The 55225-nt window shown below is 71.9% G+C and carries 55 protein-coding genes and 4 tRNA genes (2 of these 59 only partly in view); 23 read left to right on the forward strand and 36 right to left on the reverse strand.

Features of this window, described 5'->3' with window-relative positions; translation table 11 throughout:
* Window positions 1–8, reverse strand: partial view of a DMT family transporter gene (locus QDS12_RS20255; RefSeq protein ID WP_279882545.1) — the beginning only. 949 nt of this gene lie to the left of the window's left edge; the window shows 8 of its 957 coding nt (coding positions 1–8); it begins with the start codon at window positions 6–8; its stop codon lies beyond the left edge, outside the window.
* 85 nt (window positions 9–93) lie between these two features.
* Window positions 94–660, reverse strand: coding sequence for an NAD(P)H-dependent oxidoreductase (locus tag QDS12_RS20260; protein ID WP_279882547.1), 567 nt, complete (start codon window positions 658–660; stop codon window positions 94–96).
* A gap of 121 nt (window positions 661–781) precedes the next feature.
* On the opposite strand from QDS12_RS20260, the gene QDS12_RS20265 reads away from it, so the two are divergent.
* Window positions 782–1081, forward strand: coding sequence for a hypothetical protein (locus tag QDS12_RS20265; RefSeq protein ID WP_279882549.1), 300 nt, complete (start codon window positions 782–784; stop codon window positions 1079–1081).
* Here QDS12_RS20265 and QDS12_RS20270 read toward each other — a convergent pair.
* From QDS12_RS20270 to QDS12_RS20285, 4 genes are all read right to left on the reverse strand, one after another.
* Window positions 1078–1719 (reverse strand): glycoside hydrolase family 25 protein, encoded by a 642-nt coding sequence (locus QDS12_RS20270; protein WP_279882551.1) that lies wholly within the window; start codon window positions 1717–1719, stop codon window positions 1078–1080. The genes QDS12_RS20265 and QDS12_RS20270 overlap by 4 nt on opposite strands.
* Window positions 1720–2345: 626 nt before the next feature.
* Window positions 2346–2420 (reverse strand) — tRNA-Val (locus tag QDS12_RS20275).
* 26 nt (window positions 2421–2446) lie between these two features.
* Window positions 2447–2520, reverse strand: a tRNA-Cys gene (locus QDS12_RS20280).
* A 20-nt stretch (window positions 2521–2540) separates the two neighbouring features.
* Window positions 2541–2613 (reverse strand) — tRNA-Gly (locus tag QDS12_RS20285).
* Between the two features lie 161 nt (window positions 2614–2774).
* Between QDS12_RS20285 and QDS12_RS20290 the strand changes: the two genes are divergently transcribed.
* A complete protein-coding gene (locus tag QDS12_RS20290) occupies window positions 2775–3590 on the forward strand; it encodes an aminotransferase class IV (RefSeq protein ID WP_279882553.1) in 816 nt (271 codons plus the stop codon).
* Here the strand turns inward: QDS12_RS20290 and QDS12_RS20295 are convergent.
* Complete coding sequence (locus QDS12_RS20295; RefSeq protein ID WP_279882555.1) at window positions 3584–4027, reverse strand: SsgA family sporulation/cell division regulator; 444 nt, start codon at window positions 4025–4027, stop codon at window positions 3584–3586. The two genes, QDS12_RS20290 and QDS12_RS20295, sit on opposite strands and share 7 nt — an antisense overlap.
* Window positions 4028–4231: 204 nt before the next feature.
* On the opposite strand from QDS12_RS20295, the gene QDS12_RS20300 reads away from it, so the two are divergent.
* Window positions 4232–4303 (forward strand) — tRNA-Val (locus QDS12_RS20300).
* 265 nt (window positions 4304–4568) lie between these two features.
* Here the strand turns inward: QDS12_RS20300 and QDS12_RS20305 are convergent.
* The 4 genes from QDS12_RS20305 to QDS12_RS20320 all read right to left on the reverse strand — a co-directional run bounded on the left by QDS12_RS20305 (window position 4569) and on the right by QDS12_RS20320 (window position 6968).
* Window positions 4569–5225, reverse strand: coding sequence for a hypothetical protein (locus tag QDS12_RS20305; RefSeq protein WP_279882557.1), 657 nt, complete (start codon window positions 5223–5225; stop codon window positions 4569–4571).
* Window positions 5225–5845, reverse strand: a complete 621-nt coding sequence (locus tag QDS12_RS20310; protein WP_279882559.1) for a hypothetical protein — start codon at window positions 5843–5845, stop codon at window positions 5225–5227. The genes QDS12_RS20305 and QDS12_RS20310 overlap by 1 nt, the downstream gene beginning before the upstream one ends.
* Window positions 5846–5916: 71 nt before the next feature.
* Window positions 5917–6444 carry a bifunctional adenosylcobinamide kinase/adenosylcobinamide-phosphate guanylyltransferase gene (locus tag QDS12_RS20315; protein WP_279882560.1) on the reverse strand — a complete coding sequence of 176 codons (528 nt, stop codon included), beginning with the start codon at window positions 6442–6444 and terminating at the stop codon, window positions 5917–5919.
* A complete protein-coding gene (locus QDS12_RS20320) occupies window positions 6441–6968 on the reverse strand; it encodes a 2'-5' RNA ligase family protein (RefSeq protein ID WP_279882562.1) in 528 nt (175 codons plus the stop codon). Before QDS12_RS20320 ends, QDS12_RS20315 begins: the two co-directional genes overlap by 4 nt.
* Window positions 6969–7002: 34 nt before the next feature.
* Between QDS12_RS20320 and QDS12_RS20325 the strand changes: the two genes are divergently transcribed.
* From QDS12_RS20325 to QDS12_RS20335, 3 genes are read left to right on the forward strand one after another with little or no spacing between them, the layout of a single operon-like run.
* Window positions 7003–7623 (forward strand): class I SAM-dependent methyltransferase, encoded by a 621-nt coding sequence (locus tag QDS12_RS20325; protein ID WP_279883492.1) that lies wholly within the window; start codon window positions 7003–7005, stop codon window positions 7621–7623.
* A gap of 25 nt (window positions 7624–7648) precedes the next feature.
* Complete coding sequence (locus QDS12_RS20330; RefSeq protein ID WP_279882564.1) at window positions 7649–8119, forward strand: isoprenylcysteine carboxylmethyltransferase family protein; 471 nt, start codon at window positions 7649–7651, stop codon at window positions 8117–8119.
* The gene (locus QDS12_RS20335; protein ID WP_279882566.1) at window positions 8110–8802 is read left to right on the forward strand and encodes a YdcF family protein; all 693 of its coding nucleotides are present in this window, start codon (window positions 8110–8112) and stop codon (window positions 8800–8802) included. Before QDS12_RS20330 ends, QDS12_RS20335 begins: the two co-directional genes overlap by 10 nt.
* Window positions 8803–8812: 10 nt before the next feature.
* Here the strand turns inward: QDS12_RS20335 and QDS12_RS20340 are convergent, their stop codons facing one another.
* Window positions 8813–9439 (reverse strand): pyridoxamine 5'-phosphate oxidase family protein, encoded by a 627-nt coding sequence (locus tag QDS12_RS20340; RefSeq protein ID WP_279882568.1) that lies wholly within the window; start codon window positions 9437–9439, stop codon window positions 8813–8815.
* Window positions 9440–9595: 156 nt separating this feature from the next.
* Between QDS12_RS20340 and QDS12_RS20345 the strand changes: the two genes are divergently transcribed.
* On the forward strand, window positions 9596–10540 hold the full coding sequence (locus QDS12_RS20345; protein WP_279882569.1) for an endonuclease/exonuclease/phosphatase family protein: 945 nt from the start codon (window positions 9596–9598) through the stop codon (window positions 10538–10540).
* A 46-nt stretch (window positions 10541–10586) separates the two neighbouring features.
* On the opposite strand, the gene QDS12_RS20350 is transcribed toward QDS12_RS20345, so the two are convergent.
* Window positions 10587–10757, reverse strand: a complete 171-nt coding sequence (locus tag QDS12_RS20350; protein ID WP_279882571.1) for a hypothetical protein — start codon at window positions 10755–10757, stop codon at window positions 10587–10589.
* Between the two features lie 248 nt (window positions 10758–11005).
* Here QDS12_RS20350 and QDS12_RS20355 point away from each other — a divergent pair, with 248 nt between their 5' ends.
* Both QDS12_RS20355 and QDS12_RS20360 read left to right on the forward strand, forming a co-directional pair.
* Entirely contained in the window at window positions 11006–12085 is a 1080-nt protein-coding gene (locus QDS12_RS20355) for a TIGR03118 family protein (RefSeq protein WP_279882572.1), read from the forward strand.
* Between the two features lie 151 nt (window positions 12086–12236).
* Window positions 12237–12839 (forward strand): hypothetical protein, encoded by a 603-nt coding sequence (locus QDS12_RS20360; RefSeq protein WP_279882575.1) that lies wholly within the window; start codon window positions 12237–12239, stop codon window positions 12837–12839.
* Between the two features lie 28 nt (window positions 12840–12867).
* Here QDS12_RS20360 and QDS12_RS20365 read toward each other — a convergent pair whose 3' ends face one another.
* From QDS12_RS20365 to QDS12_RS20380, 4 genes are all read right to left on the reverse strand, one after another.
* Window positions 12868–13974: a prenyltransferase gene (locus QDS12_RS20365; RefSeq protein ID WP_279882577.1), complete on the reverse strand. Its 1107-nt coding sequence runs from the start codon at window positions 13972–13974 to the stop codon at window positions 12868–12870.
* Window positions 13971–14699, reverse strand: a complete 729-nt coding sequence (locus tag QDS12_RS20370; RefSeq protein ID WP_279882579.1) for a class I SAM-dependent methyltransferase — start codon at window positions 14697–14699, stop codon at window positions 13971–13973. The genes QDS12_RS20365 and QDS12_RS20370 overlap by 4 nt, the downstream gene beginning before the upstream one ends.
* Entirely contained in the window at window positions 14686–15948 is a 1263-nt protein-coding gene (locus QDS12_RS20375) for a glycosyltransferase family 4 protein (RefSeq protein ID WP_279882581.1), read from the reverse strand. Before QDS12_RS20375 ends, QDS12_RS20370 begins: the two co-directional genes overlap by 14 nt.
* An 83-nt stretch (window positions 15949–16031) precedes the next feature.
* A complete protein-coding gene (locus QDS12_RS20380) occupies window positions 16032–17009 on the reverse strand; it encodes an NAD(P)/FAD-dependent oxidoreductase (RefSeq protein WP_279882583.1) in 978 nt (325 codons plus the stop codon).
* Between the two features lie 86 nt (window positions 17010–17095).
* On the opposite strand from QDS12_RS20380, the gene QDS12_RS20385 reads away from it, so the two are divergent.
* The 3 genes from QDS12_RS20385 (at window position 17096) to QDS12_RS20395 (ending at window position 22336) form a co-directional block, all read left to right on the forward strand.
* Window positions 17096–17623: a DUF1707 domain-containing protein gene (locus tag QDS12_RS20385; RefSeq protein WP_279882585.1), complete on the forward strand. Its 528-nt coding sequence runs from the start codon at window positions 17096–17098 to the stop codon at window positions 17621–17623.
* Entirely contained in the window at window positions 17620–18267 is a 648-nt protein-coding gene (locus QDS12_RS20390; protein ID WP_279882586.1) for an ion channel, read from the forward strand. Before QDS12_RS20385 ends, QDS12_RS20390 begins: the two co-directional genes overlap by 4 nt.
* A gap of 154 nt (window positions 18268–18421) precedes the next feature.
* Window positions 18422–22336: a hypothetical protein gene (locus QDS12_RS20395; protein ID WP_279882587.1), complete on the forward strand. Its 3915-nt coding sequence runs from the start codon at window positions 18422–18424 to the stop codon at window positions 22334–22336.
* A gap of 3 nt (window positions 22337–22339) precedes the next feature.
* Here QDS12_RS20395 and QDS12_RS20400 read toward each other — a convergent pair whose 3' ends face one another.
* Window positions 22340–22708, reverse strand: a complete 369-nt coding sequence (locus tag QDS12_RS20400) for an MmcQ/YjbR family DNA-binding protein (protein WP_279882588.1) — start codon at window positions 22706–22708, stop codon at window positions 22340–22342.
* A 52-nt stretch (window positions 22709–22760) separates the two neighbouring features.
* Here QDS12_RS20400 and QDS12_RS20405 point away from each other — a divergent pair, with 52 nt between their 5' ends.
* Window positions 22761–23816 carry an AbrB family transcriptional regulator gene (locus QDS12_RS20405; protein WP_279882590.1) on the forward strand — a complete coding sequence of 352 codons (1056 nt, stop codon included), beginning with the start codon at window positions 22761–22763 and terminating at the stop codon, window positions 23814–23816.
* Between the two features lie 7 nt (window positions 23817–23823).
* Here QDS12_RS20405 and QDS12_RS20410 read toward each other — a convergent pair whose 3' ends face one another.
* Window positions 23824–25113 carry an MFS transporter gene (locus tag QDS12_RS20410; protein ID WP_279882592.1) on the reverse strand — a complete coding sequence of 430 codons (1290 nt, stop codon included), beginning with the start codon at window positions 25111–25113 and terminating at the stop codon, window positions 23824–23826.
* A gap of 63 nt (window positions 25114–25176) precedes the next feature.
* Here QDS12_RS20410 and QDS12_RS20415 point away from each other — a divergent pair, with 63 nt between their 5' ends.
* Window positions 25177–26793, forward strand: coding sequence for a helix-turn-helix transcriptional regulator (locus tag QDS12_RS20415; RefSeq protein ID WP_279882593.1), 1617 nt, complete (start codon window positions 25177–25179; stop codon window positions 26791–26793).
* Window positions 26794–26879: 86 nt separating this feature from the next.
* The gene (locus tag QDS12_RS20420) at window positions 26880–28016 is read left to right on the forward strand and encodes an NAD(P)/FAD-dependent oxidoreductase (protein ID WP_279882594.1); all 1137 of its coding nucleotides are present in this window, start codon (window positions 26880–26882) and stop codon (window positions 28014–28016) included.
* Here QDS12_RS20420 and uvrB read toward each other — a convergent pair.
* Window positions 27976–30114 (reverse strand): excinuclease ABC subunit UvrB, encoded by a 2139-nt coding sequence (uvrB, locus tag QDS12_RS20425; protein WP_279882596.1) that lies wholly within the window; start codon window positions 30112–30114, stop codon window positions 27976–27978. The two genes, QDS12_RS20420 and uvrB, sit on opposite strands and share 41 nt — an antisense overlap.
* Before the next feature lie 55 nt (window positions 30115–30169).
* Here uvrB and QDS12_RS20430 point away from each other — a divergent pair, with 55 nt between their 5' ends.
* Window positions 30170–31417, forward strand: a complete 1248-nt coding sequence (locus tag QDS12_RS20430; protein ID WP_279882598.1) for a phospholipase D-like domain-containing protein — start codon at window positions 30170–30172, stop codon at window positions 31415–31417.
* An 11-nt stretch (window positions 31418–31428) separates the two neighbouring features.
* On the opposite strand, the gene QDS12_RS20435 is transcribed toward QDS12_RS20430, so the two are convergent.
* Window positions 31429–32352 carry a DNA-3-methyladenine glycosylase 2 family protein gene (locus QDS12_RS20435; protein ID WP_279882600.1) on the reverse strand — a complete coding sequence of 308 codons (924 nt, stop codon included), beginning with the start codon at window positions 32350–32352 and terminating at the stop codon, window positions 31429–31431.
* A 61-nt stretch (window positions 32353–32413) separates the two neighbouring features.
* Between QDS12_RS20435 and QDS12_RS20440 the strand changes: the two genes are divergently transcribed.
* Together QDS12_RS20440 and QDS12_RS20445 are read left to right on the forward strand one after the other, a co-directional pair.
* Entirely contained in the window at window positions 32414–33922 is a 1509-nt protein-coding gene (locus QDS12_RS20440) for an ATP-dependent DNA ligase (protein ID WP_279883494.1), read from the forward strand.
* A 253-nt stretch (window positions 33923–34175) separates the two neighbouring features.
* Entirely contained in the window at window positions 34176–34856 is a 681-nt protein-coding gene (locus tag QDS12_RS20445) for a TetR/AcrR family transcriptional regulator (protein ID WP_279882601.1), read from the forward strand.
* Here QDS12_RS20445 and QDS12_RS20450 read toward each other — a convergent pair whose 3' ends face one another.
* Together QDS12_RS20450 and QDS12_RS20455 are read right to left on the reverse strand one after the other, a co-directional pair.
* Window positions 34857–36194, reverse strand: coding sequence for a serine/threonine protein kinase (locus QDS12_RS20450; protein WP_279882603.1), 1338 nt, complete (start codon window positions 36192–36194; stop codon window positions 34857–34859). It abuts the gene before it with no gap.
* Between the two features lie 61 nt (window positions 36195–36255).
* The gene (locus QDS12_RS20455; protein WP_279882605.1) at window positions 36256–37548 is read right to left on the reverse strand and encodes an acetyl-CoA C-acetyltransferase; all 1293 of its coding nucleotides are present in this window, start codon (window positions 37546–37548) and stop codon (window positions 36256–36258) included.
* A 138-nt stretch (window positions 37549–37686) separates the two neighbouring features.
* On the opposite strand from QDS12_RS20455, the gene QDS12_RS20460 reads away from it, so the two are divergent.
* Complete coding sequence (locus QDS12_RS20460; RefSeq protein WP_279882607.1) at window positions 37687–39021, forward strand: 3-oxoacyl-ACP reductase; 1335 nt, start codon at window positions 37687–37689, stop codon at window positions 39019–39021.
* Between the two features lies 1 nt (window position 39022).
* Window positions 39023–39910 carry a MaoC/PaaZ C-terminal domain-containing protein gene (locus QDS12_RS20465; RefSeq protein WP_279882608.1) on the forward strand — a complete coding sequence of 296 codons (888 nt, stop codon included), beginning with the start codon at window positions 39023–39025 and terminating at the stop codon, window positions 39908–39910.
* Between the two features lie 67 nt (window positions 39911–39977).
* On the opposite strand, the gene QDS12_RS20470 is transcribed toward QDS12_RS20465, so the two are convergent.
* From QDS12_RS20470 to QDS12_RS20480, 3 genes are all read right to left on the reverse strand, one after another.
* Window positions 39978–40874: an acyl-CoA thioesterase II gene (locus QDS12_RS20470; RefSeq protein WP_279882609.1), complete on the reverse strand. Its 897-nt coding sequence runs from the start codon at window positions 40872–40874 to the stop codon at window positions 39978–39980.
* On the reverse strand, window positions 40871–41815 hold the full coding sequence (locus tag QDS12_RS20475) for a PAC2 family protein (protein WP_279882611.1): 945 nt from the start codon (window positions 41813–41815) through the stop codon (window positions 40871–40873). The genes QDS12_RS20470 and QDS12_RS20475 overlap by 4 nt, the downstream gene beginning before the upstream one ends.
* Before the next feature lie 144 nt (window positions 41816–41959).
* Window positions 41960–43447: an amino acid permease gene (locus QDS12_RS20480; protein WP_279882613.1), complete on the reverse strand. Its 1488-nt coding sequence runs from the start codon at window positions 43445–43447 to the stop codon at window positions 41960–41962.
* A 70-nt stretch (window positions 43448–43517) separates the two neighbouring features.
* Between QDS12_RS20480 and QDS12_RS20485 the strand changes: the two genes are divergently transcribed.
* Window positions 43518–44210 carry a L,D-transpeptidase family protein gene (locus tag QDS12_RS20485; RefSeq protein WP_279882615.1) on the forward strand — a complete coding sequence of 231 codons (693 nt, stop codon included), beginning with the start codon at window positions 43518–43520 and terminating at the stop codon, window positions 44208–44210.
* Window positions 44211–44222: 12 nt separating this feature from the next.
* On the opposite strand, the gene dxs is transcribed toward QDS12_RS20485, so the two are convergent.
* Window positions 44223–46106: a 1-deoxy-D-xylulose-5-phosphate synthase gene (gene dxs, locus QDS12_RS20490; RefSeq protein ID WP_279882617.1), complete on the reverse strand. Its 1884-nt coding sequence runs from the start codon at window positions 46104–46106 to the stop codon at window positions 44223–44225.
* Between the two features lie 86 nt (window positions 46107–46192).
* On the opposite strand from dxs, the gene QDS12_RS20495 reads away from it, so the two are divergent.
* Window positions 46193–47038, forward strand: a complete 846-nt coding sequence (locus tag QDS12_RS20495) for a hypothetical protein (protein ID WP_279882618.1) — start codon at window positions 46193–46195, stop codon at window positions 47036–47038.
* Here the strand turns inward: QDS12_RS20495 and QDS12_RS20500 are convergent, their stop codons facing one another.
* Window positions 47039–47962, reverse strand: coding sequence for an SMP-30/gluconolactonase/LRE family protein (locus QDS12_RS20500; protein WP_279882620.1), 924 nt, complete (start codon window positions 47960–47962; stop codon window positions 47039–47041).
* A gap of 44 nt (window positions 47963–48006) precedes the next feature.
* Here QDS12_RS20500 and QDS12_RS20505 point away from each other — a divergent pair, with 44 nt between their 5' ends.
* A complete protein-coding gene (locus tag QDS12_RS20505; protein ID WP_279882621.1) occupies window positions 48007–48210 on the forward strand; it encodes a hypothetical protein in 204 nt (67 codons plus the stop codon).
* Window positions 48211–48212: 2 nt separating this feature from the next.
* On the opposite strand, the gene QDS12_RS20510 is transcribed toward QDS12_RS20505, so the two are convergent.
* The 8 genes from QDS12_RS20510 to QDS12_RS20545 form a co-directional block, all read right to left on the reverse strand.
* Entirely contained in the window at window positions 48213–48617 is a 405-nt protein-coding gene (locus QDS12_RS20510) for a YjbQ family protein (RefSeq protein WP_279882622.1), read from the reverse strand.
* A gap of 81 nt (window positions 48618–48698) precedes the next feature.
* Window positions 48699–49310 (reverse strand): Calx-beta domain-containing protein, encoded by a 612-nt coding sequence (locus QDS12_RS20515; RefSeq protein ID WP_279882623.1) that lies wholly within the window; start codon window positions 49308–49310, stop codon window positions 48699–48701.
* Between the two features lie 51 nt (window positions 49311–49361).
* A complete protein-coding gene (locus QDS12_RS20520; protein ID WP_279882625.1) occupies window positions 49362–50012 on the reverse strand; it encodes a DUF3105 domain-containing protein in 651 nt (216 codons plus the stop codon).
* On the reverse strand, window positions 50005–50304 hold the full coding sequence (locus QDS12_RS20525; RefSeq protein WP_279882627.1) for a thiamine-binding protein: 300 nt from the start codon (window positions 50302–50304) through the stop codon (window positions 50005–50007). Before QDS12_RS20525 ends, QDS12_RS20520 begins: the two co-directional genes overlap by 8 nt.
* 14 nt (window positions 50305–50318) lie before the next feature.
* Window positions 50319–50792, reverse strand: coding sequence for a SigE family RNA polymerase sigma factor (locus QDS12_RS20530; protein WP_279882629.1), 474 nt, complete (start codon window positions 50790–50792; stop codon window positions 50319–50321).
* Window positions 50779–52119 carry a hypothetical protein gene (locus QDS12_RS20535; protein ID WP_279882631.1) on the reverse strand — a complete coding sequence of 447 codons (1341 nt, stop codon included), beginning with the start codon at window positions 52117–52119 and terminating at the stop codon, window positions 50779–50781. The genes QDS12_RS20530 and QDS12_RS20535 overlap by 14 nt, the downstream gene beginning before the upstream one ends.
* A gap of 85 nt (window positions 52120–52204) precedes the next feature.
* Window positions 52205–53293 (reverse strand): glycoside hydrolase family 6 protein, encoded by a 1089-nt coding sequence (locus QDS12_RS20540; RefSeq protein ID WP_279882633.1) that lies wholly within the window; start codon window positions 53291–53293, stop codon window positions 52205–52207.
* Window positions 53294–53389: 96 nt separating this feature from the next.
* Window positions 53390–55225 carry the 3' portion of an aconitate hydratase gene (locus QDS12_RS20545; protein ID WP_279883496.1) on the reverse strand. It continues 996 nt past the right edge of the window, so 1836 of the gene's 2832 nt are visible here — the last part of the coding sequence; its start codon lies off the right edge, out of view; it ends in the stop codon at window positions 53390–53392.

Raw genomic sequence — 55225 nt, forward strand, 5'->3', positions numbered from 1 at the left:
TCGTTCACGTGGCGACGCTAGGTGCGACCGGATGAAGGGCACATGAAGCCATCGGTCAGTGCGCCGCCCCTCATCAACACCAGGACAGGCCGGTCATGGCCGCGGGATCACAGTGAGGACGCGCTCGATGTGGGTGCGGAACTCCCCCATGAAGTCGGCGAGGAACGCGGCGGTCGACTCGTCGGTGACCTCGCCGTCGTCGTTGATCAGCCCGGGCGTGAGGTGGATGTAGGCCTCCGGCGCCGTCATCTGGCGGGCGTTGCAGAAGCTCAGGACCGCGCGCAGGCTCTGCTGCCCGACCGCGGTTCCGATCTGGCCGATGGACGCTCCGATGACGGCCGCGGGCAGGTGGTGGAAGGAGTTCTGCCCCCAGGGGCGCGAGGCCCAGTCGATCGCGTTCTTCAGGGCGCCCGGGATGGAGCGGTTGTACTCCGGGCTGACGAACATCACGGCGTCCGACGCGGCGATCGCGTCCTTGAGCGCCCGAGCCTCCGGCGGGTAGTCGGTGTCGAAGTCGGGGCTGTAGAGCGCGAGGTCGCCGATGGGGATCTCGGTGAACTCCAGGTCTCGGGGTGCGAGCCGGATGAGGGCGCGGCTCAGCGTGCGGTTGATCGACGTCGAGGACAGGCTTCCGACGAAGTAGCCGACCTTGTAGGCCATGGTGGTCTCCTCTCGGGTTGCGTGCGAGAGACCCGGTGCCCGATCGGGGCGACAACTCCCGTACGACTTCGGCAGACCCCGTCCCGACCATTGATCGAACACGTGTTCTATCGTTGGTCACGTGCCGATCCCGCTCCCGACGCTCGTCTGGACCGACGTCACCGGCTCGTGGGTGAACCCGAACCCGGGGATCCTGCTCGCCTGGCGCCACGTCGAGCGCGACGGCCGGCCCGCGTGGGAGGGCTGGGTGATCAGCGCGTGGGCCGGCGGCGCGCCGGCCCACGGCGAGAAGGTCTACGTGCACCAGGCGTGGACCGATGCGGCGCACATCAGGATCGCCGATGCCCCGAAGCCGGAGCCGGACCTCTCCCGGCACCGGCCCGCCCACCACGGGCGGTCGGGGATGGCGGCCCCGAGCTAGCGGCCGGCCAGCACCGCCAGCTGCTTCTCGGAGCCCGAGAAGACGTTCAGGTCGACGTCGGTCGACGTGCCCGGCAGCTTGCCCTGCGAGGAGTGCTGCCAGAAGGTCCACCTCGACCACGGCCGCGGGATCCGCGGAGCCGTCACCGCGGACCCGTAGTGGGCGATCCAGAGCGGGTAGTGCCTGAACGCCGGGTTGGGACCGACGTTCTCGGCGAAGAAGGTGGCGTAGGTGTAGAGGACCGGCGTGTGCCCGGTCATCCGCTCCACCGCGCGCAGCCACGTGAGCGCCCACCGCGCCATCTGGCGGCGGTTCAGGTGGTTCGGGTTGGCCTCGAAGTCCAGAGCCAGCGGCAGGTCGCCCGCACGCGGGGTCCCCGCGGCACGCACGGCCTTGCGGGCCTCCCAGAGAGCGTCCGCGGCGACCGGGCCCCCGGGCATCGCGTAGTGGTAGGAGCCCACGAAGGCGCCCGCCGCCTTCGCCGCCGCCTCGTCACGGCCATACCACGGGTTCGCCTCGCCGGGACGCTTGCCGCCGGCGGAGGCCTTGACGAAGGTGAAGGCGAATCCCGGCGCGGCGTGCGAGAGCGCTGCCCACTTGAGCGTCTGGCGCGGGTGCGGGTGCTGCCACTTGGACACGTCGACACCCCAGACACCGAATCCGGACCGCTGCCGCGGACTGCGAGCCTGGCCCGATGGACGAGGCGCCGGCTTCTGGGGCCGGCTGACCGTCGGCCTCCTCGGCATGCTCCGCGACAGGACCGGCGCCCGCGGGGCCGGCGCGGGCCTGCTCACGGGCGTGCTCGCCGGAGCCGGCGCCGGTGTCGCGAACGAGCGCACCGTAGGGGCGGGCGCGCTCAGCAGCGGGATGCTGCGCGTGAGGGCCGAGGGAGCCGCCGCGACGGGCGCGACCGGCGCCACCGCCGGGGCCTGCGGCACCGCGCTGTCGGCGGAGGCCGACGTCGTGTACTGCCACGACAACGCCACGCAGATCGAGGCCGCCACCAGTCCCACGGCACGCTTGCGGTTCAACACCAGAACAACCACCCATCATCGGCACACGTCTGACACCCGAGGCGACAGGGCGCGCCGGGCTCCCGGTTCGCGCACACGCGTCACACGCCCCGGCACGATGAGACGTGCGAGACACGTGGCGTGACGCGGGCACGACTGAGAGCCGCAACACACCGGGCTCCGTGCTCGGTGACACGGAAAAAAGAAAGAGCGCCTGCCTCGCGTTTCCGCGATGCAGACGCTCTCTCAGGTGGTGGGCGATACTGGGTTTGAACCAGTGACCTCTTCCGTGTCAAGGAAGCGCGCTACCGCTGCGCCAATCGCCCAAGTCTTGAGTTGTTGTTGCTGGGGTTGGAGGTGGGTACGGGATTTGAACCCGTGTACACGGATTTGCAGTCCGTTGCCTCGCCTCTCGGCCAACCCACCGCGGAGGCTGTGCACCTCAGAGCGGACGACGAGGCTCGAACTCGCGACCTCAACCTTGGCAAGGTTGCGCTCTACCAACTGAGCTACGTCCGCTTGTTGCCGTTCGGCCCTTGCGGGCTGTCCTGGCGACGTCGAGAACAGTAGCGGATCGCCCACAGGCCGCCAAATCGGGGTCGACGCGGGCGCAGATCGCGCTCAGGAACCCCTCCTGTCACAGCCGTGGGCACCGGTCCGGCGCCACTACAGTGAGCGACATGCGCGCCTGGCTCGACGGACATCTGCTGGAAGACCCCACCATCCCGGCCCTGCGGGTCGACGACCACGGCGTGACGGTCGGAGACGGTGTCTTCGAAGCGCTCAAGGTGGTCGACGGCCTGCCGTTCGCGCTCGACCGCCACCTGGAGCGGTTGCACCGGTCGGCGACCGGCCTCGGCCTGGGACCGCTCGACGACGCGGCACTGCGCCAAGGCGTCAAGGCGGTGCTCGCCGACCACCTGCCGCTCGGCCGGATCCGGATCACGGTCACCGGAGGCCCGGCGCCGATGGGCTCCGGGCGAGGCGACTCCGCCCCGACGATCGTCGTGACGGCCGACGTGCTCCAGCCGTTCCCGGAGACGACCTCGGTCGTCACCGTGCCGTGGCCGCGCAACGAGCGTGGCGCCCTGGCCGGCCTCAAGACGACGTCGTACGCCGAGAACGTGATCGCGCTCGCCGAGGCGAAGCGTCGCGGCGCGACCGAGGCCGTCTTCGCCAACACCCAGGGCCACCTGTGCGAGGGCACCGGCACCAACGTCTTCTACGTCGTCGCTGGCGAGCTGCGCACCTCGTCACTGGCCAGCGGCTGCCTGGCCGGCGTGACGCGCGGCCTCATCCTCGAGTGGTACGGCGGCCGGGAGGTCGACGAGCCGATCGAGGTCCTCGAGCAGGCGAGCGAGATCTTCCTCGCGTCGACGACCCGCGACGCGCAGGCCGTCGTCCGGTGGAACGATCGGGTCCTCCCCCACGGCCCGGTGACGCGCGAGGTGCTCGAGGTCTGGCGGAGCAGGGAGTCCGAGCTCCTGGGTCACTGATCCTCGAGTTCGTCGCCCAGGAGGGCGGCGATCAGGCTGTCCATGTCGAGGTGCTTGCTCTCCGCCCCGACCGGGACGAGCTCGAAGGTGTGCCCGAGGAAGGTCTGCAGCGCGACCGACTCCGTCTCCGCGACCAGGCGACCGTCCGGCGAGGAGAAGTCGAGGATCGCCACGGCCCGCCCGTCGTCGTCGACGCTCGGGAAGACCTTCACGTCGCCATCACCGCATGGCGTCGCAAGGCCCTGCAGCAGCAGGGTGCGCGAGACCACCCACTCGACCTCGCCGCCGCCCGAGTGGAACACGAGCGCGACGGCGTACGGGTCGTCGGTGCGGTAGGCCAGCGTCGTCGGCACGTCGATCAGCCGACCCCACGGGTCGACACACGCGAGCAGGATGTCCTGGCTGACACCCTCGCTCGTCGTCCGGATCGGTTCCATCGGCCGAGTCATGACTGGTCTCCCCCTTCGTCGGTGCGTCCCTGTACCAACGAGACGGAGGCGAAAAGGATCCGTGACGTAAGTCCCGACATCTCGTCGACGTGGTGTCCGCCACGTCACGGGGCGGCTCCGAATGTGAGTCGCCGGGACCCATGCGCTAGTGTTACCGACCGCATCACCGGTCACAGCCGCGACCGGAGCGATGGGTGATTGGCGCAGTGGTAGCGCGCTTCGTTCACACCGAAGAGGTCACTGGTTCGAACCCAGTATCACCCACCGGAAGAACCCCCGCTGACCTGCGATGACGCAGGACTCAGCGGGGGTTTTCTCGTCGTGTGCCGACGGCCGTTTGACCGCCCCGGTCCCTTCCCCCGAAAGAGCCGGGGCGGTCGCCCCGCGCTGAATGATGGGGACCCGGCACGGGGCTGGAGCGCGGACGGTCTCGGGCCACCGACACTCCAGCCACGAGCCTGCCAGCCGCCGGCGCCCTGATCGCCGGATCGGCCGCCCTGGGCCCTGGACGTACCGAATATCGGGTACGTCAGCCGACGCGGACCTTCGGACCGAGCGGAAGCGGGATCGTCGGCGAGCTCATCTGGGCGGGCGTGAGGGTCCCCACACCGCCGATGTCGACGGTGCCGGTCGCCTCCGAGTCGTCGGCGAACGGGTCGTAGTTCTCGTCCGCGAGCGTCGCGACCATCGAGTCGGTGGTCGCGAGCGCGGCGCCGACCCGGATCCAGCGCGGGCTGCCCAGGCAGGTGCGCGGGATGACCGCCATCACGTAGCCCTGCGACGCGTGGAACGCCATCCGGATGCCGGGGCACACGAGCAGGTGGGTCTGGCCCTTGGCGATCAGCGCGATCCGCACGCCGATGTCGGCGGTGCCGCTGAAGAAGTACGCCGGCCCGGTCGGCCCGGTCCGGATCTTCGCGAACAGCAGCGTCTCGTCGAGCGACAGGTGGCGGGCGCGGACCTTGATCCGGACCTTCCGCCGGCCGTGCATGGTGGTGACCGAGGTGATGTCGCCGTCCGGCCCGGAGACCTTGGTCGGCGAGTCGCCGGTCAGCGAGTAGACGTCGCCGGTCGCGTCGCGAACGGTCTTCGACGCCGCGTAGGCACCCTGACCGGTCGCGAGGACCAACGAGGCGCCGACGGCCAGCGCGGCGAGGGAGCGGGCGAGCGTACGACGGGCCGCCATCAGCCGCGCCGCACCTTCGGACCGAGCGGGAGACTTGCGGAGTCGTCGTTCCACAGGTTGTCGCTGACGACATCGAGACCGGCGACGTCCACGTAGCCGTCGTCCGTCTCCGTGGCGCTCGTCGACGTCAGCAGGACGCCGGTGCGGACCCAGCGGGGACTGTGGAGGCAGGTCCGCGGGACCTGGACGGTGATGGTGTTGCTGGCGATCTGGAAGGCCGCGCGGAGGCCGCGGCACGTGAGGTCGTTGGTGCTGTTCATGCCCTTGGTCAGGCTGACCGACTTCATACCTGGGGCGGCGAACGCGCTCACGAAGTACTGACGACCCGGGTTGGACGTCTTGATCTGCACGAAGCCTGCGTTCACGGCGGCCAGGCCGCGCGTGCGGATGACCACGATGACCTTCTTGGCCCGGTGGGCGGTCCTGACGGACACGATGTCGCCGATGGCGGAGGCCTTGCGAACCGGCGTGTCACCGGCGATCGAGTAGGTGTCGCCGGTCGCGTCGCGAACGGTCTTCGACGCCGCGTAGGCGCCCTGACCGGTCGCGAGGACCACGGCGAGAAGGACTGAGAAGACTCCGAGGAGGCGCGCCCCGAGGGCGCGCGATGGCATGCGCATGGCGCGAACCCTAGGTGGTCGGGCCGCGGGTCGCCGCCGAACGGAAGGACCCAGGACCAAGGTCCTGGGTATCAGAGACGAAGGACCCGGCCGGCGACCACCAGGTGAACCTCGTCGCAGACGCCGGCGACCCGCTGGTTGACGGTCCCGAGCAGGTCGCGGAAGAGCCGGCCGGAGCGGTGCGCGGGCACGACGCCGAGGCCGACCTCGTTGGTCACGAGCACGACATCGGAGCCGGTCGCCGCGAGCGCCGTGACGAGCTCGTCGAGCAGCCCGTCCACGACACGCGCGACCTCGTCGGAGCGCTCCTCCCACAGCTCGCGCTCGTCGATCACGCCGGTCAGCCAGGTCCCGAGGCAGTCGACCAGGACGGGTTCCGAAACACCGGCCAGGACGCCGGCCACGTCACGCGTCTCGTGGGTCACCCAGTGCGCCGGTCGGGCGGCCTGGTGCGCCGCGACCCGCGCTGCCCAGTCGGCGTCCTCGGCGTCGGGCACGGGACCGGGGGCGACGTAGGCGACCGGTACGCCCACGGGCAGCAGTCCCTCGGCGTGCCGCGACTTGCCCGAGCGCACTCCCCCGGTGACCAGGACCTTCATCGACCCAGCTCCCACTCCGCGATCGTGCGGCACCCGTGGTTGGCATACCACTGCAGGCTGATCCGGTCGGCGCGGCAGCGCGCCGGGACCAGGGACCCCAGTGCCGTCCGCGTCTGCTCGACGGTGACGCCGCCGAGCAGGTGGTCGACGGTGAGGTGCGGGACGACGTCGAACAGGCCGTCGTACGGCGGGCACTGCGGGAACGCCGCGACCAGCTCGGCCGTCAGGGACTCGAACGGCGCCGCCGGCACCGGGTCGAGGTGGATCGTGCCGCCCGGAAAGACCCGCAGCTCCGACAGGAGGAAGTCGAACGGCTCGGCTGCCGTGGCCAGCTTGCCCACCCGCTCCAGGTCGGCGGCCGACGGGTCGGGGAGCCACGGCGCCAGCAGCGTGATGTGGGCGTGCACGAACGACGGGTCCGTGGAGAGGAACGACGCGTCGTAGTGCCGCGTCCGCTCGACCACGAACGGCTCCAGCGCGGGCACCGGCACCACCAGCACGCTGTGTCCCGGCTCCCCCTGCATGGCAGACACCCTAGGGTCTCCTGTCGTGACGCAGATGCCCGCCGACCTGCTCGAGCTCGCCCTGGCCGCGAAGGGCTTCATGCCGCCCGCCGAGGGCGAGCTCCTGTTCCGGTACGCCGTCCGACGCCTGCCGGACGGCCCGGCGCTCGAGGTCGGCACCTACTGCGGCAAGTCGGCCGTCTACCTCGGGGCGGCCGCGCGCGAGACGGGCGGGACCGTGTTCACGGTCGACCACCACCGCGGCAGCGAGGAGAACCAGGTCGGCTGGGAGCACCACGACGACTCCCTGGTGGACCCTGAGACCGGGCTGATAGACACGCTCCCCGTCTTCCGGCGCACGCTCCAGCGCGCCGGTCTGGAGGACCAGGTGATCGCCGTCGTCGGGCGCAGCACCACCGTCAGCAGGTGGTGGCGGACGCCGCTGTCGCTGTTGTTCATCGACGGTGGCCACGGCGAGCAGCCCGCGCGCGACGACTATGCGGGCTGGGCGCCGCACGTGATGCCCGGTGGTCTGCTGGTGATCCACGACGTCTTCCCCGACCCCGCCGACGGCGGCCGGCCGCCCTACGAGCAGATCTACCTGCCCGCCCTCGCGAGCGGGGACTTCGCGCAGGTCGACGCGCTCGGGTCCATGCGTGTGCTCCAGCGCGTCTGAGCGCCTCAGCCGCCACAATGTGCGGGTGACGCACGGCTCCCAGCAGACCGTCGCCTTCCGGCTCTGGCCGCCGGTCGCGGTCGGCGCTCCCCTGCTCGTGGGATTCCTGGCCACGCGGATCTGGGGCGACCCGATCGACCTCGGCGGGTGGCGGGTCCCGCTCGGCTGGACGCTGGTCCTGGTGTTCGCCGTGTGGAACGGCTGGTCCCTGTGGCTCTTCGCTCGCCACGAGACCGGCCTCCTGCCCGGACAGGAGACGCACGCGATGATCGAGGAGGGGCCCTACCGGCTCTCCCGGAACCCGCTCTACGTCGGCATGCTCGTGCTCTACCTCGGGCTGACGCTGCTCGCACCCACGTTCTGGGGGCTGGTGCTCTTCCCGGCCGCGGTGCTGCTCGTCCACTGGGGTGCGATCCGTCCCGAGGAGCGCTTCCTCCACGAGCGGTTCGGGGCGTCGTACGACGACTACCGGCGGCGGGTCCGTCGGTGGCTGTGACCGACCTGGCCCGGCTGGACACGATCGCCGCGTGGCTCGCCCTCGAGGATCCTCGGCCCGAGCACGTCGACCTCATGCTCCTGTTCGGCGGGTCGCTGCCCCCGACGTGGGAGGTCGCGGCGGCGGCCGTGACGGGCGGTGAGGTCGGCGCGCTGATGCTGGTCGGCGGCCGCGGCCACACGACCGACGCCCTGATGGCCGCGATGGGCCTGGACGGCCGGGCCGCCGGGCAGCTGACCGAGGCCGACCTGATGGCGCGGTGGATGCGCGAGGTCCACGGCATCGAGGACGTGCTCCTGGAGACCGCGTCCACGAACTGCGGCAACAACGTCTCCCTGGCGGAGGACGTGGCGCGCCGGCACGGCCTCCGCCCCCGCACGGTGGCGCTGGTCCAGGACCCCACCATGCAGCGCCGGATGGATGCCCGCTTCCGCCGGGCGTGGTCGCTCGGCGGGGCGGTCCCGGTCAACCGTCCCGGGCCCGACAGCCGGAGGGCATGGCCGTGGCCCCGATGGCGCGGGCTGGTGATGGGCGAGGTGCCGCGGCTCCGTGACGACCGGGACGGCTACGGGCCGCGTGGACGCGGCTTCGTCGCCCACGTCGACGTACCCGACGAGGTCGAGGCCGCCTATCGGGCGCTCGTCGCCGCGCACCCGGAGTGGGCGCGCGACGTCGGTCCGTGACCCGGCGGGCTCACCCGTCGACCAGTCGGCGTACGGACGCCGGGACCGGGAGGTCGCTCGCCCACGGTGCCGGGACCGGCTCGTCGAGGACCGACCGGATGGGCACGAGACCGCTCCAGACGCTCGGGTCGGCACCGGCCGCCTCGGGCGTGGCGGGCCACTCGTCGGCGACCTTGAGCAGCCAGTTGTCCTCGGCGATCGGGATCGACAGCACCAGGGTGGCCGCGAGCTCCCTGCGGTTAGGGGGCCGCACCTCGCCGGTCCGCCCCGGAACCACGACGTCGCTGAAGCGGTCCAGCGCCGCGCCGTGGTCGTCGACCGGGGTCAGCCGACCACGGATCGTGGCGGAGCGGTAGTTGACCGAGGACTCGAACGTCGTCGGCGCGACCACGAGCGCGTCGAGCACGAACACGGTCAGGACTGCTGAGGCACCGGCGGCGACATGCCGGAGCGCACCGGCCCCGGTGGAACCGTGCAGCAGCACCCGGTCGCCGTCGCGGGCATAGAGCATCGGGACGGCGAGCGGCTCGCCCTCGACGGAGCACGACAGCACGCCCGCCCGCTGCGAGTCGAGCAGGGCGTCCAGGGCCGCACGGTCCGGCACCCCCAGCTCCGGGTAGCGGTTCAGGGCGGTCACGGCTCGGTCCTCGCGGCGGGGCGGACGTCAGGGAGCATCACGGCTTCATCGTGGCACCTCGTCCGTCGGGTCTGGTGCGGCGCGGGACTCGGAGCGCCGATGTCGCCGCCCCGTTGTGCGAGGGTGGGGGCCAGGGAGCGGCGGAGGGTGTCGGGCATGCGGATCGCAACGTGGAACCTGGAGAACCTGTTCACGCCCAATGCAGGCACCGGTGCACCGACCGGGCAGGCTGCCTACGAGGGCAAGATCGCCGCGCTCGCCGCCACCATCGGCACGCTGGCGCCGGACGTCCTGGCCGTGCAGGAAGTCGGCTCGCCGGCCGCCCTCGACGACCTCGCCACCGCGATCGGAGGCACCTGGCACACGGAGCTGGCCGACCCCGACGAGCGCAGCATCCGGTGCGGCATCATCTCCCGGCTGCCGCTGCACGACGTCGAGCAGGTGACCGCGTTCCCGACGGGACTCCGGCCCGTGCAGGTCGACGACACCGGCACGACCATCACGTCGCTGGGCCGGCCGGCGCTCAAGGCGACCGTCACGATGCGAGGGACCGACGTCCACCTCATCTCGGCCCACCTGAAGTCCAAGCTCCTCTCGCTGCCCGACGGGCGCTTCTCCACGACCGACGAGGACGAGCGGGCCCGCTACGCGGTCTACGCCCTGGACCGCCGGGCGGCGGAGGCGGCCGGCGTACGGGCCTACGCGACCGGCCTCCTCGCGACGGCCGGGGCGTCCGCCGCCCAGGGCGTCGTCGTGGCCGGTGACCTCAACGACGAGGTACAGGCCGCCACGACCCAGGTCCTGCTCGGCCCCCCGGGCTCGGAGATCGGTACCCCCGGCTTCAAGAAGCCGGACGCCGGCGATGGCCAGCGCCTGTGGAACCTGGCGACACTCATCCCGGAGAAGGAGCGCTACTCCCGGATCTACCGCGGCCGCCGCGAGCTGATCGACCACATCCTCGTGTCGGCCTCGCTCGTCTACGACGTCGCGGCCGTCGGCGCCGGCCCGGCCGTCGTACCGTCCATCGCCGACGACCCCGACGCCCGCCGCAACGAACCCGGCTCCGACCACCGCCCGATCCACGCCGACGTCGTGATCTGACCGGTCGACGACGATGCGCAGCGTCGCTCTGAGCGGGGTTCGCCGGTCAGAGGATGAGCCGCGCCAGCCGGTGCCGGAGACGGGCTGCCACGGCCAGGTGCGCGTGGGTCGGCGACCTGCGTCGGGCGACGCGCTTCGCGAGCGAGGGGCGCGGCCGGGAGCGCCGGCCGAGGTGAGGCACGGACGGGTGGTCACCCGAGGACGGGTAGCTGGTCATGGCGGTGTTCCTGGTCGAGAGAGCCTCGATCGCCCCGCCGCTCCTTGACGGTCCCGATCGTCGCCGACGCCCGTGCAGACGAGGCTGCGGCACATCGCCCGGTATCCGGGAACGGCGTGGACGATGCCCGGCCGGCCAGCGGACCCGTGGGTGAAGAACGCGCGGAGTCCTGAACTGGCTCGAGCAGCACCTCGTAACAGGGAGATGGGCTCGCACGCCCGCGGGTCCTGACACAGAGGAGGCGAAAGATGGTTGTCAAGCAGAGCCTCATGGGGGCCGCGGTCGCGGTGCTCCTCGGCGGGATGTTCGCCGGGCCGGCCGGAGCGCACAGCTCGCTCAGAGTCGACACGTTCCAGCAGCAGAACCTGGTGTCGGACCAACCGGGGGTCGCCACCCTCACCGACCCGGACCTGGTGAACTCGTGGGGCATCTCCCGCGGGCCGAACTCGGCGGTGTGGGTCTCGGACAACGGGGCAGACGTCTCGACGCTCTACACCGGCGCCGTGGGCAGCACGCCGGTGTCCAAGGTGCCACTCGTGGTGAGTGTCCCCGGCGGCGCCCCGACCGGGCAGGTGTTCAACGACACCACCGCCTTCCAGGTCCCCGGCACGACGCAGTCGGCGCTGTTCATCTTCGCGGGTGAGCACGGCGACCTGTCAGCGTGGAACCCGGCGGTCTCGCCCAGGACCGCGGCCGTCTCCGTGGGTCACGTCCCGGGGGCGGTCTTCAAGAGCCTGGCGCTCGTGCACACCCACCGGGGGCCGCGTCTCCTCGCCGCGGACTTCCACGGGAACCGGATCGACGTGTTCAACGAGCGCTTCCACGGCGTGCGGACCGCTCCCGGCGCGTTCCGCGATCGGTCGCTGCCGCGCGGCTACGCCCCGTTCAACATCGCCGAGGTCGGGGGCCGCGTGTTCGTGACCTACGCTCTCCGGGACGCCCAGGGTGAGGACGACGTCGCCGGAGCCGGGCACGGGTTCGTCGACGTCTACAGCGACGGTGGGGCGTTCCTGCGACGCTTCGCCAGCCGCGGTGTGCTGAACTCGCCGTGGGGCATGACCATCGCTCCGCAGGGCTTCGGCCACGTGAGCGGCGACCTGCTGGTCGGCAACTTCGGCGACGGTCGGATCCACGCGTTCGATCCTCGGACGGGCTCGCTGCGTGCGACGCTGCGCAACACCTCGGGGCGGCCGTTGACCATCGAGGGGCTGTGGGCGCTGGTCGTCGGCAACCCCGTGGCCGGCGGGACGGACGCGGTCTGGTTCAGCTCGGGTCCTGACGACGAGGAGCACGGCCTGGTCGGCCTCCTGCGCCTCGCCGCCCGCTGAGTCCACGTGCGAAGGCGGACCCTCGGGGTCCGTCTTCGGTCCTGTCCGCATCGATGCGGAGCGAGCTATGGCGCCGGCCGCCGCGAGCGAGTAGACAGAACAGACCGGCGGTGCCGGTCGGGCACTGCCCCGTCCCGGAGAGGAGAGGGCCGTGTACGCACGTTCCACGACGTTCCACGGCAGGCCCGGCAACGTCGACGCGGGCATCACGTTCATCAAGGACGAGGTGTGGCCGATGCTCGACATGATCGAGGGCTGTCGTGGCCTCTCGATGCTGGTCGACCACGAGTCGGGTCACTGCATCGCCACCAGCTCGTGGGAGACCGAGGAGGCCATGCGGGCCAGCGACGCGCAGCTGCGCCCGATCCGCGATCGCGGACGCGACATCCTCGGCGGGACCATGGAGGTCGACGAGTGGGAGGTCGCCATGATGCACCGCGGCCACCACGGCGAGGCCTGCCGCGTCAGCTGGGTGCAGGGTGACGTCGACGCCCTCGCCGACTCGATGCGCATGGCCATCCTTCCGGACCTCGAGGAGACCGCCGGCTTCTGCAGCGCCAGCCTCCTCGTCGACCGGTCGGCCGGGCTGGGCTGCGCGACCACGGTCTGGCAGACGCGGGCTGCGATGCAGGCCAGCCGTATGTCGGCCGACGAGCTGCGCAGACGCGCGGCGAGCGACTCGGGTGGCGAGATCGTCGACGTCCACGAGTTCGACCTCGCCTACGCACACCTGCACGTCCCCGAGATGGCCTGACGACCGTCTCGACCGGTCCGGCGGCCCGTCAGTGGGTCGGAGCGACCGACTCCGACGGGCAGCCGCACTCGAGCGCCAGCTCCGGGAAGTCGGGCGCGAGCGACGTCCCGCGCATGATCCCGGAGCCCGGCGTGCTGGCGCCGTACCGCTCCCCCAGCGCGTCGACGGCGAGGATGACCGCGGCGGCCGTGAACGTGGTCTGCTCCTCGGGCCAGAACACGTTCGGGTTGTCGTTGGGATAGGCCGGGTCGTCGTAGACCCAGCCGGTCCAGTAGCCGCCGTCGGCCGCGCGGAGCCGCTGCATGTCGGCCAGCAGCACGAGCGCGCGGTCGTGGTCGCCGATGGCGTCGAGCGCGAGCACGAGCTCGCAGGTCTCCGCGCCCGTCACCCAGGGGTTGGTGTCGACGCAGCGGACGCCGAGCCCGGGAACGACGTAACGGTCCCAGCGCTCCTCGACCAGCTCGAACGCCGCCTGGCCGCGGACCGCGCCGCCCAGCACCGGGTAGTACCAGTCCATCGAGAAGGTCGACTTGTCAGCGAACAGGTCGCGGTGGTTCCGCAGCGCGTGTCCGAGCCGGCCGCCGGTGAGCTCCCACTCCGGCTGCGGCTCGCCGAGCAGGTCGGCGAGCGCGACGCCGGCGCGCAGCGACTGGTAGATCGACGACCCGCCCGTGAGCAGGCAGAGCTCCTCCGACGGCGTCCAGAGGATCCCGCCGAACGGCACCTGGAGCGACACCACCCAGTCGAGCCCGGCGCGCACCGACGGCCACAGCTCGCGCACGAAGCCGAGGTCGCGCCGGACCAGCCAGTGGTGCCAGAGCCCGACCGCGAGGTAGGCGGAGAAGTTGCTGTCGCCGCGGGCGTCGGTCACGTGGCCGTCGACGATCTTCATGGGCCAGGATCCGTCGGCCCCCTGCTGGGTGGGTGCCCAGCGGTAGGCCCGCTCGGCCGCCTCGACCTCGCCGCCGACGAGCAGGCCCATCGCCGCCTCGACGTGGTTCCACGCGTCGGCGTGTTGCCCGTTCGTCCAGGGGATGGCGCCGGAGGGTTCCTGCATCGATCGGATCGACGCGGCGGTCGCCCGCACCTGGTCGGCCGAGACCACCCCGTCGACGTACGGGACCGTCGCCGTCACGCGTCGACCGGGGAGGTCGGCTTCGTGAAGTAGAGGACCAGGCTCTTGCCGATGAGCGGGTCGAGCACCTTGCCGGCCCACTGCAGCGCCTTGGGGTTCTTCGTGATCTCCCAGACGAGCAGCCTGTGGTAGGCCTTCGGGAGCGGGTGGTCGTCGTTGCGGACGCCCACGGCGCACTTGAGCCACCAGTACGGCGAGTGGAGGCCGTGCGCGTGGTCGCGACCGTCGAACACCAGGCCGGCCTTGGTGACCTTGTCGCGCAGCTCCTCCTCCGTGTAGATCCGGATGTGACCGCCGGGGTTGTTGTGGTAGTCCTCGGACAGCTTCCAGTTGACGATCTCGGGGAACCATCGCGGAACGCTGACGGCGAGCGTCCCGCCCGGCCGCAGCACGCGGACGAGCTCCTGGATCGCCTGGATGTCGGCCGGGATGTGCTCGAGCACCTCGGCGGCGATGATCCGGTCGAACTCGCCGTCGGCGAAGGGCAGCGCGAGCGCGTCGCCCTCCTTGACGTCGGCCTCCGCGCCCTCGGGGACCTCGCCGGCCTCCTTCATGGCCTGGAACCACTCGCGGACCTTGGCCAGCTCGTCGGCGTCCTGGTCGAAGGCGATCACGTCGGCACCCCGGCGGTAGGCCTCGAACGCGTGCCGGCCACCGCCGGCGCCCATGTCGAGCAGCCTGTCACCGGGCCGCACGCCCAGGCGGTCGAAGTCAACGGTCAGCACGGGTGTCCTCCTGGTGGTCTGCCTGGTAGCCGGCGATCGCTTCCTCGTACGCCGCGACCGTCTTCTCGGCCACGGCCTTCCAGCTGAACAGCTCCTCGACCCGGCGCCGGCCCGCGGCACCGAGCCGCGCCCGCCGGTCCGGGTCGTCGAGCAGGTTCTCGAGCGCTGCGGTGAGCTGGGCGACGTCCCCGGGCCGTACGACGTCCGCGGCCAGCCCGTCGGGGCCGACGACCTCCGGGATGGCGCCGGCGCGGGTCACGACGAGCGGCGTCGCACAGGCCATGAGCTCGGCGGTCGGCAGCGAGAAGCCCTCGTAGAGGGACGGCACGCAGGCGAGCTCGGCCGAGCCCATCAGCGCGACGAGCTCGTCGTCGCTGAGCCCCTTGACGAACCGCACGTGCTCGGCGATGCCGAGCTGGTCGATGAGGCGCTCGGTGACGCCTCCGGGCTTGGGGCTGGAGACGAGGACGAGGTGGACGTCGCGCTCGGTGCGCAGCTTGGCGAACGCCTCGAGCAGGGTGGCGATGCCCTTCAGCGGCGCGTCCGCGCTCGCCATCGCGAGGATCCGCCCGCGGACCCGTGGCGCGATCGGCGGCACGAACCGCTCGTCGACGCCCAGCAGGATCGTGCGTACGCGCTCGGGGTCGAGGCCGAACTCGCGGACCGTGTCGCGCGCGGACGCGACCGACGGGGTGAGGATCATCCGGAGCCGGCGAGCGACCCGCTGCTGCATGCGGAGGAAGCCGTACCAGCGCCAGACGCCCCACTTCTTGCGCCAGGTGGGTGCCGCCGCGAGCTCGATGCGGCGGTCCATGGTGATCGGGTGGTGGATGGTCGCGACGAGCGGGACGCCCAGCGACTCGACGTCGAGCAGCGCACTGCCGAGCGTCTGGTTGTCGTGGACGACGTCGAAGTCGCCGGCACGCTCGCCGAGCACGCGGAGGACCCGCCGCGAGAAGGTCCGGGGCTCCGGGAAGCCACCGGTGCACATGGTGAGGAACTCCTCGACGTCCACCCGGTCGCGGTACTCGCTGAGCCTCGGCACCCGGAACGGGTCGGGCTCGCGGTAGAGGTCGAGGCTGGGCACCTTGGTGAGCCGAACGCCGGGGTCGAGCTCCGGATAGGGCTGGCCCGAGAAGACCTCGACGGTGTGGCCCAACGCGGCCAGCTCACGGGTCAGGTGCCGGACGTAGACGCCCTGGCCGCCGACGTGGGCCTTGCTGCGATAGGACAGCACCGCGATCCGCATGGCCCGACCCTCTCACGCCCGAAACTAGAACCGGTTCTACACTAGCAGGTAGCTAGCGCGCCTCAGCCTAGCCGTCGGCGCCGTCACGCCTCGCTGGAGTGTCCGGGGAAGACGTGAGCTGCCGGGTCGATCGCGGCGGCGGCGTTGTTGACCGCCGTGGCCGCCTCGCCGAAGCCGACCGCGATCAGCCGCACCTTGCCGGGGTACTCGGTGACGTCGCCCGCGGCGAAGACGCGCGGCAGGGTGGTCCGCATCGTCTGGTCGACCACGACGTGCCGCTTCGACGTCTCGATCCCCCACTCCTGCAGCGGCCCGAGGTCGGCGACGAACCCGAGGGCGGCGATGACCGCCTGCGCCTTGCGGGTGACCGGCTCGCCCGACACGGAGAGGTCGACCTCCTCCACCGTCGGCTCGCCGCGGAGCGCGATGACCTCGGCGTGGGTGAGGATCTCGACGCCGGCCGCGCGGACCGCGGCGACCGTCCGCTCGTGGGCGCGGAACGCGTCGCGCCGGTGCACGAGCGTGACCGACGACGCGACCGGCTCGAGGTGAAGCGCCCAGTCGAAGGCGGAGTCGCCACCTCCGACGATGACGACGTCCTTGCCGGCGTACGGCATGAAGGACGGGACGAAGAACTCCAGCCCGCGCCCGAGCCACCCGTCGCCCGCCGGCAACGGACGCGGGGTGAACTTGCCGATCCCGGCGGTGACCAGGACCGCCTTCGCGACCACGACGGTGCCGTCGTCGAACCCGACGGTCACGGAGTCCGCACCGTGCTCGAGGCTCGTCGCCGTCCGGCCGAGGAGGTACGTCGGCTCGGCGGTCGCCGCCTGCGCGACCAGTGCCTCGACCAGGTCGCGCCCCTTGACCGACGGGAACCCGGCGACGTCGAAGATCTGCTTCTCGGGGTACATCGCGGTGATCTGGCCGCCCAGCTCGGGCAGCGAGTCGGCGACCACCACCGTCATCCCGCGGAAGCCGGCGTAGTAGGCGGCGAACAGGCCCGTCGGTCCCGCGCCGACGACGAGGAGGTCGGCGATCACCTGGTCGGGCTCGCTCACCTTCGCGATCCTTCACCCTCGTCCCGCCGCGCAGCAAGCATCCGTCCCGGGACCCCCGGATCGGGGTGCTCTCTTAGGGTTGGCCTGTGGAGGACTTCTGGGAGCGGTTCCGGCTCGATCCGCGCGTGCCGGGCAACGCCGGGATGCGCGCGTCCGACGCCGACCGGGAGCTGGTCCGCACGCTGCTCGCCGACGCGTACGCCGACGGCCGGCTCACCCGCGACGAGTACGACGAGCGGCTGACCGCCGTGCTCTCCGCCGTCACCCTGGCCGACCTGCCGCCGGTGGTCGCCGACCTCGTCCCGAGCACGCCGGTCAGCTCCCCGGCCCGGCTCAGCCACGGCGACATCCGAGCGCGCGCCGAGGAGTCGTGGCGCAAGAAGCTGCGCGACGACGTCGGCGCCGTCGCCTTCATCAGCGTCATCCTGTGGACGATCTGGCTCTTCACCAGCCACGGCTTCCCCTGGCCGATCTTCCCCATGCTGGCGGTGGGGATCAACGCTGTGAACACTGTCCTGCACCGCGACGAGATCGTGGCGAAGGAGACCGCGCGGCTCGAGCGCAAGCGGGCTCGGGAGCTCCGCCGGCCCGACCGGCCGGAGGACGACGCGTGAGGGCCGCTGAGACCGGACGCGTGCTGCGCAGCCACCCGTCCGGCATCCTGCTCGCAGGCCAGCTGGCCGTCATCCTCAGCTGGCCGTTCCTCGACGGCTCGACGACGGGCCGGGCGTTCCTCGGCGTCATCCAGCTCATCGTGGTGCTCAGCGCCGTGGCCGCCGTACGACTCACGCCGGCGCTCACGTGGGTGGCCCTGCTGCTCGGCGCACCCGCGATGGTCTTCGCCGTCGGCGAGGCGCTCTCCCCCGGGACCGACTGGGTCGTGCTGACCTCGGCCGTCTTCCACGTCCCGTTCTACGGCTTCGTGTCCTACGCGCTCATCCGCTACCTCTTCAACGACGACCGGGTGACCAGCGACGAGATCATGGCGACCGGCGCGGCCTTCACCGTCGTCGCCTGGGGCTTCGCCTACCTCTACTCGGGCGTCCAGGTGGTCTGGCCGGGCTCGTTCGGCACGCACCGGGACTGGTACGAGCTGCTGTTCCTCTCGTTCAGCACGATGAGCAACACCGGCCTCTCCGACCTGGTGCCGAGCCTCGGCCACGCCCGTTCGGTGGCGATGGTGGAGATGGTGGTCGGGGTGTTCTACATCGGCCTCGTGATCGCCCGCATCGTCGGTCTGGCCAGCCGGCCGCGCTAGCCGCCGGCTAACACCGGGCGACCGAAACCGCTGACGGATCGATAGCGGGTCTATTGACGTCGCGCCGAGCGCGGGAGCAAAGTGCCGACCAGCCCTCCGGCGAGGCCTCTCCACCCGCTGAGGTTTCCCGGGGTCTTCTGATCGGGAGCCCGGCATGACCCTTCGATCCTCACGCAAGCTCGTCTCCGTCGCCGTCGCCTTCCTCACGGCTGGCGCCCTCGCCTCGATATCGCCGCCGACGCTGGGCGCCACCTCCCCCGACGACACGCCGACCCGGGTCGCCCCCAAGGGCACCGCCGGCGCGGACGACGGCGGCGAGGAGGACGAGGGCCTGGCCAAGCAGCGCGACGCCTATTACGTCACCCGCCTGCTCGCCGGTGACGAGCAGCTGACCCTCGACAAGGCCTCCCAGCTGCGGTCCAACGCCAACGTCGCGGCCGGCCAGCTGAAGAAGGCAACCCAGCCCGGCCCGAGCCGAGGCGGCACCTGGGCTGCCATGGGACCGAACCCGATCGTCCAGGTCGTGCGGACCTCCAACACCTTCGCCGCGATGAGCGGCCGCATCAGCGCGCTGGCCATCCGCAACGACGGCACCATCATCCTCGGCGCCGCGCAGGGCGGCGTCTGGACCTACGACGCCGGCACCGGCACGTGGACGCCCCGCACCCAGGACTCCGACACGCAGTCGGTCGGCGCCCTCGCCATCGCGCCGAGCAACGACAAGGTCGTCTACATGGGCTCCGGTGAGGGCGCCCTGTCAGGCGACAGCTACTTCGGAGACGGCGTCTACCGGTCCGTCGACGGCGGCGTCACCTGGGCCAACCAGAGCCACCTGTTCCAGGGCCAGTCGATCTCCGACATCGTCGTCGACCCGGGGAACGCCGACCACCTGTGGGTGTCGACCCTGCGCGGCCGCGGCGGTGACCACCGCACCACGGCGCCGGCCAGCAAGCAGTACGGCATCTGGGAGTCCACGGACGCCGGCGCGAGCTGGAAGCTCCGCAAGGGCACGCAGAACGAGTTCGCCGGCGCGACCGACCTGGTCGGCGACCCGCAGAACGCCGACGTCCTCTACGCGTCCTTCTGGGGCGACGGGATCTACAAGAGCAGCAACGGCGGCCAGAGCTGGACGAAGGCGATGACAGGCCTCCCCGCCGGACAGTTCGCCGCGGGCTCGACGCGCTTCTCGCTCGGCATCTCGCACCCGGCTGGCGCCGCGGCGGCGACGCTCTACACGGGCTTCGACTACTACGACCCGAGCGACAAGTACCACCCGGCCACCGTCTGGAAGAGCGTCGACGACGGCGCGCACTGGGCGCAGACCGGCACCGGCAGCAACGACGTCGACAGCATCGAGGACTACTGCACGACGCAGTGCTTCTACGACAACGAGGTCAAGCCCGACCCGACCGACCCGAACGTGCTCTACGTGCTGGGCTCCTACGGTTACGACCTCTCGCCCCAGTCCGGCGGCGTCTACCGCTCGACAGACGGCGGCGCGACCTGGAAGAGCCTCGGCTACGACCTGCACCCGGACATGCACGCCATCGCGTTCCAGCCCACCGACACCAAGCACGTCGCGATCGGCAACGACGGCGGCGTGTGGGACACGCACACCGGTGGCGGGCGCAACGGCGCCGGCGACCCGCTGAGCGCCGCCGACTGGCAGGACCTCAACGGCCAGGTCAACCCGGCCACCGGGGCCCTCCTCCACTCGACCGGCCTGCAGATCGGCCAGTTCGTGGGCGTCTCGACCGTTCCGCAGGTGCCCGGCCAGTACTGGGGCGGCACCCAGGACAACGGCACGCTCCGCAAGTCGACCGCCAACGGCCGCTGGTTCGACCAGTCGAGCGGTGACGGCGGGTACGCGCTCGTCGACAAGACGACGCGCAACCCGATCAACCCCGCGGCGGCGGCGTACGTGTTCGGCGAGTACTACGGCATCAGTCCCTTCCGCTACGACCCGTCGGAGACCAGCACGATCTTCGGCAACGAGTACATCCGCGGCGGGATCAACATGGACGACCGGGCCGAGTTCTACGTGCCTTGGACCGAGAACCAGGCCGATCCGAGCCAGCTGTTCCTCGGCACCTACCGGGTCTACCGCACCGACAACGCGGAGGCACCGGCGGCCGGTGACGTGCACTGGTCCCCGATCAGCGGCGACCTCACCAGTGGCTGCACCGGCACCGCACCCAACGGCGCCCGCGGTTGCTTCATCTCGGCCATCGGCCTGGCCGACGGCGGCACCGGCGTCTACGCCGGCACCGACGAAGGCTGGATGCAGGTGAGCCGCGACGCGGTCACCGCCGACTCCCCCACGTGGACCCGGGTGGGCGCCAAGACCCTGCCCAACCGGCCGGTGAACCAGATCGCGGTGGACCGCTCCGACTGGCGGGTCGCCTACGCGGCGTACGGCGGCTTCGGCAAGGCCACCCCGTCGCGCACCGGCCACGTCTACGCCACCACCGACGGCGGCGGCACGTGGAAGGACATCAGCGCCAACCTGCCCGACGTCCCGGTCGACACGATCGTGCTCGACCCGTCGTCCGACTCGACCCTCTACGTCGGGACCGACGCCGGCCCCTTCGTCACGGTCGACGGCGGCACGACGTGGGAGCGGCTCGGCGACGCCATCCCCAAGGTCGCGGTCTGGAGCATGGACTACGACCCGAGCCACGGCGTGCTGCTCGCCGGCACGCACGGCCGCGGGGCCTACACCCTGACCAACCGCTCGGCGCTACCGGCGCTGGTGGCCTCGACCGCCACCTCCGACGCGCCGGTCGGACCCGGCCGCCCGCTGGACTACACCGTCACGGTCAAGAACCTCGGCAACGCCGACGCCACCGGCGTGACGATCAGCAACCCGGTGCCGGCGTACACGTCGTTCACCTCGGCGTCCGCCGGCGGCACGCTGTCGGGCGGCAAGGTCTCGTGGAGCGGCCTGACCGTCCCGGCCGGCGGCTCGGTGTCAGTGACGTTCAGGGTCACCATCGCCGCCAGCCTGCCGGCGTCGGTGACGTCGATCGTCGATGACGGGCTGCACGTCGGCTCGGCCCAAGGCGTCGACGCCAACGGCAGCCCCAACGTCAAGGCGATGAGCGCCGCGCACAGCGTGGCCGTCTCGGGCAGCACCCTCGAGGGCGCCCGGGTCGGGACCGCCGCGTCCTTCGCCGAGCACCTGACCAACCGCGGATACCAGCCCGACGCGTACGCCGTCACGGCACCGGGCGGCTCGGTCTTCGCGGCCGACTGCACCACGCCGCTGACGACCACCCCGACCGTGCAGCCGGGTGACTCGACCGACGTCTGCGTGAAGGTCACCGCACCTGCCGCCGCCGCCGACGACTCGACGTCGGCGACCACGGTCACGGCGACCTCGACGGGCGACGGCACGGTGAGCGCGTCCGCCACCCTCACCACGGTCGCGGTCGCGTCCGACACCGCCCTGGTCGACGAGGACGGCGACAAGCCCGACACCTCGGCCACCTACAAGGCGGCGCTCACCTCGGCAGGGGCGACCTTCGGCTACTGGGACCTCAAGGCGAGGCCGGTCCTCCCGGCGTCGTACCTGTCCGCGCACAAGAACGTCGTGTGGTTCACCGGTAACAGCTATCCGGCACCGCTGGCCGGCTACGAGTCGGCCCTCAAGGCGTTCCTCGACGGTGGCGGCCGGCTGCTGATGAGCGGCCAGGACATCCTGGACCAGGCGGCGGGCACGACGCCGTTCGTCCGGGACTACCTGCACATCAGCTGGGACGGCACCGAGGCGCAGAACGACAAGGCGACCGTCTCGGTCACGTCGGTGACCGGCAACCCGGTCACCAACGGCATCGGCACCGTGCCGCTGGACCACTCGGTCCTCAGCGCGGCTTTCGAGGACCGGATCACACCCCTCGCCCCGGCCACGGGGGCGTTCACCGACACGTCGTCGGCGACCGACGCGCTGACCGTGGCGGCGGCCGGCTACAAGGTCGAGTTCCTCGCCTTCCCGCTCGAGGCCTACGGGACCGCGGCGCAGAAGGCCGACCTGGTGAGCCGGACCCTGACCTGGTTCGCGGCGCCGTAGGGGTCAGACGGCTTCCCAGCCGTCGGGGCGCAGCGACCTCGGCAGCTTGGAGACCACGAGGCGGTAGGACTCGGCCACCGCCTCGTGGATCTCCTCGTCCGGGATCGCGCCGCCCAGGCGAAGGTCGTTCCAGCCGCTGCGCCCGATGTAGGCCATCACCGACGCGTCGTCGGGGTAGCGCTGCAGCCACTCGTCGGCGACCTCACGTGACGGGCCGCCCTTGACACCCACCTTGTCGGACCCGAGGAACGCGAAGATCTTGCCGCGCTCGCCCGGCGCCACCTTGATGACCGGGTGCTCGTGGTCCCACGGGTTGTCCGGCCAGGCGCCGGGCAGCGAGAGGCAGTGTTCCTGGAGGCGGCTGACGTCCACGGCAGCACTGTAGGAGCAGGCGGGGACATCCACGCCCGTACGATCGATCCCGATGAGAGACGAGCGGAGCAGAGCACAGGGACTGGCCCTCGTCCTCACCGTCACCGTCGTCTCGAGCACCGTCTTCGAGCTGATCGGCCTCCCCTCGGCGGTGATGTTCGGGTCGCTGCTCGGCGGCATCGTGCACGCGCTCACCTCGCCGACCGACCTGCGCCTGCCGGCGTGGACCTTCCGGCTCGGGCAGGCGCTCATCGGCGTGGTCGTCGGCTCGACGATCAGCCTCGACGCACTGGCGGCCATGGGCGACGACGCCGTGGCGATCAGCCTCGTCACGCTCGGCACGATCCTCATCAGCCTGGGCGCCGGCGCGCTGCTCGCCCTCCGCCGCGACGTCTCGCGCGTGACCGGTGCCTTCGCGATGATCGCGGGCGGCGCCTCGGGCGTCGTCGCCATCGCCCGGGACCTCGGTGCCGACGACCGGGTCGTCACCGTGGTCCAGTACCTCCGCGTGCTGCTGGTGCTCGTGATGATGCCGCTCATCACCACGATCGTGTTCCATCCCCAGCACGGCGGAGGAACGCTGGCGACGGCCGACACCGACCTCCCGGCCGACCTGCTGTTCGTCGCCCTGTCCCTGGTCCTCGGCATCGGGCTCTCCCGCCTCATCCCCGTCACCACGTCGATCCTGCTGGCCCCGATGGCGGTCGCCGCGGTGCTCGCCTCGACCGGCTGGCTGGGCGACGTCGCGGTTCCGGTCCCGCTGCAGTGGCTCGCCTACGCGCTCATCGGCGTGCAGGTCGGCCTGCGCTTCACGCGCGCAAGCCTGGCCTCCATCGCGCGGATGCTGCCGGTGGTGGTGCTCCTCATGATCGGCATGATCGTGGCGACCGCTCTCATGGGCTCCCTGCTCGCCCTGCTCACGCCGGTCGACGGGCTCACGGCCTACCTCGCGACCACGCCCGGCGGCCTCTTCGCGGTGCTCGCCACCGCTGCCGACGCGGGGTCCGACACGACGTACGTCATGGCGGTGCAACTGGTCAGACTGCTCGTGATCCTGGCCTTCACGCCGCTGCTGGCGAGGCTGCTCAGCCGCCCGGCGCGGGACTGACCGGGCGTCAGGACTGCAGGGAGACCGGCGCGAGCGCCGAGCGCGAGGTCGTGGCCCGCGCCTTGCGCCGGTAGCGGACGATCTGCGTCAGCCCCAGCGCCCACAGGACGTACTGCAGGCTCATCGCCCACCGGAAGGCATCGGCGGTGTAGTCGGAGCCGGTTCCGGGCGTGCGCCAGTCCAGCACCCAGCCGATCGAGAGCACCAGGACGAGCGAGGCGATGAAGCCGCCCTGGTTGACGATCCCGCTGGCGCTGGCCAGCCGGTGCGCCGGGTTGAAGGTCCGCGCCACGTCGAAGCCGATCATCGACGCGGGGCCGCCCGCACCGCACACGACGACGAGCACGACCAGGAGCCACAGCGGGGCGTCCCCCGGCCACAGCAGCACCACGCTCCAGAGCCCCACGGTCGAGCCGATGATCCACAGCGCCAGCGTCGACCGGTGCCACGGCTCGCGGCCGATCGCCCAGCCGAGCAGCGGGCCGACGATCATCGCGGTGACCGTCATCAGGGTGAGCAGGAGCGCCGCCTCGTGGTCGGTGCGTCCCTCGCCACGGACGAAGAACGGCAGGCCCCACAGCAGGCCCAGCACGTTGGAGCTGAACGGCGTCGTGAAGTGCATCCAGAAGCCCAGTCGGGTGCCGGGGTGTCGCCACGAGTCGGCGATGCCGCCCGCGACCTCCCGCATCGTCTTGCTGACGCCGCGCAGGTTGCGGTGCCTCGGCGCGTCGTGGAGGAAGAACAGCCCGACCAGGGCCACGACCGGCCCGGCGACCGCTGCCGCCAGGTAGGCCTTGGTCCAGCCGAGGTTGCCCAGCGCCCAGGTCATCGGGATGGCGGCGACGACCGTGCCGAGCTGCCCGAGCGTGCCGGAGAGCGTCGTCATCAGGGGGATCCGGCGCGGCGCGAACCAGGCGGCCACGATCCGCAGCAGGCAGATGAACGTCATCGCGTCGCCCATGCCGACGAAGACACGGGCCAGCAGGGCGAGCGGATAGGAGTCGGCCAGCGCGAAGCCGGCCTGCGCCGCGCTGATCACCACCATCCCGGTGAGCATCACGCTGCGCGGCCCGAAGCGGTCGACCAGGACGCCGACGGGGATCTGCATGCCGGCGTACACGATCAGCTGCAGGGTCGTGAAGGTGGCCAGCTGGGACGCGGAGATGCCGAAGCGGTCAGCGGCGAGCAGTCCGGCGACCGCGAGCGAGGAGCGGTGGAACACGGCCAGGAAGTACGCCGCCATGGCGATGCTCCAGACCAGCCAGCCTCGACGCGCCACGGTCGGTGTCTGACTCACTCCTCTTACCGTACGCCCGTGACGGCCCTCACTTCGGAGCGGTACCGGGCGTAGTCTCCCGTCATGAGCCAGGCTGTCGGGCAGGCACTGGAGCTCGGACGTCGGGCCTACGACGCCCGCGACTGGCCGACCTGCGCGGCGGCCCTCACCGAGGCGGAGCGGGTGGCGCCGCTCCCCCCTGACGACATGAGGCGGCTCGGCGTCGCGCGGTTCCTCGTCGGCGACCGGGAGGGCAGCCTCGAGACGCTCACCCGCGGCCACCGGCTCGCGCTCGCGCACGGCCTGTGGACCGGCGCCGCCGAGTCGGCGTTCTGGCACGCCTGGATGCTCTACCTCGGCAACGAGCACGCGCGGGCCGCGGGCTGGCTGGCCAGGGCCCGGACGATCGCCGAGGAGCACGAGGTCGACGAGGCGGTCGCCATGCTCCCGGCGACGCTCGAGGCCCGCCAGCTCGTCGAGACCGGGCGGCTCGACGAGGCGCTCGAGGTCGCCGCGGGGGCGGTGGCGGCCGGCCGCCGGCTCGGCGCGCCCGACCTGCACGTCCTGGGCCTGCTGTCCGGAAGCATGGCGCTGATCCGGCTCGGTCGCGGCGGCGAGGCGCTGCCGCGGCTCGACGAGGTGATGGCGACGGTCGAGGCCGACGAGCTCACGCCCACCGTCGCGGGCCTCGCCTACTGCGCGGTCCTCGCCGCCTGCCTCGCCCTGCACGACGTCCGGCGGGCGGCCGAGTGGACGACCGCCCTCGCCGACTGGTGCGAGAGCCAGTCAGGGCTCGTGCCCTACCGCGGCCAGTGCCTCGTCCACCGCACCCAGGTGCTCACCCTCGAGGGCGCGTGGCCCGACGCCGACGTCCAGGGTCGCCTGGCCTGCGCGAGCCTGGCCGGCCCGCCGCAGGGCGACGCGTGGTACCACCTCGGTGAGCTGATGCGCCTGCGCGGGGACTTCGCCGACGCCGAGGACGCCTATCGCCGGGCCAACACGGCGGGGCGTCAGCCCCAGCCCGGGCTGGCTCTGCTCCGGCTCGCGCAGGGCCGCTCGGAGGCAGCGGCCTCCGCCACCCGCCGGCTGGCGGCCGAACCGGGTCGGCTGGACCGGCCGGACGTGCTGGCGGCGCACGTGGAGGTGATGGCGGCGGTCGGCGACCTGCCGGCGGCACGCGAGGCGGCGGCTGAGCTGGCCGACCTCGCGGAGGAGCTCGCCTCGCCCCTGCTCGCCGGCCATGCGGCCGCCGCGAAGGGCACCGTCGCCCTCGCCGCCGGTCAGCCGGTGGAGGCGCTGGTCTGCCTGCGCGCCGCGCTCGGCCACTTCGTCGACCTCGGACTCCCCTACCACGTCGCCCGCGTCCGGGTCCGTCTCGCGCGGGCGCTCGACCTGGTCGGCGACCCCGAGGCGGCGGCCTACGAGCTCGACACGGCTCGCGCGGGGTTCGACGCCCTCGGCGCCGCGGCCGACCTCGCCGGCCTGGAGGTCGCCGACAGCCTGCCCGGCGGGCTGACCGCCCGCGAGGCCGAGGTGCTCCGGCTGGTCGCGACCGGCCGCTCCAACCGTGCGGTCGCCGACGCGCTGGTGCTCAGCGAGAAGACCGTGGCGCGGCACCTCGCGAACATTTACACCAAGCTCGGGATCTCGTCCCGGAGCGCCGCCACCGCCTACGCCTACGACCACGGCCTGGCCGGCTGACTGCACAGTTCGACCCATCGGGACGCCGCCCAGGATGGGCAGGTCGCCCGACGCGGCGGCCGCCCCGGCGCTCCTAGCGTCGCGGCATGGACACTCACGAGACCCGAAGCACCGTCATCGTCGGCGCCGGCCAGAGCGGCCTGGCGACGGCACACCACCTGCGCCGCCTCGGCGTGGACTGCCTGCTCCTCGACGAGCACCCGCGGGTCGGCGACCAGTGGCGCCGGCGTTACGACTCGCTGCTGCTCAACTCGCCGGCCTATCGTGACGGCCTGCCCGGCCGTCCCTTCCCCGCGCCGAAGTGGTCCTACCCCACCGGGCGCGAGATGGCCGACTACCTCGAGGCGTACGCCGACGGGCTCGACGTCAGGCACGGGACCACCGCGGTCTCCGTCGAGCGCCTCGACGACGGCCGCTTCATGGTCGACTGCGGCGACTCAGCCGTTGTCGCCGACGTCGTCGTCGTCGCCAACGGCGGCGAGCGGCTCCCGAAGGTGCCCGACGTCGCCGGGCATCTCGATCCGGGGATCCGCCAGCTGCACGCGAGCCAGTACCGCAACCCCGAGCAGCTTCTCCCCGGCCCGGTCCTCATCGTCGGCGCCGGTCAGTCGGGCGCCGACCTGGCGCTGGAGACGACCGCCGCCGGCCACGAGACCTGGCTGTCGGGACCGATCCGCAGCGAGATCCCGGTCGACATCGGCACGTTCCGCTTCCGCCGCGTCTTCCCCCTGTTGTGGTTCGCGTGGAACCACGTGCTCACCACGCGCACGCCGGTGGGCCGGCGCGCCCAGCCGAAGGTCCGCACCGGTGCCGCCCCGCTGGTCCGGGTGAAGGCCAAGCACCTGCGGGCGGCCGGGGTCCACCACCTCCCGGCACACACGACGTCAGCGACCGACGGTCGCCCGACGCTCGAGGACGGGACCGTCCTCGACGTGGCCAACGTGCTGTGGTGCACCGGCTACCGGCAGGACTTCGGGCTGGTCCGCCCGCCGGTCACCGGCCCGGACGGCTGGCCGACCGACGACGGCGGCGTGATGCGGGACGTGCCCGGGCTCTACTTCATGGGCCTGCTGTTCCAGCGCGGGTTCTACTCGATGCTCATCGGCGGCGTGGGCCGCGACGCCGAGCGGATCGCGAAGCACATCGCCCGCTATCTCGCGACGGCGCCCTCGTCGCCGACGCTCACTTCGTCGCTTCCATCATCTGTCGAAGCTCCTTCTTGAGGTCGGAGATCTCGTCGCGCAGGCGGGCGGCCACCTCGAACTGCAGCTCCGTGGCCGCGTTCTTCATCTGGTCGGTGAGCTCCTGGATGAGCTGGGCGAGGTCGGCGCTGGGCAGTCCGACCAGGCCGTGCTGGCGGGCCTCGGCGGCCGCGTCGCCGAGCACCGGGGTCGGGGACTTCTTCTTCACGCCGCCCGCGCGGCCCTTGGCCTCGGTGCCGGCCCACGTCTCCAGCAGCGCCTGGGTGTTCTCGTCCTCGCGGGCGAGCATCTCGGTTATGTCGGCGATCTTCTTGCGCAGCGGCTGCGGGTCGACGCCGTTGGCCTCGTTGTAGGCGACCTGCTTGGCGCGACGCCGGTTGGTCTCGTCGATGGCTGCCTCCATCGACGGGGTGATCCGGTCGGCGTACATGTGCACCTGGCCGGAGACGTTTCGCGCGGCACGGCCGATGGTCTGGATGAGCGACTTGTCGGAGCGCAGGAAGCCCTCCTTGTCGGCGTCGAGGATGGCGACCAGCGAGACCTCGGGCAGGTCGAGTCCCTCGCGGAGCAGGTTGATGCCGACGAGCACGTCGTACTCCCCCAGCCGCAGGTCGCGGAGCAGCTCGACGCGCTTGAGGGTGTCGACCTCGGAGTGGAGGTAGCGGGTGCGGATGCCGGCGTCGAGGAGGTAGTCCGTGAGGTCCTCCGACATCTTCTTCGTCAGCGTCGTGACCAGGACGCGCTCGTTGCGCTCCGTGCGCAGCCTGATCTCGTGGATGAGGTCGTCGATCTGGCCCTTCGTCGGCTTGACGACCACCTCGGGGTCGACCAGGCCCGTCGGGCGGATGATCTGCTCGACCACGTGGGGCGGCATGGAGCCGCCGACCTTGTCGATCTCGTAGTTGCCCGGGGTCGCGGAGAGGTAGATCGTCTGGCCGATCCGGTCGAGGAACTCCTCCCACCGCAGCGGCCGGTTGTCCATCGCGCTCGGCAGCCGGAAGCCGAAGTCGACCAGGTTGCGCTTGCGGGACATGTCGCCCTCGTACATGCCGCCGACCTGCGGCACGGTCACGTGGGACTCGTCGATGACGAGGACGAAGTCCTCCGGGAAGTAGTCGAGCAGACAGTTGGGCGCGCTCCCGCGCGCGCGGCCGTCGATGTGCATCGAGTAGTTCTCGATGCCCGAGCAGGACCCGACCTGCCGCATCATCTCGACGTCGTAGGTCGTGCGCATGCGCAGCCGCTGGGCCTCGAGGAGCTTGCCCTGCTTCTCGAAGAGGGCCAGCTGTTCCTCGAGCTCCTTCTCGATCCCGTTGATCGCCCGCTCCATCCGGGCGGGCCCCGCGACGTAGTGGGTCGCCGGGAAGACGTGGAGCTCCTCGTCCTCGGTGAGCACCTCGCCGGTGACGGCGTGCAGCGTCATCAGCCGCTCGACCTCGTCGCCGAAGAACTCCACCCGCACGGCGTGCTCCTCGTAGACCGGGAAGATCTCGAGCGTGTCGCCGCGGACGCGGAACGTGCCGCGGGTGAACGACAGGTCGTTGCGGGTGTATTGGATCTCCACGAGACGCCGCAGGATCGAGTCGCGGTCGTGCTCCTCGCCGACCCGCAGCCGCAGCATGCGGTCGACGTACTCCTGCGGCGTGCCGAGGCCGTAGATGCAGGAGACCGTGGACACGACGATGACGTCGCGCCGGGTCAGCAGGCTGTTGGTCGCCGAGTGGCGCAGCCGCTCGACCTCCTCGTTGATCGAGGAGTCCTTCTCGATGTACGTGTCGGTCTGGGGGACGTAGGCCTCGGGCTGGTAGTAGTCGTAGTAGGAGACGAAGTACTCGACCGCGTTGTCGGGGAACAGCTGCCGCAGCTCGTTGGCGAACTGCGCCGCCAGGGTCTTGTTGGGCTGCAGGACGAGCATCGGCCGCTGCACCTGCTCGGCGACCCAGGCGACGGTCGCCGTCTTGCCGGTTCCGGTCGCGCCGAGCAGGACGACATCCTTCTCGCCGTCCTTGATCCGGCGTGAGATCTCCGCGATCGCCGCAGGCTGGTCGCCGCCGGGCTTGAAGTCGGAAATCACCTCGAACGGCGCGACGCGGCGCTCGAGATCGGTCACTGGTCGCATGCGACGAGCCTACGGGGGCGCACCGACAGTCCTGGTGGTCGCTAGATTGACCCCTGTGATTCGCGGCGGAGCGTTGTGGACGTGGCTACGACGCACGCTGCTGGTGTTCTTCGGCGTGCCGGTGTCGCTGGCCGTCGTGATGACGCTGGTCGACGCCTACCGCAGCCGCGGCCGCCGCCCGAAGCCGTTCCCCGCCATGAGACCGCGCACCACCACGGTCGGCGAGGGCGAGATCACGACGTACACGTTCGGCCAGGACCTGTTCGACGACATGATCGCGGCCATCGACGGCGCCCAGCGGCAGATCCTCTTCGAGACCTACATCTGGAAGGGCGACGCGGTCGGCGAGCGGTTCAAGCGCGCCCTGACCGCGGCCGCCGAGCGCGGGGTCGACGTCTACATCATCTTCGACAGCTTCGCGAACCTGGTGGTGCCGCCGAAGTTCAAGCGGTTCCCGCCGTCGCTGAAGGTGCTGCGGTTCCCGGTCTACCCGGCCGGCTGGCGGTTCTTCGACTTCACCCGCTACGGGCGCGACCACCGCAAGATCCTGGTCGTCGACGACTCCGTCGGGTTCGTCGGTGGCTACAACGTCGGCTCGGCCTACGCCACCGAGTGGCGCGACACCCACATGCGGATCACCGGTCCGGGCGTGTGGGACCTCAAGCGCGCGTTCGCCGACTTCTGGAACCTCAACCGGCGCCGGCTGCTGCACGCCAGCGAGCGGCCGCTGCTGCTCGAGACGTCGTCGATGTGGGAGCCGCGGATCAGGTTCCACCGCAACGTGCCGCGGTTGTGGATGTTCCCGATCCGGTCGATGTACATCGAGGCGATCACGCGGGCGACCAAGAACGTCTACCTGACGACCGCCTACTTCCTGCCCGACCAGGACTTCGTCGACACGCTCAAGGACGCGGCGCAGCGCGGGGTCGACGTACGCATCCTCATCCCGCTGAAGTCCAACCATATCGTCACCGACTGGATCTCGCGCGGCTACTTCTCGCAGCTCCTCGAGGCCGGAGTGCGGGTCTTCCGGTTCAACGGCGCGATGATCCACGCCAAGGCGGCCACCGTCGACGGCACCTGGGTCACGGTCGGCACCGCGAACATCGACCGGCTCAGCCTCACCGGCAACTACGAGATCAACGTCGAGGTCATCGACGAGTCCCTCGCCGCCGTGCACGAGCAGATCTTCGAGCTCGACACGACGAACTCCCTCGAGCTGACCCAGAGCGAGTGGGCGGCCCGCGACGTGCACCGCAAGTTCACCGAGTTCGTGCTGCAGCCGCTGCGGCCGCTCCTCTGAGAAGCAGTCCGTCAGCGGGGCAGGTGGGTGCGCGGCGCCATCCGAGGGCCACGGCGCGGGCGGCGCAGACGGGCGAGGTAGACCAGGCCGACGACCCGGTTGCGGTGCGGGCGGAAGGGCTCGAGGAACGCCGCGAGCTCCTCGTCGTCCCAGGGGCGACCCTCGATCGCCCAGCCGACGTCCTTGGCGACGTGGTAGTCGCCGAAGCTCACCGCGTCGGGGTCGCCGTGGGCGCGCTGCCGGACCTCGGCGGCCGTCCACACGCCGATCCCGGGCAGGGTGGTCAGCCGGCGCTCGACCTCGTCGCCGGACAGCCCGACGGTCCGCTCGATGCTGTCGGCCACCCGGGCCGCGGTGAGGACCGCCCGTGAGCGCGCCGGGTCGACGGGCAGCCGGAGCCACTCCCAGGACGGGATCCTCCGCAGCCGCTCGGCAGTGGGCTGCACGAACAGCCGCTCGTGCGGGCCGGGTGCGCGGTCGCCGTACCGCTGGACGAGGCGACGGAAGCCCGCGAAGGCCTCCTGGCCGGTGACCCGCTGCTCGATGACGGCCGGGACGAGCGCCTCCATCACCAGCCCGCTCCGGCCGAAGCGGACCTCGCCGGCCGTCCGGGCCGCCTCCGCGAGCACCGGGTGGTCGGGGGCGAAGCCACTCGGGTCGTCGTACTGACCGAGGAGACCGGGGACGCTGTCGAGCGCCCAGCGCGCGCCCGGTCCCCACGCCTCGCCGTGGACGGTGCCGTCGGGCTCCTGGTGGAGCACGAGCGTCGCCGGCCCGTCGGGCGTGACGAGTCCGCGCCAGTGGCGGGCCCGCTCGCCGACGCCCTCGACGCGGTAGGTCGGGTCGCCGGCGCCGCGGCGCCGGCCGAGCAGCAGCCGGCCGACCCCGACCGGGTGCGGCAGGCGCCACTCCCGGGTCAGGCTGCGCTCCTCCACGCGGGCGACGCTACGTCACGCCCGCGGGCCGTCGGTGCCGAGGTGTTGACTGAGGTCCGTGATGCTCGCCGACGTCGTCGCCACCTCCGCCGCCGTGTCCGCCACCCGGTCACGCAAGGCCAAGACCGCCGCGCTCGCCGAGCGGCTGGCCGAGGCCTCGCCCGAGGAGCTCGAGGTGGTCACGTCCTACCTCGCCGGCTCCCTGCTGCAGCGGAGGACGGGTCTCGGTTGGCGCTCGCTCGCGGCGCTGCCGACCCCGGCCGAGGCGCCGACGCTCGAGGTCGTCGAGGTCCACGAGGCCTTCGACGAGATCGCCGCCCTTGCGGGCCCCGGCTCCGCAGCGGCCCGTACGTCGGCCGTGGCCGCCCTGTTCGGCCGCGCGACCGCCGACGAGCAGGCCTGGCTGCGCGGCATCGTCACCGGCGAGGTCAGGCAGGGCGCACTCGACTCGCTCGTGCAGGAGGCGCTCGCCGCGGCCGCCGGCGTACCACTCCCGGCGCTGCGGCGGGCGGCGATGCTGGCCGGCTCGACGGTTGCGGTCGCCGCCCGTGCGTTCGCCGGTGAGGAGGCGCTCGCCGACGTCGGCCTCGAGGTCGGCCGCCCCGTCCTGCCGATGCTGGCCTCCAGCGCGCCGACCGTCGCCGAGGCGGTCGCGAAGGTCGGTGGCGCGGTCGCCGTCGACACGAAGCTCGACGGCATCCGCATCCAGGTCCACCGCGCCGGCGACGACGTGGTCGTCGCCACCCGCACGCTCGACGACATCACCCACCGGCTGCCCGAGGTGGTCGACCTGGTGCGGTCGCTGCCGGCGGACCGGCTGGTCCTCGACGGCGAGGCGATCTCGATCGGCGACGACGGCCGGCCGCGCCCGTTCCAGGAGACGGCGTCCCGCACGGCCACCCGGTCCGGGTCGGGCGTGCACGTGTCGGCGTACTTCTTCGACCTGCTGCACCTCGACGGCCGCGACCTGCTCGACGCTCCCCTGGCCGAGCGGCTGGCCGAGCTCGACGCCCTCGTGCCCGAGCCGAGCCGCGTGGCGCGGGTGATGACCGACGACGCCACCGTCGCGGAGGACTTCGCCGCCGACGTCCTCAAGCAGGGCCACGAGGGCGTCGTGGTCAAGAGCCTGACCGCGCCGTGGGAGGCCGGCCGCCGCGGCGCCGGCTGGATCAAGGTCAAGCCCGTGCACACCCTCGACCTCGTCGTGCTGGCCGTCGAGTGGGGCTCGGGGCGCCGGCGCGGCTGGCTCTCCAACATCCACCTCGGCGCCCGCGACCCGGAGACCGGCGGCTTCGTCATGCTCGGCAAGACGTTCAAGGGGATGACCGACGAGATGCTGCGCTGGCAGACCGAGCGGTTCACCGAGCTGGCCACCGACGGCACCGACGGCTGGGTGGTGCCGGTGCGGCCGGTCCAGGTGGTCGAGATCGCCTTCGACGGGCTGCAGCGGTCCACCCGCTACCCCGGCGGGCTGGCGCTCCGGTTCGCCCGGGTCGTCCGTTACCGCGACGACAAGACCGCCGACGACGCCGACACGATCGAGACGGTTCGAGGGCTGGTGGGGTCCTGAGGCCCGGCTCGCCGGGGTGTCGGGTGTTGCGGGCACCGCCTGGCTCCGCCCGTCCACGGGTGACCGAGGTCGCCACACTCGACGGCGGCCGGCGGCGTGCCGGGCGGCCGCCACCTCCCCGCTCGAGCCAGCGGCGCTCGCGGTCGACGACGTCATCTCGGACGACTCCACGGTCCCCCGGCGGTCGTCATCGGCACCAAGTGATCGTCACACGTGTGCAACTGGCAGTTGCACACGTCGTACGCTGAGCCTCATGACGATCCGCACCATCGAGACCGACGGACGCCGCTCGGCGGCCGCTGCCCGCCGCCGGGCCCGCGAGGGCGAGATCATCGCGGCGACCCGCCGGCTGTTCGACGAGCGCGGCGTGCGCGACGCGCAGATCGAGGACATCGCGCGCGCCGTGGGCATCAACCGCGCGATCGTCTACCGGCACTTCACGGGCAAGGAGGAGATCTTCGCGCTCACCCTCGTCGGCTATCTCGAGGAGCTGCGCGAGCAGCTCACCGGCGCGCAGGAGGAGGCGTCGACGCCGGGCGACCGTCTCACCGCCGCCGTCGGAGCGTTCGTGGAGTACGGCGTCGCGCACCCCGCCTTCACCGACTGCGCTCTGACGCTGATGCGCCGCAACTGGGGCGAGCTGCTCGACGAGATCTCCGAGAGCGCGCTGCTGCGCCTGGGCCGCGCGATCACGGGTTGCCTGTCGATCATGGTGGCGATCCTCGAGGACGGCAACGCCGCGGGCGACTTCCACGTGGCCGATCCGGCGCTGCTCGCGAACACGCTCTACGCGAGCGGCCTCGGCACGTTGCAGCTCGCGCGGGTCGGCATCCTGGTCACCGAGGCGGCCCCGGGCGTGCCGCGCGTCGGTGAGGTCTCGGTCGAGCAGGTCCGCGACCACCTGGTGAGGTCGGCGCTCGCCGTCGCCCGCTGATCAGTGCTTCCCGTGGTGGCTGTGGGCGTGGCCCTTCGCCTTGCCGTGAGCCCGCCCCGCGGCCGAGGGGTGCGACGCCGGTTCGGACACCTTCGCCGGAGGTCGCGCGCGGCGCACCGGCGCTGTGGCGACGGTCGTGACGGTCGGGGACGGTGCCAGCGTCAGCCTGACGACGGTGCCGGGGGCGACGCTCCCTCGGGGCGCCACGTCCGTCACGACCGCGGTCGCGGAGGACGTGCTGCCCGGTGCGAGCTCCGGCACGAGACCGGCCGCGCTGAGGATCCGGGCGGCGTCGGCGTAGGTGCGGCCGACCAGTCGAGCGGCCGGGACCTTCGTCGCGGAGACAGGCGCGGCGGCGCCGTACGCGTGGGCGGCGGCGGCCGGGCGGTCGATGTCACTCTGGCCGACGAGCAGCCATGCCCCCAGGAGCGCGGCCCCGGCGACCGGGACGGCCGCGAGCCAACCGGCTCGGGCCCGCAGCCCTGACGGGACGACCGGGAAGACCGCCGACCCGTCCGACGAGCGCGCCGCGCGGGCGAGCCGCGCGGTGGTGGCGGCGTCGGCCGGCCGTCGGCGCGGGTCCCGGGCGGTCAGCCGACGCACCAGGTCGCGCACCGGCGGGGGGACCGTGCGCGGGAGATCGGGGACGTCCTCGTGCAGGTGTGCCACCAGCGTGGCGATCTGGGTGTCCCGCCGCAGCGGCCGTACGCCGGTCAGGCACTCGTAGGCGACCATGCCGAGCGCGTAGAGGTCGGACAGCGACGTCGCGCCGGCACCGCCGGCCTGCTCCGGGCTGATGTAGTCGACGGTGCCCACGATCGTCCCGGTCAGCGTCAGGGGCTCGACGTCGCGGGAGCGCGCGATGCCGAAGTCGATCAGCGAGATCGTGCCGTCCGACCGGACGAGGATGTTGCTCGGCTTCACGTCTCGGTGGACGATGCCGACCTCGTGCGCAGCCGTCAGCGCGTCGGCCACCTGAGCGACGAGCCCCATCGTCCGCTCGGGTGACATCGGCCCCTCGATCGCGAGCACGTCGCGCAGCGACCTGCCGTCGACGTACTCCATGACGAGGAAGGGCGACGGCACGCCGTCCTCCTGCCGCTCGCCGAAGTCGTGGACGCGGGCGATCGCGGGATGCGCGAGCAGCCCGGCCATCCGCGCCTCACCGCGCAGGCGCTCGCGCGCGTCGTCGTCGGCACCCGGCCGCATCATCTTGACCGCGACCTCGCGGTCCAGGACCCGGTCGCGCGCGCGGAACACGGTCCCGGCACCGCCGGACCCGATCTGCTCGCACAGCTCGTAGCGCTCCGCGAGCACCGTCCCGTTCACATCCCCCACGCCGGCGCGGTACCCGCCGAGCGGCAGCGACGAACTGCGGCTCGCGGGCACCGTGCGCAGGTCAGCGCTCCAGGATCGCGACGACGCCCTGGCCCCCGGCGGCGCACACCGAGATCAGGACCCGGCCCCCACCCTTCGCGGCGAGCAGCTTCGCGGCGTTCGCGACGATGCGGCCGCCCGTCGCGGCGAACGGGTGACCAGCGGCCAGCGAGGAGCCCTTGACGTTGAGCTTCGTGCGGTCGATCGACCCGAGCGGCGCGTCGAGACCGAGGCGCTCCTTGCAGAACACCGGGTCCTCCCACGCCGCGAGGGTGGAGAGCACCTGCGAGGCGAACGCCTCGTGGATCTCGTAGTAGTCGAAGTCCTGCAGCGTCAGGCCGTGGCGCGCCAACAGTCGCGGAACGGCGTACGCCGGCGCCATCAGCAGGCCCTCGCGGCCGTGGACGAAGTCGACGGCCGCGACCTCGGAGTCCACGAAGTAGGCGAGCGGCTCCAGCCCGCGCTCCTGCGCCCACTCCTCCGACGCCAGCAGGACCGCGGAGGCGCCGTCGGTCAGCGGCGTCGAGTTGGCGGCCGTCATCGTGGCCGCGGCGCCCTTGCCGAAGACCGGCTTGAGCTTGGCGAGCTTCTCGACCGACGAGTCGGCGCGGAGGTTGTTGTCGCGCTCGAGCCCCCGGAACGGCGTGACGAGGTCGTCCTGCCAGCCCTCGTCGTAGGACCTCGCCAGGTTGTGGTGCGAGGTCACGGCGAGCTCGTCCTGCGCCTCGCGGGTGATCTGCCACTCGACCGCGGTCAGCGCCTGGTGCTCGCCCATGGAGAGGCCGGTCCGGGGCTCGCCGTTGGACGGGATCGCGAGACCGATGTCGCCGGGCCGGACCGAGGCGAGGACCGCCAGGCGGTCCTTCATCGTCTTCGCGTTGTTGAGCCTGATGAGCTTCTTGCGCAGCTTCTCGGAGATCGCGACGGGGGCGTCCGATGTCGTGTCGACGCCGCCGCCGACGCCGACGTCGATCTGGCCGAGGGCGATCTTGCCGGCGATGTAGTTGATCGCCTGGAGGCCGGTGCCGCATGCCTGCTGCAGGTCGACGCCCGGCGTCTCGGGAGCGAGCCGGCTCCCGAGCACCGACTCCCGGACCAGGTTGAAGTCGCTGCTGTGCTTGAGGACCGCACCGCCGGCGACCTCGCCGAGACGCTGCCCCTCCAGCCCGAACCGAGCCACCAGGCCGTCGAGCGTGGCCGTGAACATGTCCTGGTTCGACGCGGTCGCGTAGGCGCCGTTGGAGCGGGCGAACGGGATGCGGTTGCCGCCCAGGACGGCGACGCGCCGCGTGGTCCCACCGTTGGTAGCAGTCATGGGCTCATCCTTGCCTCGCGGGCGGGCGGCGTGAAGGGTATGAGAGGGACGCCACGAAATGTGGACACTGAGTTACACCTCTAGTTACATCTGCTGGACACGCCCGACGCCACTGACGACTGACAGGAATCACCAGGCATGAGCGACAAGTACCTCAGCTTCACGCAGAGCACGATCGGCCAGCTGCTCGTGAAGAACCTCGGGCTCCCGAACCCGGTCGCGCTCGAGCGGTACGCCGTCGGCGACCCGCTCGTCAAGGGCGCCGTCCTGGTCGGCGGCCGTGGGCGGCTCGCGGAGTCGCTGCCCGGGATCCTCGGCGCGCTCGACATCGAGACGGCGGAGGCGCGGGCCGACGGCGCCCGCTACAAGGGCCTGGTCTTCGACGCCTCCGGCCTGACCGCGCCGGACCAGCTCGAGGCACTGCGTGACTTCTTCACGCCCGTCCTGCGCTCCTTGGAGTCCTGCCCGCGGGTCGTGGTGATCGGGACGCCACCGGAGCGGCTCGACGGCGAGGAGCGGATCGCCCAGCGCGCGCTCGAGGGCTTCACCCGCAGCCTGGGCAAGGAGATCGGGCGCGGCGGCACCGTCCAGCTCGTCTACGTCGCCGAGGGCGCCGAGGAGGCCGCGACCTCCACGCTGGCGTTCCTCCTCTCCCCCAAGTCGGCCTACGTCTCGGGCCAGGTGATCCGGATCGGCGCGCACGGCAGCAGCACGGCCGAGCCGGTCGCCGACTGGACCCGGCCGCTCGCCGGCAAGGTCGCCCTCGTGACGGGTGCCAGCCGCGGGATCGGCGAGCAGATCGCCCGCGTGCTCCACCGCGACGGCGCGACGGTCGTCGGCGTCGACGTACCGCAGGCGGCTGACCCGCTCGTCAGGCTCATGGAGGACCTCGCCGGCGACTGGCTGACGCTCGACATCACCGCCGTCGACGCACCGCAGCGCATCGCGCGGCACCTCCAGGAGAAGCACGGCGGCGTCGACGTCGTCGTCCACAACGCCGGCATCACGCGGGACAAGAAGCTCGCCAACATGACCGCCGACCGATGGGAGTCGGTGATCGCCGTCAACGTGGTCGCGCCCGAGCGGATCACCGCCGAGCTGCTCGCCCAGAACGTCATCAACCCCAACGGTCGGGTCGTCGGCGTCGCGTCGATCGCCGGCATCGCGGGCAACGTCGGTCAGACCAACTACGCCGCCTCCAAGGCCGGCGTCATCGGGTTCGTCGACTCTCTCGCCGACAAGCTGACCGACGGCATCACCATCAACGCGGTCGCGCCCGGCTTCATCATCACGCAGATGACGGCGGCCGTGCCGCTCGCGACGCGCGAGGTCGGCCAGCGGCTCAACGCGATGGCGCAGGGCGGCCTCCCGGTCGACGTCGCGGAGACGATCGCGTGGTACGCCAGCCCCGGGTCGACAGCTGTCAACGGCAACGTCGTGCGGGTCTGCGGCCAGATGATGCTGGGGGCCTGAGGTGACCGAGACGCGGGCGCGGGTCGTCAGCGACCACGGCGGCCTCGGCACGCTGGTGCGGGCGGCATTGCCGTCCGTGCCCGGGATCGGGTCGCTGCCCGGCGTACGCAAGACGGGCGAGGCGTTCGAACGGCTGACCGTCGCCCGCCCACCGGTCACGATCCAGCGTCCCCACGTCGAGGCCTACGCCGAGGTGTGCGGCTTCCCGGTCAAGGACACCGCGCCGCTGACCTACCCGCACCTGCTGGCGTTCCCGCTGCACATGGCGCTGATGACCGACCCGGCCTTCCCCGCCCCCGCGATGGGGATGGTCCACCTCGAGAACTCGATCACCCAGCACCGGCCGCTCGCGGTCGGCGAGTCGCTCGGCGTGTCGGCGTGGGTCGGCCCGGCGAAGTCCCACCCCAAGGGCGAGGTCTTCGAGTTCGTCACGTCGATCCACGCGGGCGCGGCGGACGGCGAGCTCGTGTGGGAGTCGACGTCGGCGTACCTGCGCCGAGGCCAGGGCGACGCCTCAGCGAGCCGCGGCCTCCAGCTCGCGGATGTCTCCCCCGGCGGCACCGTGTGGAGGCTGCCGGGCGACCTCGGTCGGCGGTACGCCGCCGTGTCGGGCGACTACAACCCGATCCACCTCTTCCCGCTGACCGCGAAGGCGCTCGGGTTCAAGCGCCAGATCGCCCACGGGATGTGGACGAAGGCGCGCTCGGTGGCGGCGCTCGAGAACCGGCTGCCCGACGCGGTCCGCGTCGACGTGGCCTTCCGGAAGCCGGTCTTCCTGCCGGGGAAGGTGGCGTTCGGGGCGGCCGGCTTCGAGGACGGCTACGCCTTCTCGCTCACCAAGCCCGGCGCCGAGACGGTGCACCTGCTGGGGCGCACCACCGCCCTCTGAGGGCGACAACGCCGATCTCGAGGGGCAACAACCCGGATCTCGAGGGGCGACAACACCAACGTCGGGGTCAGTCGCGGGGAGGTCGGATGATGCCTTCCTGGGCGACGGTGGCGGCGAGCCGGCCGTCGCGGGTGAAGACCCGCCCGATCGAGAGGCCGCGGCCGCCCTGGGCGGACGGCGAGACCTGGTCGTAGAGCCACCAGTCGTCGGGGCGGAACGGGCGGTGGAACCAGATCGCGTGGTCGAGCGACGCCATCTGGATCTGCTCGTGGTCCAGCGTGTGCGCGGCGAGCGCCGCGCCGAGCAGCGAGATGTCGCTGGCCCAGGTGAACGCCCCCAGGTGGACCTGCGGGTCGTCGGGCAGCCGGCCGTTGATCTTGAGCCAGACCCGCTGACGGGACGGGCGCGCGGGATCCTCCTCGAGGCCGCCGGCCAGGGAGTGGCCGACGGCGCGGCCCTCGATCGCCGCCCACTCCTGGGCGAGCCGCTGGCCCTCGGCGTCGGTGCGGTCCCGCAGCCGCTTGAGGAAGTCGAGGCCCTGCTCCGGCGGCAGGACGTCGGGCATGACGTCCTGGTGCTCGAAGCCCTGCTCCTCCCGGTGGAAGTTCGCCGTCATGTAGTAGATCGACCGGCCGTGCTGGCGCGCCACGATGCGGCGCGTGAGGAACGAGCGGCCGTCGCGGATCCGCTCGACGTCGTAGACGATCGACTCGGTGGGGTCGCCGGGCAGCAGGAAGTAGGAGTGCATCGAGTGCACGAAGAACTCCCCCGGCACCGACCGCATGCCGGCCATGAGCGCCTGGGCCGCCACCTGGCCACCGAAGGAACGACCGCGGCCGTTGTCCTGCGAGTGGCCGCGGAACAGGTCGTCGTCGATCTCCTCGAGGTCGAGCACGTCGACGAGCGCCTTGACGGCCGCCTCGTTGGCAGGCGGCATCGTCGCCTGGTCGGATCGGTCGGTCACTCGGTCGGCCTCTCTGGGTCGTCGCCGGGGTCATCGTCGAGACCCGCGAGGAACCGCTCGAACTCGCGCCCGAGCTCCTCACCGGTCGGGAGGGGCTGGTTGGGGGCGAGCAGGTTGGAGCCGGACTCCTCGGCACGCGCGAAGGCGTCGTACTGCCGCTCGAGCGCGTGCACCACCTCGGCCACCTCGTCGTTGCCCTCGAGGTAGCGCGCGATCTCGGCGTCGCGCTCGTCCGCCTCGGCCTGCAGGTCGGTGAGGTCGATGGTCAGCCGGCCGGCCAGCTCGACCTGCTCGAGCAGCGCGACGGAGGCGTGCGGGTAGTCGAGCTGGGCGAGGTAGTGCGGGATGTGCGCGACGAAGCCCTGGGCGTCGCGGCCGCAGTCGCCGAGGCGGAGCTCGACGAGCACCTGGGCGCTCGACGGCACCCGCAGCTCGCCGGTCCACGGGCTCTCGACCGTGACCAGCTCGGGGTTGTTGGCGTGGTGCGTCAGCGTCATCGGCCGCGTGTGCGGCACCGCCATCGGCACCGACCCGAGGCTGATCACCCGGTCGACCTCGAACCGCTCGACGACGTCGCGCACAGCGCGCGCGAAGGCCTCCCAGCGGTTGTCGGGCTCGGGGCCGTGGAGGAGGAGGTACGGCGTCCCGCCGGCGTCGCGCAGGAGCCGGACGACCAGGCGCGGCGTCTCGTAGTCCTCGTAGTGGTCGCGCGCGAAGGTGACCGGGGGTCGGCGTGCGCGGTAGTCGTGGAAGGCGTCGACGTCGAACGTGGCCACCACCGGAGCCGTGCGTGAGGCCTCCACGAGGTGGCGGGCGGCCCGCACCGAGGCGTTGCCGGCATCGAGGAACCCGTCGAGCACCTGCACCATGACGAGCGGGCCCTCGAGGTCGTCGAGCGCCGGAACGCTGTCGACGATGTGCACGAGCTTCGACTTCGCCACCCGGCGCTCTCCCGTCCTGTCGATGTGTTTCTCGCTGCCGCCCGGCTGCTCCCCGTCGCGGCTCCTGAAGATGTTCCACATGGCGAAGCAGCAGCGCCGCGCGGGTCAACGATATTCCCCGCGCGGCGCTGCTCCGGCCATTCGTCAGGTGGTGGTCGTCACGGCCGCGGCGCGGCCGACCCGGCTGCGGCGGTAGCCGTAGGTGAAGTAGATCGCGAAGCCGATGATCATCCAGACCACGAAGCGCAGCCACGTCTCCAGGCTGAGGTTGAGCGCGAGGTAGACGCAGATCAGCGCCGCGAGGGTGGGCAGCCACGGGCTCAGCGGCACCCGGAACGGGCGCTCGAGCTCGGGCCGGGTCCGACGCAGCACGGGAACGGCGAGCGAGACCAGAGCGAAGGCGGTCAACGTGCCGATGTTGACCATCTCCTCCAGCTTCGAGATGGGCGTGAGCCCGGCGACCAGCGCGACCAGGACGCCGACGGTGAGCGTGATCCGGACCGGCGTGCCCGTGCGGGGGCTGGTCCGTCCGAAGCCGTGCGGCAGCAGGGCGTCACGGCTCATCGCGAAGAGCACGCGGATCGCGCCGATCATGAGCGTCATGACGACGGTGGTGAGGCCGGCGACCGCACCCGCGGCGATCAGCGTCGCGAAGCCGTCCCGTCCGACGTCGCGGAAGGCGCTGGCCAGTGCCGCCGACGTGTCGATCTTGTCGTAGCGCACCATGCCGGTGATGACGAGCGAGACGGCGACGTAGAGCACCGTGCAGATGGCGAGCGAGCCGATGATGCCCCGAGGCAGGTCGCGCTGCGGGTTGCGGGCCTCCTCCGCCGTGGTCGCGACCACGTCGAAGCCGATGTAGGCGAAGAACACGACCGAGGCGGCGGAGATGATGCCGAGGACGCCGTAGGTCGCCGGCTCCAGCCCGAAGACCCACTGTATGAGCGGCTGCCCGAGGCCACTGGAGTTCACCGAGCCGGCCCGCGGCGGGACGAACGGGTGGTAGTTGGATCCGGTGATGTAGAAGAGCCCGGCGATGATCACGAACAGGACGATGAAGAGCTTGATCCCGACGAGCACCAGGTTGACCCGCAGGGACTCCTTGATGCCGATCGCGACGAGCGCCATCAGCACGAGCACGAGCAGCAGCGCCGGCAGGTTCACGTGCCCCCACTGGGGCGTCTCCGTCGGCCCGATCGCGTCGGGCCAGCCCAACCCGATCTCGTCGAGGAACGTGACGAAGTAGGTGCTCCAGCCCTGGGCGACGACCGAGGCGCCGAGCATCAGCTCGAGCACGAGGTCCCAGCCGATGATCCAGGCCACCAGCTCCCCCAGGGTGGCGTAGGAGAACGTGTACGCCGACCCGGAGACCGGGACCGTCGAGGCGAACTCGGCGTAGCAGAGCGCCGCGAGCCCGCAGCAGATGCCGGCCAGCACGAAGGAGAACACGACGCCGGGGCCGGCGTACTGTGCTGCCGCCTTGCCGGTGAGCGTGAAGATGCCGGCCCCGATGATGACGCCGATGCCGAAGACCGTGAGGTCGAGTGCGCTCAGTTTGCGCTTGAGCTGGAATTCAGGGTCGTCAGTGTCCTGGAGCGACTGCTCGATCGACTTCGTCCGCAGAACTTTCATGACGCCTCAGTTTCCCCAGCATCGGCCGTCAAACGGTCGCGGTCTCCGTTCCTGGTGCCATCATGTCCGCATGCAGCGCCTCGCGGTAGCGCTCACGGTCCTCCTCGTCGGCGGCCTGATGGCCCCTGCCCACGGCGCGGGCACCGCCTGGGTCCGCCAGGCGCAGCGCGCGCTCAACGGGCTGCGCTGCGACGCCGGGCCGGTCGACGGCCGCATCGGCCTGCACACCCGCTCGGCCGTCGTACGGCTCCAGTCACGGCACGGGCTGCCCACCAACGGACACCTCGACCGGGCCACCCGCCGGCTGCTCACGTCGGGCACCGCACGGCGCTGCGACCGTCGCCCGGTGCCGCGCCACTCCGGGACCGGCCGGCGGATCGTCGTCAGCCAGGCGCAGAACTGGGTGTGGCTGGTCGGCGCGCGCGGCCGGGTCGTCGCCCAGGGCGGGGTCGTCGACAACCCCGCCGTGCTGCACAAGGGCACGTGGCGCACGGGCTCCTACTGCGGCCGGCCGGCACGGGTGGTCAAGAACCAGTCGGGCGCCGTCTACATGGACCACTTCGTGCGGTTCGCCCCCTGCGGCATCGGCTTCCACCGGATCCCCACCTACAAGACGACCGGCGCGCAGATGCACCCGGACTGGTACCTCGGCACCGACCTCGCCGGCGACTCGCACGGCTGCGTGCGGCTCTCCGCGGCGCTGGCGACCCGGTTGTGGGACTTCACGGCGGGACGTACGGCGACCACCGTGAAGGTCCTCTGACGCCGCCCGGGCTCAGACCTCGCTGTGCGCCGGCTGCTGCTCGGCGAGCTCCTCGATGACGCCGAGCGCGATGGCCTGGGGCGTCAGCCCGATCTGCTCGAGGATCCGCCCGCGCTTGGCGTGGTGGAGGAACTCCTGCGGGATGCCGTGGATCCGGACCGGCGTGGTGACGCCGGCCGCGGCGAGCTGCTGCAGGAACACGGCGCCGACGCCGCCGACCACGCCGTTGTCCTCGATGGTCACGACGAGCCGATGCTCCCGGGCCAGGCCCACGAGCGCCTCGTCGAGCGGCTTGACCCAGCGCGGGTCGACGACGGTCACGCCGAGGCCCTGCGCGACGAGCCGCTCCGCGACCCCGACCCCGGTCCCGGCCATGACGCCCGCCGCGACGACGAGCACGTCCTTCGTCCCACTCCGCACGAGTACGTCGGCGGAGCCGGCCTTGCCGACCGCCTCGATGTCGTCGGGCGGCGATCCCTTCGGGAACCGCACCACGGTCGGCGCATCGGAGACCTCGACCGCCTCGCCGAGGAGCTCGCGCAGCCGGGCCCCGTCGCGCGGCGCCGCGATGCGCAGCCCTGGCACGACCTGGAGGACCGACAGGTCCCACATGCCGTTGTGGGACGCGCCGTCGTCTCCGGTCACCCCGGAACGGTCGAGCACGAACGTGACGCCGCACTTGTGCAGTGCGCAGTCCATGAGCACCTGGTCGAAGGCACGGTTGAGGAAGGTCGCGTAGACGGCCACCACCGGGTGCAGGCCGCCGAGCGCGAGGCCGGCCGCCGAGGTGGCGGCGTGCTGCTCGGCGATGCCGACGTCGAAGGTGCGCTCAGGGAAGCGGGCCTGGAAGTGGTGCAGCCCGACCGGGTGCATCATCGCGGCGGTGATCGCGACGACGTCGCCCCGCCGCTCGCCGATGTGGACGATCTCGTCGGCGAAGACGTCGGTCCAGATCCGGGCCTTGGGGTGCTCGTCGCCGGTGTGCACGTCGAACGGCCCCGGGCTGTGGAACTGGTCGGCCTCGTGGCGCTCCGCCGCGTCGTAGCCGAAGCCCTTGCGGGTGATGGCGTGCACGATCACCGGGCCGCCGAAGTTCTTGGCCTGCCGCAGCGCCTGTTCGACGGCCGACCGGTCGTGACCGTCGACCGGGCCGACGTACTTGAGCCCGAGGTCCTCGAAGAGGCCCTGCGGGGCCAGCGCGTCCTTGAGGCCCTTCTTGACCGCGTGGAGCACCTCGTAGGTGGCGCCGCCGCCAGGCATGGCGGGGAGCCGCCGCTTGATGAGCTCGAGGACGCGCTCGTAGCGCGGGTTGGTCCGCAACGACGTGAGCGCGGTCGCCAGACCGCCGACGGTGGGCGTGTAGGAGCGGCCGTTGTCGTTGACGACGATGACGAGCCGGGAACCCTTCGCGATGGCGATGTTGTTGAGCGCCTCCCAGGCCATTCCGCCGGTGAGCGCCCCGTCGCCGATCACGGCGACGACGTGGCGGTCCTCGCCGCGGATCGCGTAGGCCTTCGCGAGGCCGTCGGCATAGCTCAGGGCGGTCGACGCATGGGAGTTCTCGACGATGTCGTGGTCGGACTCGGCCTGCGACGGGTAGCCGGAGAGGCCGCCCTCCTGGCGGAGCCCGGCGAAGTCACGGGCGCGGCCGGTGAGCATCTTGTGGACGTAGGCCTGGTGGCCGGTGTCGAACACCACGCGGTCGCGCGGGGAGTCGAACACCCGGTGGATCGCGAGCGTCAGCTCGACAACGCCGAGGTTGGGGCCGAGGTGCCCGCCGGTCGTGGCGGTCGTGGTCACGAGAAGGTCGCGGATCTCCGCAGCGAGCGTGGTGAGCTCGCTCTCGCTCAGACCGTCGAGGTCCCGAGGTGACGCGACCTGATCGAGAAGAGCCATAAGCGCGAGGTTACCGCCTGGTCGGGTCGAGAGCGCATCCGCCGGAGGCGCAGACAGGAGTCGGCTGGCGGCCCTACAGTCCCGCCATGACCCGGTCTCGGACCCGCTCGGGGGCACTGGCGCCCGCCCTGCTGCTGACGCTCGGCCTCCTCGTGAGCGCACCGACGGCGCAGGCCGCGGCACCCCCCGTGTCGGTCGTCGGGCTGCCGGGGCTCGACCCGGTCGTGACGGGTGCCCGTCAGGTCTTCTCGATCCAGGCGGCCGTCTGGTCCGGCGAGGAGCACGGCAACGCGATCAGGTCGGTCGACGTGCGGATCGCGCGCACGCCGATGACGGCGGCGCGCCGCTCGGCCTGGACCTACCCCGCCGCGCTCCAGGGCGCCGCCGCCAGCCCGCCGCCTGGGACCGACCCGGACCGGCCGGTGCTCGAGCTGCCCCTCTCGCTGGCCCAGGGTGAGGTGGTCTGCGTCTCCGCGCGCACCCGCGACACCGACGGCAACCTGGGTGCGTGGTCGGAGGTCAGCTGCCTGGCCCGCTTCCTCGACGACTCCCGGCTGGTCCGGACAGGTCCCCTGAAGCGGCTGCGCAACCGGCACTTCTGGGGCGGGCACGCGACGGGCATCAGGCCGGGGAGCCCGCTGGTCCTGCGGCACGTCCCCGCGGGGAGCCGCGTGGCGACCCTGGCCACCGCCGTCCCGCTGAACAGCGGTCCGGACCAGGTGATCGTCCGCGTCCCGGGTCGCCAGCACATGGTCACCGCCTTCGCGAGCGGATGGACGACCGGACGCCGGCGGATCTACTCGGCGACCACGATCTCCGCCATCCGGACCGCGCGCACCGGGCCGGTGCGGCTGCGGTCCCAGGACAACAGCGTCAGCTCGCCGGTCGAGGGGATCGCCGTGCTGCCCCGGTGGTTCGACTCCCTGACCTGATCAGCCCAGCTCGAACGACGCGACGGCGGGCTCGTGGAGCGAGCCGAGCCACACCACCCCGTCGTGCTCGCGGACTCCGGTGACCATGTGGAACCGCGGGGTGTGGATCTCCACGTCGTGGACCAGGGCACCCTGGTCGTCGTACGCCTGGACGCGGACGGTCCGCTTCGGCCTCGGCTGGAGGGCGTCGGGCACCCGGGTCACCGAGCGCTGCAGCCAGCCGGGCGCGCCCTGGAGCCGCTCGACGAGCGGGTCGGTCGGGCTGGCGATGGTGACCCAGATGAGGCCGTCGCTGCCGCGCGAGATGTTGTCGGGGTAGCCGGGCAGGTCGCCGACCAGCAGGTCGTCCGGTCGTCCGTCGAGCCAGTGGCGTACGACGGTCCGCGCGGCCGTCTCCGCGACGGCGACGAACGACTCGTCGCTGCTGAGAGCGACCCCGTTGGCGAACGACAGGCCGTCGACGGCGACGCTGGTCACGCCGTCGGGCGCGATCCGGACGAGGCGCCCGGTGCGCGTGGCCTGCACCATCTCGTCCTTCCAACGGTCGATGTCATGGTGTGCCGACGAGTCGGTGAACCACACGGTGCCGTCGCTGCCGATCGCGGCGTTGTTGCAGAAAACGAGCCGGCGACCGGCCGCCGCGTCGGTCACCGCCTCCACCCGGCCGCTCACCGGGTCGACCCGCAGGACCCCGCGCCGGGCGTCGCAGACCAGCAGCCGGCCGTCGCCGTCGAGCTCGAGTCCCAGCGGGCGTCCTCCGGTGTTCGCCACCAGGTCGACGCGGCCGGCGTCGTGGCTGATCCGCCAGATGCTGCCGTCGGCGGTGCCGGTGAAGACGGCCGCCTCGTCCCGCCCGTTCGTGCCGACCACGACGTCCTCCGCGCCACCGGCGGGGACGGGAACGACCTCGAATGCGTTGACCACGGAGCCGAACCTACTGGCGGGGCGACGTGCGGCACACTGGCCGTATGGCGAAGAAGCTCACGCAGTCCCAGAAGCGCATGGTCGGTGCGGCGGTGGTGGTCCAGCTCGTCGTCGGGCTGCTGACCCTGCGGGACATCTCCCGCCGCCCGGCCGACCGGGTTCGCGGCCCGAAGTGGCTGTGGCGCATCGCCGGGACCGCGAACACGAGCGGCTCGGCGGCGTACTGGCTCATCGGCCGCAAGCGCTGAGCTCAGCCGCCGAGGAAGCTGAACCGCACGTCGCGGGTCTCGTTGTCGACGTTGAGGTCGACGAGGCAGATCGACTGCCAGGTCCCGAGCGCGAGCCGGCCGTCGAGCACCGGGACGCTCGCGTAGGGCGGCACCACGGCCGGCATCACGTGCGACCGGCCGTGACCGGGGCTGCCGTGGCGGTGCCGCCAGCGGTCGTCCTTCGGCAGCAGGTCGTCGAGCGCCGCCAGGAGGTCGTCGTCGCTCCCGGCGCCGGTCTCGATGATCGCGATGCCGGCGGTGGCGTGGGGAACGAACAGGTGCAGCAGGCCGTCACCGCGGTCGGCGACGAAGTCGGCGGCCCAGCGGGTGATGTCGAGGACGACCTCGTGGGCGCCGGTGCGGAACGAGCGGGTCTCGGAGTGCATGCGGCTGATCGTAGGAGTAGCTGAGATGTGCTGCGGGCGCTGCCCGTGGGAGGCAGCGCCCGCAGGCTCCGGGGTTCCGACTCAGGACGCCGGGGTGGCGGTGTCGTTGTCGGTGATCAGCACGGGCACGGTCAGGCTGTGCCGGAAGTGCCGGTGGTGCCCGCGCAGGTGGCTGGCGAACGAGCCGCGTGCGGTGTGAGCCGTACGCGCCGACCCGTCCTTGGTGGCCGGCCGGGTGGCGCGGAACCGGACGAGGAAGATCTCGCCGGGCTCGACCTTCGTGTCGTCGATGACCGGGACCGTGACGCTGGCGGTCTTGCTGCCGGCCGCGATCACGACCGTGCCGGTGCTCGCGGTGTAGTCCTCGCCGGGGGTCGCCCGACCGATCCGATGGTGGCCGTGGTGGCCGCTCCGGGCAAGGTCACGCGACTGGTGACGGAAGTCTCCGCGATAGGTCTTGAAGCCGCGCGACAGCGTGGACCAGTCGAGCGAGATGTCGCGCGGCGCGGCGCGACGAAGCGTGATGGTCACGGTCGCGGTGCCGGCACCCTCGTCGACGACGACGGGGCGCGAGTTGACCACCGGCGCGGCGGAATGACGGTGGCCGCCATGGGCCAGGGCAGCCGGGGCGGTGAGACCGAGCGCGAGGGCGCTGGTCGCTGCCCCCGCGATGATCCGAGATGTGTACTTCATGCAGGGTTCCTGTCATGGCCCCGCGCCCGTGTTACACGTCGCCGGAATTCGTCAGACCGGAGTGCCGTCGGGCGGGTGGCCTCCCTGCGGGTCGGTGCTGCCTCCCGCGCACGACGCGTCGGGCTCGGGCGCGGTCTCGCTGTGGCCGAAGGCGGCGAGGAACCGCTCCAGCCGGGCGTCGTCGGGACCGTCCAGGCGAAGCTGGCGACCCCACACCGTGACGACCACCGGCGCCGGCAGGCCCGGGTACGGCGCCATGATGCCGTTCTGCGGCAGCTCCTTCGCCAGCGCCTTGACGGCCGCGGCCCCGAGGTCGGGGTCGTAGGCGATCCAGACGGCTCCGTGCTCGAGGTCGTGGACGGCGTTCTCGTCGCGCACCGGCTCGTCGTAGGCGCCGCACTCGAGCCAGACCGGGTCGTGGGGGCCGCCGGCCGGGGGCGTCATCGGGTAGGTGACGTCCTCCTGGGTGTGGTCGACCCTCAGGTCGTCGTACGTCACGACGGCGGCGAGCCCGCCGCTGGTCTCGCGCTGGACGCGGGTCTCCTCGTCGGTCAGCATCGGCAGCGCGGCGGCACCGGCGACCAGCATCACGGCCAGCGTGGCCGCGCCGACGACGACGTAGCGTCCCCGCCTGGGCGGCGGCGGAGTCGGGCCGAGCGAGACGACCGACGGCACGCCGTCGGGTGCGGAGGGCTCACTCACCCAGCGCTCGCTCGATCCGCTCGACCTTGGCGGTCAGCTGGCCGTCGTACCCGGGGCGGATGTCGGCCTTGAGGACGAGGCTGACCCGGGAGGAGTACGCCGAGACAGCGTCGACGGCCTGCTTGAGGACGGCCATCACCTCGTCCCACTCCCCCTCGACGTTGGTGAACATCGCGTTGGTCTCGTTGGGCAGGCCGGACTCACGGACCACCTTGACGGCGGCGGCGACGGCCTCGGCGACTCCGCCGGACTCGTCGGAGGTGCTGGGTGCGATCGAGAAGGCGACGAGCATGGGCCGAGCCTAGATCAGCCGGTCGCGACGACGCCGGGGAGGCGCAGCCGGGCGAGGGCGTCGCGCGTCTGCGACTTCACCGTCCCGACGCCGATGCCCAGGAGCTCGGCGGTCTCACGCTCGGTGAGGTCCTCGTAGTAGCGCAGCACGATGACGGCCCGCTGCCGCGGCGCCAGCGTCAGCAGCGCCCGGCGCAGCGCCTCCCGATCGACGGGGTCGATGTCGATCGCGGTCTCGGGGAGCTCGGCCGCCGTGACCTCGCGCCACCGGCGGCGGCGGTGCCGCGTGATGCTCTCGCGGGCGAGGATCCGCCGGACGTACGGCTCCGGGTGGTCGGCGATCCTCTCCCACTGGGGCACGGCCTTCAGGAGGGCGACCTGCACCAGGTCCTCGGCGTCGGCGTGGCTCCCGGTGAGCAGGTACGCCGTCCGGAGCAGCGCCCCGCGACGCGCGATCACGAAAGCGTCGAACGTGTCACGGCCTGGCACGTCGCCTCCAGAGCACGATGGCCAGTCCGCCCACCAGCACGATCACCGCCGACGTGCCGACGACCACACGCTGGCCGAGCGGGCGGGGTGGCGGGACGGCCGATCGGGTCGGCACCGCCAGCAGGTCGAACGCGGCGAACTGGGTACTCACGTTCCCGGTGTGAACACCCGGGCCCGTCACCACGGGCGTCCAGCGGCGTGTGCGGACGTCCAGGCTCTCCAGCGCCGTGTCGTCCGCGTCGGCGCTCACGGCTCGCTGGGCGATCAGATGCTTGTCGTCGGGCCAGTAGAGCGCGACCGTCGCCCGCCCGCCCACGCTCATGACCACGCGACCGTGCCGGTCGACGATCGAGAGGGTCCGTGACTGGCCGGCGGAGTACGCCGTCCCGGCGTGCGTGCCGGCCAGCAGCGTTCCCTCGGGCGAGATGGCCGGGCCTGGGAACTCGAACGCGAGGTTGGGCTGCGGCATCTGCCACACCTCGCCCGTCCTCAGGTTGTCGATGGCCCATCTGCGATCGCCGTCGTCGACCTGCATCAACCAGTCGTGACCACCTGCGCTCTGGCTCCAGACGCCCAGCTCGGCCCGGTCCTCGATCGGCTGCAGCCCCCTATCGGCACGCCACGTCATCGGCGGCATGACCCGACCGGTCGACTGCAGGTCGGCGGAGTCGTCGTCACCTCCGCTCCACTGGCCGTGCTCGACCAGGAGCAGACCGTCACCGGACCAGGCGAGTTGCTCAGGGTCCAGCCCGTGCGGCGTCGGGATCGGAACCCGTTCGGTGTGCCCTGTCAGTGCGTCGAACACGGCGAAGCCGGTGACAGGGTCACCGGCGGTGGTGCGCGGACTCCCCGAGGTGCGCCCGGTGATCCAGTACGCGAGGCGCCGTCCGTCCGCCGACAGTGCGACCTCATCGGAGCCGGCGGCCACGTCGGGGAGGTCGAGGAAGCCGTAGCGACCGGTGGTCGCCGAGACGCCCACGATCCCCGCCTCCGACCGGAGGAGGTGCTCACGCCGCGCGGGGAACACGGCTGCCAGCGTGCCCGGCGACCCACCGAACGACCCGAGCCAGCCGCTCGGCTGGTAGAGCTGGTCCGGCATGGCCGGCGCGGAGCCCGGTGCGGCCGGCTCGACCGACGTACGGCCGCGCTGCCAGCCGAGAACGCCGACGAGGGCCAGGGCGAGGCAGGCGACGGCGGCGATCGTCGCCGTGCCGAGGCGGCGGCGACGGGCGATCCGGCGGCCGCGATCCCACAGGTCCTCGGGCAGTGCACCGCCCACTGGGGCGTCCTCGGCCAGCTCGGCCAGCCTCTCGTGCAGCGTGCTCATCGGGTGGTCCTGTCGGGGCGGGAGGTGCTCACGTCACCTCACACGCCACGACGGCCGCCGATGGTGGGGTGCTACCCGAAGAATCTCATTGGAACGGTGTCGTGCTGGCCTCTTGCAGCAGGCGCCGCGGCGAGAAGTTCCGCCCGTTGTCGCCGCGCCAGGGCCGGCCCACCCACACGAAGGCGTCCACGAACCCGTGCAGCCGGGCGATCTCGACCCGGTTCAGCCCGAGCTTGCGGCGGTAGGCGGCGGGGTTCGTGGTCGGCGGCGCGCCCAGCGTCACGCAGAGCCGCTGCGCCTTCCGCTTGCAGCTGACCGGCGTGAGGAAGCTCTGGTGGGAGTGGCGCCGGCGGTACTGCTGGTAGGTGAACGGGTGGCCGTTGTCGGCGGTGTCGAGCACCGCGTGCTTGGCGGGATAGCCGGCCCGACCGAGCCGGGCAACGATCCGTGCGGCGTAGCGGAGGTCGGCGTGGACGCTGGTGTGGTGCGTGCCGCCGAGCGCGAAGCCGCGGGTGTAGCGGACGCCCGCGCTCACGAGCAGCCGCGTCGCCGCGGGGGCGCGCAGCCAGTCCGGCGAGCCGGCCTCGAGGTAGACGGTGGTCCGAGGCAGCGACGACAGTCGCTGGGCGGCGTACCTCACGAGGGAGAGTCGCACGGCGGGGTCGGCCGTGCGCGGCCGCGACCTGCCGGGCGAGTCGAGGGCGAGGTCGGGCTCCAGGATGATCATCGTGCGGGAGCGGCCGATGACGCGCGCCGCGGTGTCGATCCAGTCGCGGTAGGCCGCCTGCTCCTGCGGCGTCAGCGGGACGTTGCGCCGCTTCTCGCCGTGCGGCCACTGACGGAACAGCGCGAACTGGACGAGGGCGTCGGGGTTCCCGTGCTGGGTGTTGCGGATGTACTCACCCAGGTTGTTGACCAGCTTCGGGATGTCGGGGCTGGTGAACCAGGCGGCGTGCGGCTGCAGCGCGACCTTCGCGAACAGTCTCTTCTTCCGGCCCTTCGCCTGCCGGTACGTCGGATAGGTCCTGTCCCACTGGCCCGTGTAGAGCCCCCAACCCCCGACCAGCGGGTTGGCGGAGGCGGCGTGGGCCGGTACGGCGGGCGCCAACGTGACGGCCAGGAGGCCGGCCACCGCTGCGACGATCAGCCGGCGGGTGGCGGAGCGCACAGTCATGGGTGGCCGGTATCCCTCGTCTCCCGACCCACTCCCCCGTGGAACGCGCCGACGCCCCGGCCGCAGGAGCGGGCCGGGGCGTCGGGAGCGGCTGGGTCAGCCGTTGAGCAGGTTGCGCAGTACGTACTGCAGGATGCCGCCGTTGCGGTAGTAGTTCGCCTCACCGGGGGTGTCGATGCGGACGACCGCGTCGAACTCGATGTCGCCCGCCTTGACCTTGACGGTCTTGGGCGTGCGGCCCTCGTTGAGCTCGGTGATGCCGGTGATCGAGAAGGTCTCCTCGCCGGTCAGGCCGAGCGACTCGGCGTTCTGGCCCTCGGGGAACTGCAGCGGGATGACGCCCATGCCGATGAGGTTCGAGCGGTGGATGCGCTCGTAGGACTCGGCGATGACCGCCTTCACACCCAGCAGCGAGGTGCCCTTCGCCGCCCAGTCGCGGGACGAGCCGGAGCCGTACTCCTTGCCGGCCAGGACGACCAGCGGGGTGCCGGCGGCCTGGTAGTTCTGCGAGGCGTCGTAGACCGTGGTCACCGGGCCGTCGGCCTGGGTGAAGTCGCGGGTGAAGCCGCCTTCGGTGCCCGGCGCGATCTGGTTGCGCAGGCGGATGTTGGCGAACGTGCCGCGGATCATGACCTCGTGGTTGCCTCGGCGCGAGCCGTAGGAGTTGAAGTCACGCTGCTCGACGCCGTGCTCGGTGAGGTACTGGCCCGCGGGCGAGTCCTTCTTGATGTTGCCGGCCGGGCTGATGTGGTCGGTGGTGACCGAGTCGCCCAGCTTGAGCAGGACCCGCGCGCCCTCGATGTCGGTGACCGGCGAGGGGCTCTTGTCCATGCCGTCGAAGTACGGCGCCTTGCGGACGTAGGTCGACTCCTCGTCCCAGGTGAACGTGTCACCGGTCGGGGTCGGCAGGTTCTGCCAGCGCTCGTCACCGGCGAAGACGTCGGCGTAGCCCTTGGTGAACATGTCCGAGGCGATCGCCTGCTGGATGACCTGCTCGACCTCGGCCGGGTCGGGCCAGATGTCCTTGAGGAAGACGTCGTTGCCCTCGGAGTCGGTGCCGAGCGGGTCGTTGAACAGGTCGACGTCCATGGAGCCGGCCAGCGCGTAGGCGATGACCAACGGCGGCGACGCCAGGTAGTTCATCTTGATGTCGGGGTTGATGCGGCCCTCGAAGTTGCGGTTGCCCGAGAGGACCGAGACGACCGCGAGGTCCTTCTCCTGCACGGCGGCCGAGACCTCGGGGATGAGCGGGCCCGAGTTGCCGATGCAGGTGACGCAGCCGTAGCCGACCAGGTTGAAGCCGAGCTTCTCGAGGTAGGGCGTCAGGCCGGACTTGTCGTAGTAGTCGCTGACCACCTGGGAGCCGGGCGCGAGCGTCGTCTTGACCCACGGCTTGCGGGACAGGCCCTTCTCGACGGCCTTCTTGGCCAGCAGCGCGGCGCCGATCATGACCGAGGGGTTCGACGTGTTGGTGCACGACGTGATCGACGCGATCGTGACGGCGCCGTGGTCGAGCGTGAACTTCGTGCCGTCCTCGAGGGTCACCTCGACAGGGGCGCTGGCGCGGCCGCCGTCCTTCGGCGCGGCCGAGAGGTGGTCGCTCGGGGCCGGCGAGGAGCCGTTGCCGCCGGAGTACGACGGCGCGTCGCTGCCCGGGAAGGACTCGGCGACCGCCTCGTCGTAGCCCTCCTCGTCCTGGGCGTCGCCGGCGTAGTCGACGAGCGCGCCGCGGAAGGCGGTCTTGGCGTCGGTGAGCGAGACGCGGTCCTGCGGGCGCTTGGGGCCGGCGATCGACGGGACGACCGTCGAGAGGTCGAGCTCGAGGTGCTCGGAGAAGCGCGGCTCGGCGGCGGGGTCGTGCCAGAGGCCCTGCTCCTTGGCGTACGCCTCGACGAGCTTGAGCTGCTCCTCGCTGCGGCCGGTGAGCTTGAG

This window comes from Nocardioides sp. CER19, assembly GCF_029846275.1.
Lineage (GTDB): Bacteria > Actinomycetota > Actinomycetes > Propionibacteriales > Nocardioidaceae > Nocardioides.

Excerpts from the sequence above, each read along its gene's own strand:
- QDS12_RS20260 (WP_279882547.1), bottom strand. The coding sequence starts at position 660 with ATGGCCTACAAGGTCGGCTACTTCGTCGGAAGCCTGTCCTCGACGTCG.
- QDS12_RS20290 (WP_279882553.1), top strand. The coding sequence starts at position 2,775 with ATGCGCGCCTGGCTCGACGGACATCTGCTGGAAGACCCCACCATCCCG.
- QDS12_RS20295 (WP_279882555.1), bottom strand. The coding sequence starts at position 4,027 with ATGGAACCGATCCGGACGACGAGCGAGGGTGTCAGCCAGGACATCCTG.
- QDS12_RS20305 (WP_279882557.1), bottom strand. The coding sequence starts at position 5,225 with ATGGCGGCCCGTCGTACGCTCGCCCGCTCCCTCGCCGCGCTGGCCGTC.
- QDS12_RS20310 (WP_279882559.1), bottom strand. The coding sequence starts at position 5,845 with ATGCGCATGCCATCGCGCGCCCTCGGGGCGCGCCTCCTCGGAGTCTTC.
- QDS12_RS20315 (WP_279882560.1), bottom strand. The coding sequence starts at position 6,444 with ATGAAGGTCCTGGTCACCGGGGGAGTGCGCTCGGGCAAGTCGCGGCAC.
- QDS12_RS20320 (WP_279882562.1), bottom strand. The coding sequence starts at position 6,968 with ATGCAGGGGGAGCCGGGACACAGCGTGCTGGTGGTGCCGGTGCCCGCG.
- QDS12_RS20325 (WP_279883492.1), top strand. The coding sequence starts at position 7,003 with ATGCCCGCCGACCTGCTCGAGCTCGCCCTGGCCGCGAAGGGCTTCATG.
- QDS12_RS20345 (WP_279882569.1), top strand. The coding sequence starts at position 9,596 with ATGCGGATCGCAACGTGGAACCTGGAGAACCTGTTCACGCCCAATGCA.
- QDS12_RS20350 (WP_279882571.1), bottom strand. The coding sequence starts at position 10,757 with ATGACCAGCTACCCGTCCTCGGGTGACCACCCGTCCGTGCCTCACCTC.
- QDS12_RS20355 (WP_279882572.1), top strand. The coding sequence starts at position 11,006 with ATGGTTGTCAAGCAGAGCCTCATGGGGGCCGCGGTCGCGGTGCTCCTC.
- QDS12_RS20375 (WP_279882581.1), bottom strand. The coding sequence starts at position 15,948 with ATGCGGATCGCGGTGCTGTCCTATCGCAGCAAGGCCCACGTCGGCGGC.
- QDS12_RS20395 (WP_279882587.1), top strand. The coding sequence starts at position 18,422 with ATGACCCTTCGATCCTCACGCAAGCTCGTCTCCGTCGCCGTCGCCTTC.
- QDS12_RS20405 (WP_279882590.1), top strand. The coding sequence starts at position 22,761 with ATGAGAGACGAGCGGAGCAGAGCACAGGGACTGGCCCTCGTCCTCACC.
- QDS12_RS20415 (WP_279882593.1), top strand. The coding sequence starts at position 25,177 with ATGAGCCAGGCTGTCGGGCAGGCACTGGAGCTCGGACGTCGGGCCTAC.
- QDS12_RS20420 (WP_279882594.1), top strand. The coding sequence starts at position 26,880 with ATGGACACTCACGAGACCCGAAGCACCGTCATCGTCGGCGCCGGCCAG.
- uvrB (WP_279882596.1), bottom strand. The coding sequence starts at position 30,114 with ATGCGACCAGTGACCGATCTCGAGCGCCGCGTCGCGCCGTTCGAGGTG.
- QDS12_RS20440 (WP_279883494.1), top strand. The coding sequence starts at position 32,414 with ATGCTCGCCGACGTCGTCGCCACCTCCGCCGCCGTGTCCGCCACCCGG.
- QDS12_RS20445 (WP_279882601.1), top strand. The coding sequence starts at position 34,176 with ATGACGATCCGCACCATCGAGACCGACGGACGCCGCTCGGCGGCCGCT.
- QDS12_RS20455 (WP_279882605.1), bottom strand. The coding sequence starts at position 37,548 with ATGACTGCTACCAACGGTGGGACCACGCGGCGCGTCGCCGTCCTGGGC.
- QDS12_RS20460 (WP_279882607.1), top strand. The coding sequence starts at position 37,687 with ATGAGCGACAAGTACCTCAGCTTCACGCAGAGCACGATCGGCCAGCTG.
- QDS12_RS20480 (WP_279882613.1), bottom strand. The coding sequence starts at position 43,447 with ATGAAAGTTCTGCGGACGAAGTCGATCGAGCAGTCGCTCCAGGACACT.
- QDS12_RS20485 (WP_279882615.1), top strand. The coding sequence starts at position 43,518 with ATGCAGCGCCTCGCGGTAGCGCTCACGGTCCTCCTCGTCGGCGGCCTG.
- dxs (WP_279882617.1), bottom strand. The coding sequence starts at position 46,106 with ATGGCTCTTCTCGATCAGGTCGCGTCACCTCGGGACCTCGACGGTCTG.
- QDS12_RS20495 (WP_279882618.1), top strand. The coding sequence starts at position 46,193 with ATGACCCGGTCTCGGACCCGCTCGGGGGCACTGGCGCCCGCCCTGCTG.
- QDS12_RS20505 (WP_279882621.1), top strand. The coding sequence starts at position 48,007 with ATGGCGAAGAAGCTCACGCAGTCCCAGAAGCGCATGGTCGGTGCGGCG.
- QDS12_RS20510 (WP_279882622.1), bottom strand. The coding sequence starts at position 48,617 with ATGCACTCCGAGACCCGCTCGTTCCGCACCGGCGCCCACGAGGTCGTC.
- QDS12_RS20515 (WP_279882623.1), bottom strand. The coding sequence starts at position 49,310 with ATGAAGTACACATCTCGGATCATCGCGGGGGCAGCGACCAGCGCCCTC.
- QDS12_RS20525 (WP_279882627.1), bottom strand. The coding sequence starts at position 50,304 with ATGCTCGTCGCCTTCTCGATCGCACCCAGCACCTCCGACGAGTCCGGC.
- QDS12_RS20535 (WP_279882631.1), bottom strand. The coding sequence starts at position 52,119 with ATGAGCACGCTGCACGAGAGGCTGGCCGAGCTGGCCGAGGACGCCCCA.
- QDS12_RS20540 (WP_279882633.1), bottom strand. The coding sequence starts at position 53,293 with ATGACTGTGCGCTCCGCCACCCGCCGGCTGATCGTCGCAGCGGTGGCC.